Annotated in this window: 55 protein-coding genes and 1 pseudogene (1 of these 56 cut by a window edge); 35 read left to right on the top strand and 21 right to left on the bottom strand. The window is 72.1% G+C overall.

Going from position 1 to position 55,303, the window contains the following annotated elements:
- Positions 1–79: 79 nt before the first annotated feature.
- Both AB0B01_RS10670 and AB0B01_RS10675 read left to right on the top strand, forming a co-directional pair.
- Positions 80–1,120, top strand: a complete 1,041-nt coding sequence (locus AB0B01_RS10670; protein WP_361715504.1) for a saccharopine dehydrogenase NADP-binding domain-containing protein — start codon at positions 80–82, stop codon at positions 1,118–1,120.
- Positions 1,121–1,284: 164 nt separating this feature from the next.
- Entirely contained in the window at positions 1,285–2,133 is an 849-nt protein-coding gene (locus tag AB0B01_RS10675) for an aldo/keto reductase (protein WP_361715507.1), read from the top strand.
- A 56-nt stretch (positions 2,134–2,189) separates the two neighbouring features.
- Here AB0B01_RS10675 and AB0B01_RS10680 read toward each other — a convergent pair whose 3' ends face one another.
- Positions 2,190–2,960 carry a hypothetical protein gene (locus AB0B01_RS10680; RefSeq protein WP_361715510.1) on the bottom strand — a complete coding sequence of 257 codons (771 nt, stop codon included), beginning with the start codon at positions 2,958–2,960 and terminating at the stop codon, positions 2,190–2,192.
- Between the two features lie 239 nt (positions 2,961–3,199).
- Here AB0B01_RS10680 and AB0B01_RS10685 point away from each other — a divergent pair, with 239 nt between their 5' ends.
- A complete protein-coding gene (locus AB0B01_RS10685) occupies positions 3,200–5,452 on the top strand; it encodes a catalase (RefSeq protein ID WP_361715513.1) in 2,253 nt (750 codons plus the stop codon).
- Between the two features lie 207 nt (positions 5,453–5,659).
- Positions 5,660–6,268 (top strand): hypothetical protein, encoded by a 609-nt coding sequence (locus tag AB0B01_RS10690; protein ID WP_361715516.1) that lies wholly within the window; start codon positions 5,660–5,662, stop codon positions 6,266–6,268.
- Positions 6,269–6,364: 96 nt separating this feature from the next.
- Here AB0B01_RS10690 and AB0B01_RS10695 read toward each other — a convergent pair whose 3' ends face one another.
- Positions 6,365–7,114 (bottom strand): maleylpyruvate isomerase N-terminal domain-containing protein, encoded by a 750-nt coding sequence (locus AB0B01_RS10695; RefSeq protein ID WP_361715520.1) that lies wholly within the window; start codon positions 7,112–7,114, stop codon positions 6,365–6,367.
- 59 nt (positions 7,115–7,173) lie between these two features.
- The gene (locus tag AB0B01_RS10700; protein ID WP_361715523.1) at positions 7,174–8,211 is read right to left on the bottom strand and encodes a YncE family protein; all 1,038 of its coding nucleotides are present in this window, start codon (positions 8,209–8,211) and stop codon (positions 7,174–7,176) included.
- 127 nt (positions 8,212–8,338) lie between these two features.
- Between AB0B01_RS10700 and AB0B01_RS10705 the strand changes: the two genes are divergently transcribed.
- Both AB0B01_RS10705 and AB0B01_RS10710 read left to right on the top strand, forming a co-directional pair.
- A complete protein-coding gene (locus AB0B01_RS10705) occupies positions 8,339–9,268 on the top strand; it encodes a LysR family transcriptional regulator (RefSeq protein ID WP_361715525.1) in 930 nt (309 codons plus the stop codon).
- Positions 9,269–9,418: 150 nt separating this feature from the next.
- Positions 9,419–10,585 (top strand): serine hydrolase domain-containing protein, encoded by a 1,167-nt coding sequence (locus AB0B01_RS10710; protein ID WP_361715528.1) that lies wholly within the window; start codon positions 9,419–9,421, stop codon positions 10,583–10,585.
- Positions 10,586–11,590: 1,005 nt separating this feature from the next.
- On the opposite strand, the gene AB0B01_RS10715 is transcribed toward AB0B01_RS10710, so the two are convergent.
- Positions 11,591–12,214 (bottom strand): TIGR03086 family metal-binding protein, encoded by a 624-nt coding sequence (locus AB0B01_RS10715; RefSeq protein WP_361715531.1) that lies wholly within the window; start codon positions 12,212–12,214, stop codon positions 11,591–11,593.
- Positions 12,215–12,315: 101 nt separating this feature from the next.
- On the opposite strand from AB0B01_RS10715, the gene AB0B01_RS10720 reads away from it, so the two are divergent.
- Positions 12,316–13,287 (top strand): WYL domain-containing protein, encoded by a 972-nt coding sequence (locus AB0B01_RS10720; RefSeq protein ID WP_361715534.1) that lies wholly within the window; start codon positions 12,316–12,318, stop codon positions 13,285–13,287.
- Positions 13,288–13,327: 40 nt separating this feature from the next.
- On the opposite strand, the gene AB0B01_RS10725 is transcribed toward AB0B01_RS10720, so the two are convergent.
- The gene (locus AB0B01_RS10725; RefSeq protein WP_361715537.1) at positions 13,328–13,663 is read right to left on the bottom strand and encodes a hypothetical protein; all 336 of its coding nucleotides are present in this window, start codon (positions 13,661–13,663) and stop codon (positions 13,328–13,330) included.
- A gap of 205 nt (positions 13,664–13,868) precedes the next feature.
- Positions 13,869–14,336: a large conductance mechanosensitive channel protein MscL gene (gene mscL / locus AB0B01_RS10730; RefSeq protein WP_361715540.1), complete on the bottom strand. Its 468-nt coding sequence runs from the start codon at positions 14,334–14,336 to the stop codon at positions 13,869–13,871.
- A 179-nt stretch (positions 14,337–14,515) separates the two neighbouring features.
- Here mscL and AB0B01_RS10735 point away from each other — a divergent pair, with 179 nt between their 5' ends.
- Both AB0B01_RS10735 and AB0B01_RS10740 read left to right on the top strand, forming a co-directional pair.
- Positions 14,516–15,556, top strand: coding sequence for a YihY/virulence factor BrkB family protein (locus tag AB0B01_RS10735; RefSeq protein ID WP_361715543.1), 1,041 nt, complete (start codon positions 14,516–14,518; stop codon positions 15,554–15,556).
- Positions 15,546–16,244, top strand: coding sequence for a phosphatase PAP2 family protein (locus tag AB0B01_RS10740; RefSeq protein ID WP_361715546.1), 699 nt, complete (start codon positions 15,546–15,548; stop codon positions 16,242–16,244). Before AB0B01_RS10735 ends, AB0B01_RS10740 begins: the two co-directional genes overlap by 11 nt.
- Here the strand turns inward: AB0B01_RS10740 and AB0B01_RS10745 are convergent.
- Both AB0B01_RS10745 and AB0B01_RS10750 read right to left on the bottom strand, forming a co-directional pair.
- Complete coding sequence (locus AB0B01_RS10745; RefSeq protein WP_361715549.1) at positions 16,169–17,560, bottom strand: hypothetical protein; 1,392 nt, start codon at positions 17,558–17,560, stop codon at positions 16,169–16,171. The genes AB0B01_RS10740 and AB0B01_RS10745 overlap by 76 nt on opposite strands.
- 72 nt (positions 17,561–17,632) lie before the next feature.
- A complete protein-coding gene (locus AB0B01_RS10750; RefSeq protein WP_361715552.1) occupies positions 17,633–19,357 on the bottom strand; it encodes a thiamine pyrophosphate-binding protein in 1,725 nt (574 codons plus the stop codon).
- A 292-nt stretch (positions 19,358–19,649) separates the two neighbouring features.
- Between AB0B01_RS10750 and AB0B01_RS10755 the strand changes: the two genes are divergently transcribed.
- The 20 genes and pseudogenes from AB0B01_RS10755 to AB0B01_RS10850 all read left to right on the top strand — a co-directional run bounded on the left by AB0B01_RS10755 (position 19,650) and on the right by AB0B01_RS10850 (position 34,654).
- On the top strand, positions 19,650–22,511 hold the full coding sequence (locus AB0B01_RS10755) for a peroxidase family protein (RefSeq protein ID WP_361715555.1): 2,862 nt from the start codon (positions 19,650–19,652) through the stop codon (positions 22,509–22,511).
- Between the two features lie 315 nt (positions 22,512–22,826).
- Positions 22,827–24,065, top strand: coding sequence for a globin domain-containing protein (locus tag AB0B01_RS10760; protein ID WP_361715558.1), 1,239 nt, complete (start codon positions 22,827–22,829; stop codon positions 24,063–24,065).
- Positions 24,066–24,101: 36 nt separating this feature from the next.
- The gene (locus AB0B01_RS10765; protein WP_361715561.1) at positions 24,102–24,719 is read left to right on the top strand and encodes a pyridoxamine 5'-phosphate oxidase family protein; all 618 of its coding nucleotides are present in this window, start codon (positions 24,102–24,104) and stop codon (positions 24,717–24,719) included.
- Positions 24,720–24,832: 113 nt separating this feature from the next.
- Complete coding sequence (gvpO, locus tag AB0B01_RS10770; protein WP_361715564.1) at positions 24,833–25,144, top strand: gas vesicle protein GvpO; 312 nt, start codon at positions 24,833–24,835, stop codon at positions 25,142–25,144.
- Positions 25,145–25,180: 36 nt separating this feature from the next.
- The gene (locus AB0B01_RS10775) at positions 25,181–25,612 is read left to right on the top strand and encodes a gas vesicle structural protein GvpA (protein WP_361715567.1); all 432 of its coding nucleotides are present in this window, start codon (positions 25,181–25,183) and stop codon (positions 25,610–25,612) included.
- Entirely contained in the window at positions 25,609–26,328 is a 720-nt protein-coding gene (locus tag AB0B01_RS10780; RefSeq protein ID WP_361715570.1) for a GvpL/GvpF family gas vesicle protein, read from the top strand. Before AB0B01_RS10775 ends, AB0B01_RS10780 begins: the two co-directional genes overlap by 4 nt.
- Positions 26,329–26,336: 8 nt before the next feature.
- The gene (locus AB0B01_RS10785; protein ID WP_361715573.1) at positions 26,337–26,573 is read left to right on the top strand and encodes a gas vesicle protein GvpG; all 237 of its coding nucleotides are present in this window, start codon (positions 26,337–26,339) and stop codon (positions 26,571–26,573) included.
- A gap of 40 nt (positions 26,574–26,613) precedes the next feature.
- A complete protein-coding gene (locus AB0B01_RS10790) occupies positions 26,614–26,940 on the top strand; it encodes a gas vesicle protein (protein WP_361715576.1) in 327 nt (108 codons plus the stop codon).
- Positions 26,928–27,821: a GvpL/GvpF family gas vesicle protein gene (locus AB0B01_RS10795; RefSeq protein ID WP_361715579.1), complete on the top strand. Its 894-nt coding sequence runs from the start codon at positions 26,928–26,930 to the stop codon at positions 27,819–27,821. Before AB0B01_RS10790 ends, AB0B01_RS10795 begins: the two co-directional genes overlap by 13 nt.
- The gene (locus tag AB0B01_RS10800) at positions 27,818–28,003 is read left to right on the top strand and encodes a gas vesicle protein (RefSeq protein ID WP_361715582.1); all 186 of its coding nucleotides are present in this window, start codon (positions 27,818–27,820) and stop codon (positions 28,001–28,003) included. The genes AB0B01_RS10795 and AB0B01_RS10800 overlap by 4 nt, the downstream gene beginning before the upstream one ends.
- Entirely contained in the window at positions 28,000–28,272 is a 273-nt protein-coding gene (locus tag AB0B01_RS10805; protein ID WP_361715585.1) for a gas vesicle protein K, read from the top strand. Before AB0B01_RS10800 ends, AB0B01_RS10805 begins: the two co-directional genes overlap by 4 nt.
- A gap of 36 nt (positions 28,273–28,308) precedes the next feature.
- The gene (locus AB0B01_RS10810) at positions 28,309–28,689 is read left to right on the top strand and encodes a hypothetical protein (RefSeq protein ID WP_361715588.1); all 381 of its coding nucleotides are present in this window, start codon (positions 28,309–28,311) and stop codon (positions 28,687–28,689) included.
- Positions 28,690–28,758: 69 nt separating this feature from the next.
- Positions 28,759–29,088 (top strand): hypothetical protein, encoded by a 330-nt coding sequence (locus AB0B01_RS10815; RefSeq protein ID WP_361715591.1) that lies wholly within the window; start codon positions 28,759–28,761, stop codon positions 29,086–29,088.
- 110 nt (positions 29,089–29,198) lie between these two features.
- Entirely contained in the window at positions 29,199–30,209 is a 1,011-nt protein-coding gene (locus AB0B01_RS10820; protein ID WP_361715594.1) for a glutathione S-transferase C-terminal domain-containing protein, read from the top strand.
- Positions 30,210–30,451: 242 nt separating this feature from the next.
- A complete protein-coding gene (locus AB0B01_RS10825; protein ID WP_361715597.1) occupies positions 30,452–30,802 on the top strand; it encodes a PRC-barrel domain-containing protein in 351 nt (116 codons plus the stop codon).
- Positions 30,803–30,888: 86 nt separating this feature from the next.
- Positions 30,889–31,845 (top strand): annotated as a pseudogene (locus AB0B01_RS10830) (MFS transporter); the annotation flags it as partial.
- A 52-nt stretch (positions 31,846–31,897) separates the two neighbouring features.
- Positions 31,898–32,185, top strand: coding sequence for a DUF6400 family protein (locus AB0B01_RS10835; protein ID WP_361715600.1), 288 nt, complete (start codon positions 31,898–31,900; stop codon positions 32,183–32,185).
- Positions 32,172–32,429: a hypothetical protein gene (locus AB0B01_RS10840; protein ID WP_361715603.1), complete on the top strand. Its 258-nt coding sequence runs from the start codon at positions 32,172–32,174 to the stop codon at positions 32,427–32,429. The genes AB0B01_RS10835 and AB0B01_RS10840 overlap by 14 nt, the downstream gene beginning before the upstream one ends.
- A gap of 90 nt (positions 32,430–32,519) precedes the next feature.
- Positions 32,520–32,807, top strand: coding sequence for a VOC family protein (locus tag AB0B01_RS10845; RefSeq protein WP_361715606.1), 288 nt, complete (start codon positions 32,520–32,522; stop codon positions 32,805–32,807).
- A gap of 206 nt (positions 32,808–33,013) precedes the next feature.
- Positions 33,014–34,654, top strand: a complete 1,641-nt coding sequence (locus tag AB0B01_RS10850; RefSeq protein WP_361715609.1) for a phospholipase D-like domain-containing protein — start codon at positions 33,014–33,016, stop codon at positions 34,652–34,654.
- A gap of 30 nt (positions 34,655–34,684) precedes the next feature.
- Here AB0B01_RS10850 and AB0B01_RS10855 read toward each other — a convergent pair whose 3' ends face one another.
- Both AB0B01_RS10855 and AB0B01_RS10860 read right to left on the bottom strand, forming a co-directional pair.
- Positions 34,685–35,737, bottom strand: coding sequence for a cation diffusion facilitator family transporter (locus AB0B01_RS10855; RefSeq protein ID WP_361715612.1), 1,053 nt, complete (start codon positions 35,735–35,737; stop codon positions 34,685–34,687).
- A complete protein-coding gene (locus AB0B01_RS10860; protein WP_361715615.1) occupies positions 35,734–36,225 on the bottom strand; it encodes a hemerythrin domain-containing protein in 492 nt (163 codons plus the stop codon). The genes AB0B01_RS10855 and AB0B01_RS10860 overlap by 4 nt, the downstream gene beginning before the upstream one ends.
- A gap of 197 nt (positions 36,226–36,422) precedes the next feature.
- Here AB0B01_RS10860 and AB0B01_RS10865 point away from each other — a divergent pair, with 197 nt between their 5' ends.
- Positions 36,423–37,532 carry a glutamate--cysteine ligase gene (locus tag AB0B01_RS10865; protein ID WP_361715617.1) on the top strand — a complete coding sequence of 370 codons (1,110 nt, stop codon included), beginning with the start codon at positions 36,423–36,425 and terminating at the stop codon, positions 37,530–37,532.
- 40 nt (positions 37,533–37,572) lie between these two features.
- Here AB0B01_RS10865 and AB0B01_RS10870 read toward each other — a convergent pair whose 3' ends face one another.
- Together AB0B01_RS10870 and AB0B01_RS10875 are read right to left on the bottom strand one after the other, a co-directional pair.
- On the bottom strand, positions 37,573–39,171 hold the full coding sequence (locus tag AB0B01_RS10870; protein ID WP_361715620.1) for a phospholipase D family protein: 1,599 nt from the start codon (positions 39,169–39,171) through the stop codon (positions 37,573–37,575).
- Between the two features lie 431 nt (positions 39,172–39,602).
- On the bottom strand, positions 39,603–39,920 hold the full coding sequence (locus AB0B01_RS10875) for a hypothetical protein (RefSeq protein ID WP_361715623.1): 318 nt from the start codon (positions 39,918–39,920) through the stop codon (positions 39,603–39,605).
- Between the two features lie 101 nt (positions 39,921–40,021).
- Here AB0B01_RS10875 and AB0B01_RS10880 point away from each other — a divergent pair, with 101 nt between their 5' ends.
- Positions 40,022–40,828, top strand: a complete 807-nt coding sequence (locus tag AB0B01_RS10880) for a dienelactone hydrolase family protein (protein WP_361715626.1) — start codon at positions 40,022–40,024, stop codon at positions 40,826–40,828.
- A 16-nt stretch (positions 40,829–40,844) separates the two neighbouring features.
- Here AB0B01_RS10880 and AB0B01_RS10885 read toward each other — a convergent pair whose 3' ends face one another.
- The 7 genes from AB0B01_RS10885 to AB0B01_RS10915 all read right to left on the bottom strand — a co-directional run bounded on the left by AB0B01_RS10885 (position 40,845) and on the right by AB0B01_RS10915 (position 50,339).
- The gene (locus tag AB0B01_RS10885) at positions 40,845–41,711 is read right to left on the bottom strand and encodes a hypothetical protein (protein WP_361715629.1); all 867 of its coding nucleotides are present in this window, start codon (positions 41,709–41,711) and stop codon (positions 40,845–40,847) included.
- 199 nt (positions 41,712–41,910) lie between these two features.
- Positions 41,911–44,424, bottom strand: coding sequence for an aldehyde dehydrogenase family protein (locus AB0B01_RS10890; RefSeq protein ID WP_361715632.1), 2,514 nt, complete (start codon positions 44,422–44,424; stop codon positions 41,911–41,913).
- Positions 44,421–45,605 carry an acyl-protein synthase gene (locus tag AB0B01_RS10895; protein ID WP_361715635.1) on the bottom strand — a complete coding sequence of 395 codons (1,185 nt, stop codon included), beginning with the start codon at positions 45,603–45,605 and terminating at the stop codon, positions 44,421–44,423. Before AB0B01_RS10895 ends, AB0B01_RS10890 begins: the two co-directional genes overlap by 4 nt.
- Positions 45,602–46,738, bottom strand: a complete 1,137-nt coding sequence (locus AB0B01_RS10900; protein WP_361715638.1) for a GNAT family N-acetyltransferase — start codon at positions 46,736–46,738, stop codon at positions 45,602–45,604. Before AB0B01_RS10900 ends, AB0B01_RS10895 begins: the two co-directional genes overlap by 4 nt.
- The gene (locus AB0B01_RS10905; RefSeq protein ID WP_361715641.1) at positions 46,735–48,141 is read right to left on the bottom strand and encodes an MFS transporter; all 1,407 of its coding nucleotides are present in this window, start codon (positions 48,139–48,141) and stop codon (positions 46,735–46,737) included. The genes AB0B01_RS10900 and AB0B01_RS10905 overlap by 4 nt, the downstream gene beginning before the upstream one ends.
- The gene (locus AB0B01_RS10910) at positions 48,138–49,406 is read right to left on the bottom strand and encodes an AMP-binding protein (protein ID WP_361715644.1); all 1,269 of its coding nucleotides are present in this window, start codon (positions 49,404–49,406) and stop codon (positions 48,138–48,140) included. The genes AB0B01_RS10905 and AB0B01_RS10910 overlap by 4 nt, the downstream gene beginning before the upstream one ends.
- 327 nt (positions 49,407–49,733) lie before the next feature.
- Positions 49,734–50,339: a hypothetical protein gene (locus AB0B01_RS10915; RefSeq protein WP_361715647.1), complete on the bottom strand. Its 606-nt coding sequence runs from the start codon at positions 50,337–50,339 to the stop codon at positions 49,734–49,736.
- Positions 50,340–50,691: 352 nt separating this feature from the next.
- Between AB0B01_RS10915 and AB0B01_RS10920 the strand changes: the two genes are divergently transcribed.
- The 4 genes from AB0B01_RS10920 to AB0B01_RS10935 all read left to right on the top strand — a co-directional run bounded on the left by AB0B01_RS10920 (position 50,692) and on the right by AB0B01_RS10935 (position 54,858).
- Positions 50,692–51,999 (top strand): FAD-dependent monooxygenase, encoded by a 1,308-nt coding sequence (locus AB0B01_RS10920; RefSeq protein ID WP_361715650.1) that lies wholly within the window; start codon positions 50,692–50,694, stop codon positions 51,997–51,999.
- Positions 51,996–53,042, top strand: coding sequence for a hypothetical protein (locus tag AB0B01_RS10925; RefSeq protein WP_361715653.1), 1,047 nt, complete (start codon positions 51,996–51,998; stop codon positions 53,040–53,042). The genes AB0B01_RS10920 and AB0B01_RS10925 overlap by 4 nt, the downstream gene beginning before the upstream one ends.
- A 128-nt stretch (positions 53,043–53,170) precedes the next feature.
- Positions 53,171–54,190: a zinc-binding alcohol dehydrogenase family protein gene (locus AB0B01_RS10930; protein ID WP_361715656.1), complete on the top strand. Its 1,020-nt coding sequence runs from the start codon at positions 53,171–53,173 to the stop codon at positions 54,188–54,190.
- 110 nt (positions 54,191–54,300) lie between these two features.
- A complete protein-coding gene (locus AB0B01_RS10935) occupies positions 54,301–54,858 on the top strand; it encodes a DUF4232 domain-containing protein (RefSeq protein ID WP_361715659.1) in 558 nt (185 codons plus the stop codon).
- Positions 54,859–54,966: 108 nt separating this feature from the next.
- On the opposite strand, the gene AB0B01_RS10940 is transcribed toward AB0B01_RS10935, so the two are convergent.
- Positions 54,967–55,200 carry a hypothetical protein gene (locus AB0B01_RS10940; protein ID WP_361715662.1) on the bottom strand — a complete coding sequence of 78 codons (234 nt, stop codon included), beginning with the start codon at positions 55,198–55,200 and terminating at the stop codon, positions 54,967–54,969.
- An 85-nt stretch (positions 55,201–55,285) separates the two neighbouring features.
- Positions 55,286–55,303 carry the final stretch of a GAF domain-containing SpoIIE family protein phosphatase gene (locus tag AB0B01_RS10945; RefSeq protein WP_361715665.1) on the bottom strand. It continues 2,133 nt past the right edge of the window, so 18 of the gene's 2,151 nt are visible here — the last part of the coding sequence; its start codon lies off the right edge, out of view; the stop codon is at positions 55,286–55,288.

Genomic DNA, 55,303 nt, shown 5'->3' on the forward strand with positions numbered 1-55,303 from the left:
GATGTCGTTCCGGACCATCACGGTCGGGTGCCGCCTGCGCCGAGACTGGTCTCCTCAGCACATCGAGACCGGGGGAACCATGAGTACAGCGGGTGCGGTAGTGGTCTACGGCGCGACCGGGCACACCGGTCGCTTCGTCGTCGCCGAACTGCGAAGGCGTGGCTTCGCCACGATCGTCTCCGGCCGTGACGCGGCGCGGCTGGAGGCGCTGGCCGCGGAGCGGGGAGACGTGACGGTCCGGCCGGCCACCGTGGACGACGCGGCCTCGCTGGACCGGGCCCTGGCCGGTGCCGCAGCCGTCGTCAACTGTGCCGGACCGTTCGCGGTGACCGCGGGGCCGGTCGTCGAGGCGGCCTTGCGCGCCGGGATCCCGTACCTCGACGTCGCCGCGGAGATCGAAGCGAACGTTTCCACGTTCGCCGACCATGCGGAAGCGGCCCGGAAGGCCGGCACACCCGTGCTGCCGGCGATGGCGTTCTACGGTGGGCTGGGCGACCTGCTGGTGACCGCGGCGTTGGGAGAGCGGACCACGGCCGACGTCGTGCACGTCGCGTACGGGTTGAGCAGCTGGCATCCCACGGCGGGCACCCGGGCGGCCGGGCAGGTGTCCCAGCGGCGTCGCGCGGGCCGCCGGGTGCGGTTCGCGGACGGCGCGCTGCAGTACCACGACGACGAGCCGTCGCAGCAGGAGTGGCTGTTCCCGGAGCCGCTGGGGCGGCGGACGGTGATCGCGGAGTTCACGATGGCCGATGTCGTCACCGTTCCCAGCCATCTGGCGGTCCCTGAAGTCCGCACGTACATGACGGTGGAGGCCGCGAGGGACCTGGCCGAGGAGGACACCCCGGAGCCGGAGCCGGTCGACGCGCTGGGGCGGTCGGACCAGACCTTCCTCGTCGACGTCCTGGTCCAGGCGGGTGGTGTCCGGCGCCGCGCGAGGGCCCGGGGCCGGGACATCTACGCGGTCACCGCACCCCTGGTGGTGGAGGCCGTCCAGCGCATCCTGGACGGGCGCACGCGGACCACGGGCGTGGCCTCGGCCGGCGCGATGTTCGACGCGGCGGACTTCCTCCGGGCACTGGAGCCGTACCTGTCGGTCGAGCTTCCGCAGCACCCGTACTGAGGACGGTGTGGTGCTCCCGCGAGCGGTGTGGTGCTCCCGGTGGCGGCCTCCCGGCGCCGCCACCGGGGGCCTCGTCCAGGCCCGCGGTACGGTCGAAGGCGCGACCCGGCCGGACGCTGCCGTCCCGGATGCCGCGCGGCAGCCCAAGCACCCAGAGGAAGCCCATGCAGACCGTCACGCTGAACAACGGCGTCGAGATGCCCGTCCTCGGCTTCGGCGTCTACCAGATCCCGCCGGAGCAGACCGAGCAGGCCGTCACCGACGCCCTGGCCGCCGGCTACCGGCTCCTCGACACGGCCGCCGCCTACGGCAACGAGGAGGCCGTCGGGCGCGCCGTCAGGAAGAGCGGCATCCCCCGCGAGGAACTGTTCGTCACCACCAAGGTGTGGATCCAGGACGCCGGCGAGGAGAACACCCGCCGCGCCTTCGAGCGGTCGCTGCACAGACTCGGCCTGGACTACCTCGACCTGTACCTGATCCACCAGCCGTTCGGCGATGTCTACGGCTCCTGGCGTGCCATGCAGAACCTCCACCGCGAGGGCCGCACCAAGGCGATCGGCGTGTCCAACTTCTATCCCGACCGGCTCATCGACCTCATCGACCACAACGAGATCACCCCCGCGGTCAACCAGATCGAAACCCACCCCTTCTTCCAACGCACCGCCGACCAGGACCTGATGCGCGAGCGCGGCGTTCAGATCGAATCGTGGGGGCCGTTCGCCGAGGGCCGGAACAACCTCTTCTCCCACCCGGTCCTCAGCGGCATCGGCGCGGAGCACGGCAAGTCCGTGGCGCAGGTCGTCCTGCGCTGGCTCGTGCAGCGGCAGGTGGTCGTCATCCCGAAGTCGGTCCGCGCCGACCGCATGGCGGAGAACATCGACGTCTTCGACTTCGAGCTCACCGACGACCAGATGGGCCGTATCGCCGCCTTGGACACCGGCAGTTCCCTGTTCTTCGCCCATTGGGATCCGGCCGTCGTCAGCCGGCTCGGCAACGCCCGTACCCACACCTGACCGCGTGCGCGGCCCTCCAGGCTCGGCGGCGGCGCCTCCGGCGGGTGTCTGAGGCGTCAGCGCGCCGGCAGTTGGTCGTAGGTCTTGAAGGTGTAGGTGGCGGACAGCGTCATCGCGTTCCCCTGCACCGCCGGGAGCCCGAGCCGGTCGTTGACGAGACGGCCCAGCGGGCCACAGCCCTCGGCGGCCGGGGCGGTGAAGAGATCGTCCTTCGCGTCGAAGGCGATGACCGGCGGGTTCTTCGAGACCCACCGGGAGTCGCCCACGCGCTGCAGGCGGAGCTCCAGCGGGGCGTCGCCGCCGATGACGCAGCCCTGCGGCAGCAACGGGCTGACGGCCCGGTAGCGCACGGTGAACAGGCCCAGGCTGTTGCCGACGGAGTAGAAGTCGGACCGGCCGCCGTACTCGGGCTGCAGGGACAGGGGGAGCAGCTGATGGCGGCCGTCCCCGGCGGGGTTGCCGAGGAGACCGCCGGGGACGGGTGTCGGCGTGCTGCGCAGCGCGCCCCAGACCTGGCCCCTGCTTCCGTCGGGCATCGGGCCCTCGGCGTGGGTGAGGGTCATCGGTGCGAGCGCGGGGACGTACCGGCTTCCGAGGGTCATCGACCCGGTCGCGGTCAGGACTTCGCACTTCCAACGGGTCGCCTCGACACCGGCCGGGAGGTCCGGGCAGTCACTGAAGTCGTACGAAGGGACGGGAGGCGCCTCGGCGGCGGCCGCGGGCACGGCTGCCGCAGAGGCGGCGGTGGCGGCGAGAGCGGCGGCAGCGACAAGCCCTGCGGACCGGCGGCGGACGGTGGAGGGTTGCTGGTCAGCGGTGGTCTTCATGCCCCTCACACTGCCGCCCCGCCCACGGCATCGGCCATGGGGAAGCCCCTCACCGGACCCTGACCCGGCCCTGACAAGACGTCAGGGACGGGTCATGACCTGTCCGACCGCTTCGTCGCCCGGGTCGGCCACGGGGACCGCAGCGCCTCCCCCGCGAACCGAATGGGTGGTTTACCCCGTTTACCCTCTGTTGTTCGCGGTCATGAGTGGAACATCTGTTGCCTGGATACGGAGAGACGATGACTGTGAAGCAGCCGCTTGAAGAAAACCCGGACGCGACCGCCGGCAGTGGCGCAGTGCCCGGCAGGCCCGGGCGCGAGGCGCCGCCCTTGGCGGAGCCCACCGAACCGACCGGGCCGCTGCCTCCCAAGCCGGATCAGAGCGGTCCCGAGACGGTCAGCCCCACCGGCCAGCCCACCGGTGCGGAACAGGCCCGCAACGCCCAGAGCGGGGCGTATCTGACCACGGCGCAAGGTGCCCGGCTCCACGACACCGACCACTCGCTCCGGGCCGGTGCCCGGGGGCCGGTGCTGCTGCAGGACCACCACCTGCGCGAGAAGATCACGCATTTCGACCACGAGCGCATTCCGGAGCGGGTGGTGCACGCGCGCGGCGCTGCGGCGCACGGGGTGTTCCGGGCCTATGGGACGGCAGAGTCCGTGACCAAAGCGGCCTTCCTCGCCAAGGACGCCGAGACACCGGTGTTCGTCCGCTTCTCCACCGTTCTCGGCTCCCGGGGGTCGGCGGACACGGTGCGCGACACCCGCGGGTTCGCCACCAAGTTCTATACCGAAGAGGGCACCTTCGACCTGGTCGGCAACAACATCCCCGTCTTCTTCATCCAGGACGCCATCAAGTTCCCCGACATCATCCACGCCGGGAAGCCGCACCCGGATCGGGAGATCCCGCAGGCGCAGAGTGCGCATGACACGTTCTGGGACTTCGTCTCCCTGCACACCGAGGCCACCCACCACACCCTGTGGAACATGTCCGACCGGGGCATTCCCCGCTCCTACCGGATGATGGAGGGGTTCGGCGTCCACACCTTCCGGCTGGTGGACGCCGGTGGCGCGACGACGCTGGTGAAGTTCCACTGGAAGCCGAAGCTCGGCGTGCACTCGATGGTCTGGGAGGAGGCCCAGATCACCAGCGGAACGGATCCCGACTTCCACCGCCGCGATCTCGCCGACGCCATCGAGGCGGGGGCGTTCCCCCAGTGGGAACTGGGCATCCAGACCTTCCCCGACACTCCCGACCAAACCTTCGAGGGCATCGACCTCCTCGATCCCACGAAGATCGTGCCGGAAGAGCTCGCGCCGGTGCAGCCCATCGGGCTGATGACGCTGAACGCCAACCCGGTCAACTACTTCGCCGAGACCGAACAGGTCGCCTTCCACCCCGGCCACCTCGTCCCCGGCATCGACGTCACGGACGATCCGCTGCTCGCGGGGCGGCTCTTCTCCTACCTCGACACGCAGATCAGTCGCCTGGGCGGGCCGAACTTCGGCCAGATCCCGATCAACCGCCCCCAGACCCCCGTCAACGACATGCTGCGCGACGGAATGCACCAGACCGCCGTACACGCCGGGGCCGCCCCCTACCGGCCCAACTCGCTGGACGCGGGCTGCCCCTTCCTCGCGGGGGCCGACTCCGCGGCCTTCATCGAGGCACCCGTCGAAGTGCCCGCCGCCCGCAAGGTCCGTGAGGCGCCCGCTTCGTTCGCCGACCACTTCACCCAGCCCCGCCTGTTCTGGCGCAGCATGACGGCGGTGGAGCGCGAACACATCATCGCCGCCTACACCTTCGAGCTGAGCAAGTGCTACGAGCAGGCCGTGAAGGAACGCGTGCTGGGAGTCCTCGCCAACATCGACCCGGACCTGTGCGCGCAGGTCGCCGCCGGGCTGGGGCTCGCGGCGCCCGCCGCCACCGTCCCGCCGGCGGACGTCGAACCGAGCCCCGCCCTGTCGCAGCTCGGCCGGTCCTGGCCGACCGACGGCCGGGTCGTCGGCATCGTGGCCGACCCGACCACCGACCTGGACGGCGTGCGCGCCACGCGGGAAGCGGTGCTGCAGGCGGGCATGCTGCCCCTCGTCATCGCCCCGACCGGCGGCACGCTCGGCACCGGAGCCCACCCGGACCCGATCACCGTCCAGCGCACCTTCGCCAACGCCCGCTCGATCGAATTCGACGCCCTCCTGTTCTCCGGGACCCCGCAGGCCGGCGCCGACGCGCACGGCGCCCGCGACGCGAAGGCCGGCGGTCCCGCGAACGGCAGCGCGGACCCGCGTGTCCTGATGCTGCTGACCGAGGCCTACCGACACGGCAAGGCCATCGGCGGCTGGAACGGCAGCTCCCCGCTCCTCGAAGCGGCCGGCATCGCGGCGGACCGGCCCGGCATCGTCCTCGAACAGGACGGCCCCACCGCCCTGGCAAAGATCACCCGCCTGCTGTCCGACCACCGCGTCTGGCAGCGCTTCCCCGCCACCGTCTGACAACTGTCCGGTACGGCCCTCTTGCGCGCCGGTGCGGCCGTGGGATCTTGGTCCTACGGCCGCACCGGCACGTGCCGGGGCGTGCCCTGGCCCTCCCCCGTCTTGCGTGTCCGCGCGACGTGGGATCTTGGTCCTACGGGTGCGCAGCGAGCGCCGAGGCGTGCGCCGGCGCTCCCGCCGCCCACCCGACGTGAACGGGGGACCCTCATGGGTCGTCGTGTCCTTGCCCTCACCTGTTGCGCAGCCGCCGTATCAGCGATCGTCTCCGCGGCAGCGCCGTCGGCCATCGCCGCGGACGGGCCCGCCTTCCTCGATGCCCGTGAGCTGCCGCCGCAGGCGGGCACGGCGTGGCATGCCGGACCGGTGACCTCCGGTACGCCCGACCCGCTGCCGTTCTGCGTCGGCGGGGCGCTGCCGGGTGCCACGTCGCAGCACCGGGCGTTCCGGACGGACGTCGACGCCGACGCCGTCCAGGTCACGGTGGTCGAGCGCGACGAGACGCATGCGCGGTCGCTGGCCGCGCTGCTCAACGCGGCGGTGAAGGGATGCGCGGAGCGGGCGGAGCAGCAGGACCCCGATGTGACGGCCGAGTGGCGCGACTACGGGCGCGTCGATGCGGAGGACGGTGCGAGCGTCCAGGGCGTACGCACCGCGCATGCGTGGACCGGCAATGACGTCCACCTCTTCGCGGTGGGCCGGGACGGGCGAACGGTCACCGTGGTGCATTGGGGTCGCATGGGCACCTTCAAGGACGCCCCGGTGAACCCGTTCAAGAAGACCACGCGCACGGCGGTGGACAAGCTCTACCGCGGCTGAGGGAGCGGACGCCGCGCTCGGCCGGCGGGATGTCCGACGACAACCTCACCCGGGCAGAACGGCTCCTCGACGGCCTGCCGGACGGCCGGGCTCCGCTCAGCCGAAGAGCGGGAAGCGCCCGGCATCGGGGCCCAGGGCCTGCCGTTCGGTGGGCGTCAGAGAGGTGCGGCCGGTGGCGGCCAGGGCGTAGTGCTCGTTGCTCCAGTCCACCGGCACCGGGCGACCCAGCAGACCGTCCAGGGTGGACCGTACGCAGGCCAGTCCGGCCGCCGAGGGACCGGGAGCGCCGGGGAGCTCGGCCACGAGGTCGAGGTGGTGGATGGTCGCCTCGACGGCGAGGGTGGTCATGAGGTCGCCGGCGGTCAGGACGTGGCCCTGGGTCGAGATGCCGAGTGCGGCGGGGGTCACGGCGGCAGCCGTCACGGTGGCCGCTGCCGTCTCCAGGTACAGCTGTCGCAGTTGGCGGAAGTCCAGGAACATACTGGCGCTGACACGGGCCCAGCGTCGGCCGTTCGCCGCGCCCGCGGAGTCGGGCCGCCAGTCCTGCCAGTAGGTCACGGCGTCCCTGTCCACGGGTCCGGACGAGGGCGTGTGCAGGGCAACCAGCCCGCGCTGACAGTCCATGAGGCAGTGGAAGAGCAGGTCCCGGACGGCCCACCCCGTGCAGCCGGTGGGCAGCCAGGACTCCTCATCGCCCATCGGCTTCACGGCGGCCGCGAAGGCCCCGTAGGCGGCGCGCAACACCCGCAGTGGTGTCTCCCGGTCGGCCGACGGGCGGGGGGCGGCCCAGGACCCGGCCGCCCCAACGGCCGGGTCCTGGTGCTGAGCCCGCTCGTCCTCGCTCACCACCAGCGGATGCCCACAAGTCGCCGTCCCTCACAGCATTCGAAGGCGCCCGTCAGGCGTCAGGCCCCCGGAGCGGGGATGTGGGCGAGCCCGTGTGCTCCCGGCTCTCCCGCGCGGTCGACGTGGAGCGTCGCCACCGCCTCCATGCGCGCCAGGTCCACCACCGTCACCGTGCTGGACGAGACCGCCGCGACGTAGCCGTACCTGCCGTCGGGTGACGAGGTGATGGTCAGGGGGAAGGCGCCGACCTCCACGCGCCCGCGTTCTGCGCCGTCCTTCCCGTACACGTGCAGGAGGCCCGGGGCCTGCTCCCCCAGCCCCGACCCGCCCGCCCGCATGCGCAGTTCTCCGGCGAGCACCAGATCCGTGGCGGTGACGTGGACGGGGAAGACCAGGCCGTCCGTCCGGTGCGTCCGTACCAGGGCGCCGGTGGCCGTGTCGATGACGCGCACACCGGCATCGGGCACCGGCCCGGTGACCGTGAAGTCGCCCTTGGGGGCGGCCGCGTAGACGAACCGTCCGTCGCGCGAGGCCGCGATGCCCTCGCTCCCGGGGACCTCGATACGGGCGGCCGGGCCGCCCGAAGCGATGTCGACGACCGAGAGGAAGGGCGCCTCCTTGTTCGCGCTGTACGCACGGCTGCCGTCCGGCGTGAGCGCGAACCAGTGCGGACCGGGCGCGCCGACGGGCAGTCGGCGCACCGGCTTGAGGGAGTCCGCGTCGAGCGCCACCAGGGCGCCCTCCTCGGCGCCGTGCGCCTCGACGCTCACCCACAGGAGATCGCCCGACGGATCCAGGGCGATGCCGTGCGGGGCGCGTTCCGGCGCGAGGTCGACGATGTCGAGGATCCGGCGCCGATCGGGGTCGATCACCACGAGCTCGTGGGCGCGGCCGCCGTTGGCGTGATAGTAGCCGGACCGGTACGTGATGGTGGCGTACAGCCGCCGCCGTACCGGGTCGAAGCACAGCTCGTGCGGCTCGTTCGGAACCTCCAGCACTGCGAGTCGGCGGAAGTCCGCCGCGTCGAAGAAGGTGACCGTGGAGCCGCTCTGGCTCGCCACGGCGAGTACGTCCGTGTCCTTCTGGGTCTCTGTCATGCCCACAGGCTGGAATGCCGGGCGGATTAACTCCAGTGCAGATATGGCAAGGTGTGATTGCGTGGTGCGAAAGGAAGCCGGTCGCAGGGGAATCGGGCGGACCGGCCTGTGAGGGGGGACACAGCGCATGGACGGACTCGACAGGCAGTGGGACCTGAATCTGCTGGTCGCCCTGGACGCGCTGCTGGAGGAGGAGAGCGTGACGGGGGCCGCTGCCCGGCTGCACGTGTCCGCGCCCGCCATGAGCCGCACGCTCGGGCGGATCCGTACGGCGCTCGGCGACCCCGTGCTCGTACGCGCCGGACGGCAGCTCGTCCCCACGCCGCGTGCCGTGGAGCTGCGGCCGCGGGTGCACGCCCTCGTCCACGAGGCACGCGCCCTCCTCGCCCCCGAGCCGGTGGCCGACCCGGCGCGACTGACCCGCGATTTCACCATCCAGGCGGGCGAGATGGTGCTCGCCGGACTCGCCGCCCGGCTCGTCAGCGCCGTCGCTGTCCAGGCACCCGGCGTCACCCTGCGCTTCATGCCGGAGGCCATGGAGGGCACGCCCGCCCTGCGCGAGGGCCGGCTCGACCTGGAAATCGGCGTCATCGGCCACCCCGACCCGGAGACGCGGATCGAGTCCCTCGGCCGGACCCGCCTCCTCGCCGCCGTACGCGCCGGACACCCGCTGGCCGGCCGGAAGACGGTGACCGCCCGGGCCTTCGCCGCAGCCGACCACATCGGGGTGTCCCGGCAGGGGCGGGTCCGGGGTCCCATCGACGACCGGCTCGCCGAGATCGGGCTGCGCCGCCGGGTGGCGGCCGTCGTGCCCAGCTGGAGCGCCGCGCTCTTCCTGTGCCGGAAGACGGACCTGGTCTGCCTGGTCCCGGCCGACTCCGCGACGCACCACCCGGACGTCCTGGGGCTGCAGACGTTCGAGATACCGCTGGAACTCCCGCCCCTGACCGTCGGCATGGCCTGGCACCCCCGCAACGATGCCGACCCGGCGCACGTATGGCTCCGTGAACGGGTCCGCGAGAGCGGGCGGACCAGCGGCTGGACTGCGGCGGAGTAAGGCCGAGCAAGGCCACTTCACCCTGCAGGTGCGGGGGGTGGCCCCCGCTGGGGCGGGGCGGGTAGCCGGATGGCCGCGGGCCGGTGCATCCGGACATGCTGGGACCGGCACATACCGCTGGATTCCCAACGTTTTCACAGGAGTTGGCCCGTGCGTGAACAAACAAAGCAGAGGTTCCGTTCTTCCGGGGGGCTGCGGGGCGGTCGGCGCAGAGCGCTGTCGGCCGCGGCCGCGGTGGCCGTGGCCGTGATGGCCACCGGTGCCTTGGCTCCGGCCGCGGCCGCGGTCGGAGCCAGGCCGGACACCGTCCAACAGGGCGTGAACGCGCTGGTGCGCTCCGACGGCCTGCCCGCCGCGCTCGCGAGCGTCAAGGAACGCGAGGGCCGCACCCGCACCTACACCGCAGGGGTGGGCGACCTGGCCACCGGCTCCAAGGTGCCCAAGGACGGCCAGGTGCGGATCGGCAGCAACACCAAGGTGTTCACCGCGGTGGTCGTACTGCAACTGGTCGGCGAAGGGAAGATCGGCCTCGACGCAGCGGTCGACACCTATCTGCCCGGACTCGTGCGCGGGGAGGGGATCGACGGACGCCGCATCACCGTGCGCCAACTCCTGCAGCACACCAGCGGACTTCCCAACTACACCGACCACCTGGGCGACGACGTACGGTACTTCGAACCCCGAGAACTCCTCGACATCGCGCTCCGGCACAAGGCGGACTTCGCCCCCGGGACGCAATGGGGGTACAGCAACACGAACTACGTGCTGGCCGGCCTGATCATCCAGAAGGTCACCGGCCGGCCCCTCGCCAAGGAAATGGACCAGCGCATCATCAAGCGCATCGGGCTGCGCCACACCTACTTCCCCGCCCCGGGAGACACCACCATCCGGGAACCCCATCCCCGTGGCTACTACCGAGCTTCGCCAGACGCGCCCCTGCGCGACGTCACGGACACGGACCCCTCCTGGGGCTGGGCGGCAGGCCAGCTGATCTCCACCACCTCCGACCTCGACCAGTTCTTCACCGCGCTGCTGGCCGGCCACCTCCTCCCGGCGGCCCAGCTGGCCGAGATGCGCACCACCGTCCCCGCCGAGTACTTCGGCTCCGGCGCCCGCTACGGACTGGGGCTCGTGAGCAAGCCGCTGTCGTGCGGTGGCGTGTACTGGGGCCACGGCGGCAGCATCCCGGGATACGAGACCCGCGGCGGCGCCACCGACGACGGCCGCGCCGCCGACATCGCGGTGACCGTCCAGGGGGCTGAAGAGTCGGCCGTGGAGCGTGTCGAGAGCGTGGTGGACACGGCCCTGTGCCGCTGACCCGCGCGGCGGCCCGGACCGTGCGCGGGCAGGGGCCGCCCCCTGCCCGCGCTCGGGTCAGCGGTTGTCGTGGAGTTCCTGGTGCATCCGGGGCTGGTCGTCCTCGCCTTTTCGCCGCTCTTCTTGTGCAACTGGCGGACGGACGCGTGGACCAGGCGGACCTTGGTGACGTTCGCCGCCAGGGTGCCGTCGCGCATGGCGTTCTTGTTGCCCATGTCGATGAAGAGGCGGGAGGACTGCGACAGGCGCCGGCCGGGGCCTTCGACTCCGCCGAGGCGACCGGTGGAGCGCAGGGTGAAGGCGCCCGTCGGGGACAGGTACGTGCCGATGAGGCCGACCGTTCCCTGGAGCATGGAGACTTCGCCGTGGTGGTGGCCGAAGAAGCTCTCGGCGGCCTTGACGTCCGCCTCCGACCAGTCCGGCGGCGCGGCCGCGGACTCCTTGAGGAACTCCGCCAGCCGCGGCGGCAGCTGGGAGAGGTCCTGGCCCGGCTTGAGCGTGCCGATGGTGCGGTACAGGGCGTTGACCCCGTCGATCTCCTTGTTGTCGATCAGGTCCGAGACCACTGCGTCGGCCTTCGGGTCACCGACCTTGCTCGCCGCCTCAAGTTCGGCGGCGATCGTCGCTGTCGTCAATCCCACAGGGGGACTCCCATCCGAGGTGCAGGGTGTTTCGCCGCTGCAGGTGCGCACGTCGGGCGGCGCACCCGTTGCGGCGGTCCGGCACAGCGGCCGGGCGAGAGGATGCTCTCCGCCTCCATGGCGTGTCGGTAAGCCCGCGCGCCGAAGGGATCATTTCGCCCTCACCCGAACGGCCGCCGAGCCCCTCCCGTACCCCTCGGCGACCAGCCGCATAGGGGCGCTGACCTGCTGAAACGGTCTTGCTCCGGGGATGCTCGGCCGTCCGGGTGGTTCCTGACGGCGCAGGAACGATCCCGGGGGCGACGCGGTCGGTGGTGCGCGCGGGGGACCCGGCGGACGGGGTCGGCGGCCTGGGCAGCGTGCCCTACGCTCGCGGGCGGCGGCCCGCCCAGGCCACCAGCCGGTCGATGGCCGGAGCGTCGTCCGGGACCGCCACGACCTCGCCGAAGGGCACCCGGCCGCCGCGGGATTCGGCCGGCAGGGCGCCGCGTACGACGGCGAGCAGCCGCTCCGGCATCGCCGGGTCCCACTGCGGGTGCTGACCGGTCGCGGTCGCCAGGTCCCAGGTGTGCACGGTCAGTTCGTGGGCGTAGACGGACGCGGCGATCACGCCCGGCACCACGCCGAGCGGCAGGCGCAGCGGCTTCTCCAGGATCGCGGAGTCGGCCCACACCGCGGCGACTTCGCGGGCCGCCGGCTCCCAGGCGCCCGCCCACTCGCCGTCCGCGAGCTCGTCGGCGAAGGAGGGCACGCTGAAGGGGTCCTCACCACGACCGATCACCGAGATGCGGCGCACGACGGCGACGAGGTGGCTCGACAGCCGCCGGACGTCGAACTCCTCGCAGGGGGTCGGGGCGTCGTACTGGTCGGGCCGTACGGCGGCGAGGGTGCGGCCGGCCAGGTCGACGGCCGCGGCGAGGTCCAGGCGGGGGTCGACGGGGGTGGAGGAAGGCACTGCGGTGCCGGTGAGCTGCTTGTTTTCGTTCATGAGCCCATCCTGGACGCCAAAGTGGCCACCCTCTGACCTCTTTTCCTCGATCTTCGGGGAGAATGTCCCGCAAGCGCGGACGAGGGGTGCGGTGGTGGGTGATGAGAGCGGACCGTCTGGTGGCGACCCTGCTGTTCCTCCAGGAGCGGGGACGCGTCACCGTCCCCGAGGTCGCCGCCGAACTGGAAGTGTCCGAGCGGACGGCGCGCCGCGACCTGGAGGCACTGGCCGCCGCGGGCATCCCCGTCTACTCCCAGCGGGGGCGCGGTGGCGGCTGGTCGCTGGTCGGCGGCGCGCGGACCAACCTCACCGGGCTCACGGCCGACGAGATCAGGGCGCTGTTCCTGGTCACCGGCCCCCTGACGGCCACCCCCGAACTGCGCACCACCCTGCGCAAACTGGTCCGGGCACTGCCGCCGACCCTGCGGGCGGATGCCGAGGCCGCCTCCCGCGCCGGGGTCACCGACGGCACGGACTGGTCCCGTACGCCCGTCACGGCCGAGGCCGGGCACCGGGCGGCGCTCCAGCGGGCGGTGGTCGAGGGGACTCGGATCCGCCTCGGCTACGAGAGCGTCGGCAAACCCGCCGGGGAGCGTCTGGCCGACCCCCTCGGCCTCGTAGCGAAGGCGGGCGTCGAGTACCTGGTCGCCGGTACGGACAAGGGCTTGCGGACCTTCCGCCTCAGCCGGGTCACCTCGGTCGAGCTGACGGGCGAGGCGGTGGTGCGGCCGCCGGGCTTCGATCTGGCCGCGGCCTGGCGCAGGCTGGCCGAGGAGGTGGAGCAGCGCCTGTACGCGGTGACCGCCCGGGCCCGGGTGGACCCCGGCGCGCTGCCCCTGCTGCAACGGCTCTCCGGCGGCCGGCTGCGGGTCGGGGATCCGCTGCCGGACGGCTGGACGGAGGTGTGGGTGGACGGCCCGGCACCCCAGGCCCTCGCTGCGCACCTGTCCGGGCTGGGCGCGCGGATCGAGGTGCTGGAGCCGCCGGAGGTGCGGCGGCGGCTGGCCCGGCTGGGTGCCGAACTCACCGCCCTCTACGCACCGGAGGCAGCCCCCGGTTCGGCGGACCGGTAACCGCGGCCGAACCGCCCGTCACCCGGCTCCGGCCGTGCCCTCACCTGGAGTCGGCCGGCGGCTGCCAGCCGGGCCACACCACGGCGGGGTAACGGGGGGCCCGCCGCCTCTGGGCTTCGCGCAGGAGGAAGACGGCTCCTGAAACCAGTGTCGCGGTGAACGACACCACGATGACCGCCGCCCCCCAGAATTTGACGGCTCCGATCACGCCGAGCCACAGCGCTGCCGAACCCGCCGCCAGGACCAGCAGCAGCGGGAGCCTGACCCTCAGCGACAACCTGCCGCTCAGCGCGACGAAGGCGTACCCGAGCACCGCGCCCGGTGTGACGGCCACGATCAGGCCCACGAACAAGAAGACGAGAAGAGCGATGACCACGGCGTACGGACCTCCGGATTCACGGCGAAACAGTCACCAGGGCAGGCGGATCCGCATCCCGCCTGCTCCCGCAGGATCGCCTGCGCGGCCATACTGTCAGATGGTTTGAACGCGTTCAACAGCCGCCCTGGCGGCGGCCCCGGGGATACGGCGTGCGCCAGATGGCGCACGGTTGAGGGCGCACGGCTGGTGGGGGTGGCGCGGCTCAGGCACGCTGTCGCGGGTGCGGGGGGCTCTGTACGGGGCGGGGCGGTGCGGGCACCGGTTCGAGTTCCTCGGTGCAGAAGGCGCACCGCCGGGCGCGGGCGGGCACGGGGCTCAGGCAGGCGGGGCAGTCCCGCTTGTCGGCCTGGACGTCCTGGTGCGGGGCGAACCGCTCGTGGAGCTTGTTCATCGGGGCGACGACCAGGAAGTACAGGGCAGAGGCGACCAGGGCGAAACTGATCGCGGCGTTGATGAAGCTGCCGTAGGGGAAGACGGTCTTCCCGAGGGTGAACGTCCTGTCGGTGAAGTCGCCCGCCGCTCCGGCGGCCAGCCCCACCAGCGGGGTCAGGAACGCCTTCACGAAACCGTTGACCACGGCGGTGAACGCCGCCCCGATCACGATGCCCACGGCCAGGTCGACGACGTTGCCCCGCAGGATGAAGCTGCGGAAGCCTGACAGTCCCTTCATCTGGCGTCCTCCTGACGCGGTGGCGGGCGGGTGCGAGCGGTGGTGCTCTGCGGCCGTGTACCCGGCTCTTCGGCGTCCACCCCGCCCGGGGGCTGCTCGCTCGGGTCCTCGGCGCGGCGGCCGGCCGCGTCGCGCGGCCGGGGACGTTTGGCGAGGACCGGACAGGACAGTCGCCTGGTATGAAGGACACCCCACCTCCCGCAGACAGGGTCGGGCACGATGAGGGCCGCCGGCCTCGGTCAGAGGCGGGACCCGGCCCCGAAGTGGAGCGCAACGCGCCCGACCAACCCACGGAACTCCCGAAGAAATCCTGGTCGGCGGTGCTGAAGCGGACGCTGAAGGAGTTCAAGGACGACGAGCTGGCCGACCGGGCCGCCGCACTGACGTACTACAGCGTCCTGTCCCTCTTCCCCGCCCTCCTGGTGCTGGTGTCCCTGCTCGGAGTCGCCGGGACGTCCGCCACCCAGTCCGTCCTGGACAGCCTCCAGAAGCTGACTCCCGGCGCCGCGCGGGACATCGTCTCCGGCGCGGTCCGCCAGCTCCAAGGCGGCCCGGGGACCGGTTCCATCCTGGCGGTGGTCGGCCTGATCGCCGCGGTGTGGTCCGCCTCCGGCTACATCGCCGCGTTCATCCGCTCCTCCAACGCGGTCTACGACATTCCGGAAGGCCGGCCCGTCTGGAAGGTACTGCCCCTGCGGCTGGCCCTCACCGTGGGGCTGATGGTCATGGCGACGGCGAGCGCCCTGATCGTGGTGTTCACCGGCGGTCTCGCCCGCCGCGCGGGGGACGCCCTGGGGCTGGGTGACACGGCGGTCACCGTGTGGTCGATCGCGAAATGGCCCGTGCTGGTCCTCCTGGTCACCATCATGATCGCCGTCCTGTACTGGGCCTCCCCGAACGCGAAGGGGCGCGGGTTCCGCTGGATCACTCCGGGCAGTTTCCTCGCGCTGGTGATCTGGATGATCGCCTCCGCGGGCTTCGCCCTCTACGTGGCGAACTTCGGCTCGTACAACAAGACGTACGGCACCTTGGCCGGAGTCATCATCTTCCTCATCTGGCTGTGGATCACCAACCTGGCCATCCTCCTGGGCCTGGAGTTCGACGCGGAGATGAGCCGGGAACGCGCCATCGCCGGCGGCTTCCCCGCACAGGACGAGCCGTACGTGGAGCCGCGCGACACACGGGAGTGGAGCGAGGAGGACAAGCGGCGTGCACAGTGACCGGGCCCCGCTGCCCCGAGGCGCCCGGGCCGCAGCCGGGGCGCCTCCCCGTCTGCTGCGCCACCTGCGCGCCGTCGACCAGGGGCTGACCCGGTCGGCCGCCTCGTGGGAGGGCACGCTGGCCCGCAGGGTGCTCCCGGCCGTCGAGGAGTCGGCCGAACACACCAAACTGTGGCTGGCTGCCGCCGCGCTCCTGGCCGCGGCGGGCGGGCTCCGCGGACGCCGGGCCGCGGCGGCGGGGCTGGCCGGCATGTGGACCGCGCAGGCCGTCGGCGGCGCCGTGAAACACCTGGGGGAGCGCCGCCGGCCGCCCAAGGAGCTGATCCCGAACGACCAGGTCGAGGACCGGCCCGACACCTCGTCCTTCCCCTCCGGCCACACCGTCGCCGCGGTCGGCTTCACCGCCTCCGTCGCGTCGGCGTGGCCCGCCGCGGCCGTCCCGTGCGCGGTTCTGACGGCGGCCGTCGCCCTCCAGCGCGTGCACAGCGGTGCCCACTACCCCAGCGACGTCGCCGCGGGAGCCGTCATCGGCTGCGCCGGCTCCTCCCTCGCCCGCCACCTGCTCGCACGCGCACGGCGGAGGGAATGCCTCCGGGACCGGCCGGAAGGCGGTCACCCCGCCCCGTGCCAGTGCTGGTCGTGGGTGCGGTGGGCCTCGGTCAGACCCTCGCGGAAGAACCGCTCGTAGTAGCCGTTCTCCACGTGGTGCGCCTGCAGCCACACGCCCGGGACGTGGATCGTGTCGCAGTGTGCGGGAAAGCGCCCGTGCGTTTCGTAGATGTAGGTGCAGAGGTCCCGCGTACAGGCGATGACGTCGGCGGAGTAGTTGCTCGCCTGGTGCAGGTACTGGCTGCCGAAGTCACCGCGGTAGATGCGCGCGAACAGTCCCTCGTCGGAGTAGATGCCCGTCGGCCCGAACTTGGCCGCCACGACGTCGTCGACCGCGGCGCCCATGTCCGCGTAGTTGGGCGGGCACATGGCCTTGATCAGGTGCTCGCCGTCGTGCCGGAGGCCGACGGGACACGCCCGCAGGGCGGCGTAGCGCGGAAGCGGCACGTGCCACCGCAGGACGTCCGCCGGCTTCCACCGCGGGGTGACCCAGTCGAAGCCGAGCATGGGACCGTACGTCGGGCGGAACTTGGGGTCGCCCAGCATGATCGGCGGGGCGAGCGAGGCGTGGATCCACGCGCCGAGGCCCATGGCGTCGGCGGTGAGCATGAGGTTCTGCAACAGCAGGTCGGCCTCGATCTGCGTGCGCATGGCCCAGATGGCGCCCAGGGGCAGCTTGTTGTCCTTGTTCAGGAAGCCCGAGGCAACCCACTTGCGCACCCCCGCGGAGCGGTACAGGTTCCGGTCGTCGACGATCGCCGGCCGGGCTCCCTCGGGCTGCGTGAGGAGGTACATCAGCCCGTTGACGTACTGGCGGGACAGGTCCACCACGGGGAAGAGGACGGTGGTGCCGGGAAGGTTCGACAGGAACCGGTTCGAGTCCAGGTAGGCGGGGAAGTCGCGCTTGCCTTCCGGTACGTCGATGCGGTGGTCGAGCAGCTGCACCTTCGCCTGGGCGGCGCGTGAGCAGAGCGTCTCCGGATCGAAGGCGGTCGCCGGGCCGTCGGACGGTGGCGGCAGTCTGCGCAGGAAGTACGTACCGCTGTCGTTGATCAGGAAGAAGTGGGTGCCCTGGGCGTTGTCGGGGCTGCCCGCGGTCCGGCCGGCCATGTTGAGGTTCGGTTTGGCCATGATGGGCTTGCCGTTGCGCGGGTCGGCGAAGGGGCGGTCCGGCATGGTGAGGCCGGAGCACCCCGTCACGGCGATGAGGACGGCCTCTTCGAGCTCGCTCAGCGGGGCGCGTGGTCCGGCGGAGGTCCAGCTCATCGAACCGGCCTCGACCGAGCTGCCGCGGCTGACCCGGTGGGTGCGGCGACGCCAGATCGACGGCAGCAGCGGGCGGCTCATCAGGTCCTCAAGCCCGGGACGGCTGTGGGTGCTCAGCGGAAACTTCATGCGGCTGTCCCTTCACGGCGCGGCCGACCCGGTCGGGTCGGGTCCGGTCGGGTCCGGTCAGGTCAGGTCAGGTCAGGTCAGGTCTTGTCCTCGGTCGCGGAGGCGTGCTTCGACGGTCTCGACGAGGCCGGCGATGACTCCGTCGGGCGAGGGGCTGTAGTGCGGGACGGCCCACCGCGTGATCCGGGCGTCGATGAGGGCGGGGCGACCGGAGGCCAGCGCATCACGGAACGCCTTCTCGAACTCGTCCAGCGTCTCCACCCGGTACCCCTCGGCTCCGCACGCCCGTGCGTACGCGGCGAAGTCGGGGTTCTGGAACTCCACCAGTGCGGACTCCCCGTAGGTGGTCAGCTGGAAGAGCTTGATCAGCTTGAATTCCCGGTCGTCGAAGATGACCCAGATCACCGGGATCTCGTGCTCGACGGCGGTCATCAGCTCGAAGCCGGACAGCGAGTAGCACCCGTCGCCGCAGCCGACGACGACCGTGCGTTCCGGGTGTGCGGCCTTCAGGCCGATGGCGCCGTTGACGTGCCCGGCCATCGGCCCGAAGGAGCCGGCCTTGCGGAAGTTCTGCCCCTCCTCCAGCTCCACGTAATAGCCGAGCCAGGCGAGGTGTGCTCCGGCGTCGGCGAGGAGGATCCCCTGCGGGGGCAGCATCCGGCCGATCGCCTGGGCGAGCTCCCCCGGGTGGATCTTTCCCGTCAGGTGGGTGATGTGACGGGCTTCGTAGTCCCGGCCCTCGACCTCGACCGCCGGGACGTCACCCACCCTCCGCTCCAGCGCCTCGTACAGAGCCGCGACCCCGAGACGCGCATCGGAGCGCAGGGCGTGGTCGGGCCGGTAGGCCTTGTGGAACTCGGCCTCGGAGATGTTCACGTGGACGAGCACCTTGTTCTCGAACAGGTCCTCGCGGTAGTTGAACGTGGCGTGCTGGTTCAGGGAGTTGCCGATGCACACCACGATGTCGGCCTCGCGGAACGCCTTCCACGCGCTGGAATGACCGCTGTCCGCGAAGACGCCGACCGAGAGCGGATGTCCTTCGGACACGATGCCCTTGCCGTCCAGCGTGGTGAGCAAGGGGATCTGGAACCGTTCGATCAGCCGCCGGACCTCCGCTCCCGCTCCACTGCGGATCGCGCCGAAGCCCACGAGCGCCACGATCCGCTCGCGCCGCGCGAGGGCGTCGGCGAGCATCGACGCGATCTCCTCGACGCGCTGCGGATCGGGGACGACCGGTGCGACGTCGAGCCGGAGGGGACGGAAGTTCGAGACCTCGACGCCCCGGTGGGTGAGGTCCTCGGGAACGTGGATGTGTACCGGTCCCGGCCTGCCTTCGAAGGCGGTGTTGACGGCCTCCTCCAGCACGTCGCACGTGTCGGCAGCGTCGGTGAGCAGGAAGGACTTCTTCGTGGTGGCCGCGAACATGGCCCGGGAGTCGGGCGTCCGGTTCAGGCCCGAGGTCTCGTTGAGCGAGCCCCATCCCTGCCAGTCCCTCGACGCGTAGCCGGATACGGCGAGCACGGGGTACGAGTCGGACATCGCCACGGCGAGGCCGGAGAACAGGTTGAAAGCGCCGGGACCGGCTGTGGCGAAGCAGAAGCCGAGCTCGTTCGTGTACATCGCGTAACCGCAGGCCATGAAGGATGCGGCCTGCTCGTGTCGCGTGATGACCGGGCGGATCCGCTGCGAGTGCTTCAGTGCGAGCATCAGGCCGGCGGCGTTCTCCCCGGCGCCGCCGAACGCGGCGCGCACGCCGATGCCTTCCAGCCCTTTGACCATGGCTTCGTAGACTCTCATCGCCGTTCCTCGTCCCGCTCCCCCTCTTCCGACGTTCAGCTCGTCGGACGTCGAGGAGCAGCCGGTGTCGACTCATGGGCTTGCGCTGGGGGCAGCGAGTGGCGGGAAGGGCGTTCACCCGCGCCGGACGGCACTGCCGTGCGGTCCTCCGGAACCAGTCTGCCAGCACTCGGCGCATCCCGCTCCCGCACCCGGCCGGGGCCGGTGCCAGGATGCCGGGAGCCGGGTGACACCCGTCTGCTCCGTCCCACGCGACGCGACCGCCCCGCGGGGTCAGGGTGGTGGTGTGGACATGGACGAGATCGGCCGGTACGAGCACTACGTGGGCGGGCACCCGCAGGTGGAACGGCTCGTTTTCGAGCGGCTTGCCCGCGAGCTGATGCGGGTCCAGCTGAAATCCCGGAAGCGCAGCGGCGCCGCCGACCTGGCGAGGACGTTCCACGCCAAGGCGGTCCTCGGCGTGGAGAACGCCCGGCTGAGGTTCCTCGACGACCTGCCGACCGACCTGCGGGCCGGCTTCGCGCGCCCTGGCGCCGAGTATCCCGTCACGGTCCGGCTCTCCAATGCGAGCGGCGTCCGTCAGCCCGACCAGGCCCCCGATCTGCGCGGAGCGGCCCTGCGCATCGCGGTGGGACCGCAGGAGGCGCACGACCTCCTCATGACGAGTCATCCGGTCTCGCACGCGCGCAACGCCCGCGAGTTCGTCGCGTTCGCGAAGGCCATGGCGGGCGCCGACTCCACGCCCCGCAAGGCACTTGCGCTGTTCGTCACCCTGCCCCTCGCGGTCGGATGGTCCGCGGCCGCGCGCATGCGGCGCAACGTGCGGGCGGGTACGAGCCGTACGGTGGGCAGCCTGGCGCTGGAGACGTACTGGAGCCGTGGGGCCGTCCTGTGGGGTACGGCCGGACCGGTGCGCTACCAGCTGCGCCCGGCCCCGGACGCGGCGCCGGCGCCGGCCCCGTCGGGCACCGATCCCGACCACCTGCACCATGAACTCGCGCAACGGCTGCGTACGGCCGATGTCGTCTTCGAGCTGTACCTCCAGCGGTACGTGGATGCCCGCCGGACCCCCATCGAGGACGGCGCGGCCGAGTGGAAGGAGCAGGACACGCCTTTGGTGCGGGTGGCGGTGCTGACCGTCCCGCGCCAGGACATCGACTCCGCCCCGGCGCGCGCGGCAGCGGAGCGGGTCGACCAGCTCGCCTTCAACCCGTGGAACACCACGGAGGACTTTCGGCCCCTGGGAAACCTGAACCGGGCGCGCAAGGTCGCCTACGAGGCCTCCAGTGCCCACCGTCTGGGCCACCGGTTCGCCGTCACCGAGCCCCGACGCAACGCCGTACTGGGCGTGCCGTTGCGCGCCGCCTTCCGCGGCATCGACCGCTGCGTGCCCTGGCACCGGCTGCCCACGCGCCTCGGTCTGCTGAACCTCGTGGCCTTCCGGCAGCAGTTGCGCCGTTCCAACCTGATCGACTCCGAAGTCCGCGAGGCGCCGCCCAGGGCCCGGCCCGTGCCCGGGCCCGTCGACGAGAACCTGCGGACCGCGCGGAGCTACGACGGCACCTACAACGACCTGTCCGCACCGCACATGGGCGCGGTCGGGGCGGCCTTCGGCCGCAACCTTGCGCCCGTCTACCAGCCGGATCTGTTCGACGTGCCCAATCCGGTCACCGTCAGCAGGGAGCTGCTGCACCGCGGCGCCTTCATCCCGGCACGTTCGCTCAACATCCTGGCCGCGGCCTGGATCCAGTTCCAGGTGCACGACTGGGTCAACCACAAGCGCTACCCCGCCGGCACGCAGTCGGTCGAGGTGCCGCTCCCGCCGGGTGTCACCTGGACGAACACGCCGGGCGGACGGCCCGAGAAGGTGATGCGCTTCGCCGAGAACGAGGGGCTGCGCCCCGCCGGCGGCGCGATGCCGCCCATCCTCTTCGGCAATGTGGCGTCGCACTGGTGGGACGGCTCGGAGATCTACGGCGGTGACCCGGACTCCGCACGGTCGCTGCGCGAGCCGGGCGGCGGTGCGGCCCTGCGGCTGGAGGACGGGCACCTGCCGGTCGGGCCGGACGGCCTCCCGCTGACCGGCTTCGCGGAGAGCTGGTGGTACGGCCTGAGCGCCATGCAGACCCTGTTCGCCCGCGAGCACAACGCCGTGTGCGACGCCTTGCGGCAGGAGTACCCGAGGCTGGGCGAGGACCGTGTCTACGACACGGCGCGCCTGGTCGTCTCGGCCCTCATCGCGAAGATCCACACGGTGGAGTGGACCCCAGCGATCCTCGCCACCGAAGTCATCGACATCGGGTTGAAGACCAACTGGCAGGGGCCGCCCAAGAAGTGGCTCGAACAGCTCGGGCTGTGGCTCTTCGAAGCGCATTCGCTGACCGGGATCCCCAAGACCCTGCCGGACCACCACGGCACTCCGTACTCCCTCACCGAGGACTTCGTCACCGTCTACCGCATGCACCCGCTGCTCCCCGACGACTACGAGATCGTCGACCACCGGCTCGGCACGCGGCTGGACACCCTCGGCTTCCACGAGGTCCAGGGCGCCGCAGCGGAACCGCTCATGCGCAGGACCGGTCTGGCCAATGCGCTGTACTCGCTCGGCAGCGCCCATCCCGGGGCGATCACCCTGCACAACTATCCGCGCGCCCTCCAGGCCTTCGAACGGGACGGCGAGATCATCGACCTGTCGGTGGTCGACCTCGTGCGCACCCGACGCCGCGGGGTTCCGCGCTACAACGACTTCCGAGCGGGCCTGCACAAGCCGCGGGTGCGCCGGTTCGAGGACGTCTCCTCCGATCCGGAGACGGTCGCGCGCCTGAAGGACGTCTACCGGGACGTCGACCAGATCGACACCATGGTCGGCCTCTTCGCCGAGAACCCGCCGCGCGGCTTCGGCTTCAGCGACACGGCCTTCCGCATCTTCATCCTGATGGCGACCCGCCGCCTGCAGAGCGATCGTTTCCTCACCGTCGATTTCCGGCCCGAGGTGTACACGCCGCTGGGCATGGACTGGATCGAACGCAACAACATGACCAGTGTGGTGCTGCGGCACTGCCCCGAGCTCGCGGGCCTCCTGCCGCGCACGGCGAGCGCGTTCGCGCCCTGGCGCCCGGCCCCGGTGCGGAAGGCCGAAGACGGCCGCGACTGAGGCATACCGGCGTTCTGGGGAAGCGACAAGATCTCCGGGCGAGTTCTAGCGGATACACCCCTTCCCCATCTGGGCTTCCTCGTTGAGGATCATGTGATATTCGGAAGCATTCAGTCCGCTTTTTCGGTTATCACCCCAATGAGGACCCATGTTTGCACTGTTCGACCCTCCCTCCGCTCCCGTGGAACGTAGATTCGGTGAAGGTTCCGGTCCCGCCCTCGCCACACTCCGGGGACGGGGCTCCTTGAAGCATGCCAAACCCTGCCCCACCCGGTCGAAGCCATCGAAAACCGCGAGAGGAGGAGCGCTGGCCCCTTGAGGTTCCGGATCAGCCGTCCCAGCAGTCCGTCCGCACCCCTGCCCCGGGAGGAAAGCCCGATACCGGCTCCGGCTGCGGCTGCGCCGCCGGCCGCCGAAGCACCCCTGTCCGATCACGAGATCGCCCTGATCCGGGCGTCCGTCGCGGTGGTGGAGCCCCTCGCGCAGGAGATGACGGTCTACTTCTACGCCATCCTGTTCGCCCGCTACCCCGAGGTCCGTCCGATGTTCCCGCCCGGGATGGATGCCCAGCGCGGCCGCCTCCTGCGGGCGCTCCTGCGCATCGTGGACCTCGTCGACGACACCGAGGGGCTGGTCCGCTTCTGCGGGCACCTCGGCCGCGACCACCGCAAGTTCGGCACCCTCGCCGCGCACTTCCCGGCGGTGGGCGAATGCCTGCTCGCCGCTCTGGCCCGCTACGCCGGCCCGGCCTGGAACCAGGACATCGCCGCCGCCTGGACGAAGGCGTACGGCGCCATCGCCCAGGTCATGATCAGTGCGGCCGAGGAGGACGAGGCGGTACGGCCCGCCGTGTGGCCCGCCACGGTGGTCCACCGCCTCTCACGGGGCCACGGCATCGCCGAAATCACCGTACGTCCGCACATACCGTACGAGTACGCCGCCGGACAGTACGTGAGTGTGGAAACCCCGTGGTGGCCGAAGCAGTGGCGCTACTACTCCCCCGCCAACGCACCGCGCGAGGACGGCACCCTCACCTTCCACGTGCGCGCCGTGCCCGGCGGCACGGTCAGCGACGCCCTCGTGCACCGGGCCGCGGTGGGCGACGTCCTCCACCTCGGAGCGCCCATGGGCGACATGGTGCTGGACGCGGCCGTCCACAGCGACCTGCTCTGCGTGGCCGGCGGCACCGGTCTCGCGCCGATCCGCGCCCTCATCGAGGAGGTCGCCCGCCGCGGGGGACGCCATCAGGTGGACCTGTTCCTCGGCGCCCGCACCGGCGCGGAGCTGTACGGGGTCGACGACATGCTCAGGATGGCGCAGCGGCACCACTGGCTGACCCTCCGGGGCGCGGTCTCCCATGAACACGTCCCCGGGATCCGGGGATCCCTGCCGCAGGTGCTGGCCGAGTACGGGCCCTGGTACCAGCACGACGTCTTTCTCAGCGGCCCCGCTTCCATGGTCGTCTCCGCCACCGAAACGCTCACCCTCCACGGCACGCTGCCCGACCACATCCACCACGACCCCTTCGAGACCCCCGTCCTGTCCGCTCGTTGAGCCGCTCCCTCATCCGCCCTCCCAGGAGAAACCCCCGTGACCTTGCCGCCGCCGTCCTTCGGATCAGCGGGTGAACACCAGCTGCAGCAGCACCTGGGAACCGCCGACCGCGCCGCACGCTTCTACGACCAGCAGGTACGCCCCCACCTCACGCCGGAGATGCGTGAGTTCATCGGCCGCCAGGCCATGGTCTTCCTGGCCACCGCCGACTCCCACGGGGAATGCGACGCGAGTTTCCGGGCAGGGGCGCCGGGGTTCGTCCGCGTGATCGACGACCGGACCCTCGCCTACCCCGAGTTCCGCGGGAACGGCGTGCTCGCGAGCGCCGGCAACATGCTGGAGAACCCGCATCTGGGCATGCTCTTCGTGGACTTCACCCACCACCACGTGGGACTCCACGTCAACGGCGTTGCCCGCCTCTACCACGACGCGGACCTCCGCATGCTCCACCCCGACCTGCCCCGTGACGCCGCTCCCGGCCGCAGTCCGCACCTGTGGGTCCACCTCACCGTCGAGGAGGCCTACATCCACTGCTCCAAGTACATACCCCACATGGAGCCGGCTCCGCGCCCCGGCAGCCACGACGCATCCCGCCCCAAGGACGCCCAGTACTTCACTCAGCCGCGCGCAGCGCACTGCCCGAGCATGCCGTAACAAGGTCCCGCTCCTTGCCGAGGGGTCGTGCCGCGTCAGCAGGCACGGCCCCTCCGTTTTGCCCGGCGGGGTTTGGAGTTGGGGCGACCGGCCATACGCAGCAGGAGGAAGTCATGACTGACACAGCTCACAACGGCACACCGAAAGAGGCGGAGAAGGAGCGGCCGCTGTCGGCCGCCCACGTCATCCGTGCGGCGACGGACCAACTGTCGGAACTGCTGCGGCTGCCCATCGAGTCCGTGAGCTCGTGCCGGCGCGCCGAGGACGGCGCCTGGCAGCTCTCGGTAGAGGTCCTCGAACTCTCCCGGATCCCGGACACGACGAGTCTGCTGGCCTCGTACGACGTCGAACTCGACGCAGAGGGCGCATTGCTCGGCTACCGCCGCACCCGCCGCTACGAACGGGGCCGCGCGGACCGAAGGTGACCCGCTCCGCCCCCTACACGAGAGGGAACCAGAACAATGACCGTCGTCCCTGCCCAGTCCGCACCGGCCTCCTCGGGAGGCGGCTCCAGCGGGCTCTACGACGTCCTGGAACTCGTGCTCGACCGCGGTCTGGTCATCGACGCGTTCGTGCGGGTCTCCCTGGTCGGCATCGAGATCCTGAAGATCGACATACGGGTCGTCGTGGCCAGCGTGGACACCTATCTGAAGTTCGCCGAAGCCTGCAACCGCCTGGACCTGGAGGCCGGTCCGCGCAAGAGCCCCGGCCTTCCGGACCTGGTGGGGGAGATCACCGAGTCCGGGGCCCACGGCAAGTCCAAGGGCGCGCTCAGCGGCGCCGCACAGGCCGTCTCCGACATCTTCCACCGGGATGACGGCGAGGAGAAGGAGGAGAAGAGCGAGAGCCGACCGCGCCGGCGGACCACCACCCGACGGGAGGAGAAGGAATGAGCACCTACGTGTACGGAATCACCCGCGCCTCCCAGCGGCTGCCCGAGCCCCTGGAGGGCATAGGCGAGCCGGCCCTGCCGGTCCGGACGGTGCGCAGCGGACGCCTGCTGGCGCTGGTCAGCGATGCGCCGAGCGAACTGAAGGCCAAGCGGCGCGACCTGCTGGCCCACCAGCGCGTGGTCATCCAGGCCGGCTCCGGCGGACCGGTGCTGCCGCTGCGGTTCGGCGGGGTCTCCCCCGACGACGCGACGGTGGCCGCCATCCTCGACGAGCACGAGAACAGCTACCTGGAGCGGCTCGATGCCCTGGAGGGCAAGGACGAGTACAACGTGAAGGCCGACCACGACGAGCAGGCGGTGCTCTACCAGGTGCTGTCCTCACATCCGGAACTGGCGGCCCGCCTTGAGGCCAACCGGGCGGCAGGCGGCGGTAGTTACGACCAGCGCCTGGAATTCGGCGAGCTGATGGCCCGGGCGGTCAAGGAACGCGAGGTGGCGGACGCGCTGCTGATCGAGTCCACCCTCACCCCGCTGGCGGCGGCGCTGCGGCACGGCCCGGAAAACAGTGGCCGGCTGGCGAACCTGTCGTTCCTGGTCGAACGGGAGCAGCGGGAGAAGTTCCTTGAGGCGGTCCGCGCCCTGGCCGAGCAGCACGAGCATCTGCACGTCCAGATCACCGGGCCGCTGCCGGCGTACAGCTTCGCCGACGCGGGCTGAGCGCCGCGATGGGGCTGCTGACGGAGGTACTGCTGCTGCCGGCCGCTCCGGTGCGCGGCACCGCATGGGTGCTGCGGCAGGTGGTGGCCGAGGCGGAGCGGCAGTACTACGACCCGTCCGCCATCCAGAAGGAGTTGGCGCAACTGGTCGCCGCGTTCGAGGCGGGCGAGATGGACGAGGCCGAGTTCGACCGCCGGGAGGACGAGCTCCTGGACCGACTGGAAAGCAGGGTGCGACCGCAATGACCAACCCGACGGCCACCGGAGCCGAAGGCCGAGGGCGGTCATGACCATGCCCTCCGGCCTGTCACGGCCCTACGACGACGGCAGTAGCGCAAATCTCGCCGACATCCTCGAACGCGTCCTGGACAAGGGTGTGGTGATCGCCGGCGACATCCGCATCAACCTGCTCGACATCGAACTGCTGACGATCAAGCTCCGGCTGGTGGTGGCCTCGGTCGACCGGGCCAAGGAGATGGGTATCGACTGGTGGGAACAGGACCCCGCCCTGTCCTCCTCGGCCCGGCACACCGAACTCGGCAAGGAGAACGAACAGCTGCGCCGCCGCATAGCGGAGTTGGAATCCAGGCCGGAGCAGACATGGCAGACATGAACCACCCCGACAACCACGACCACGACCACAGCCTCGACCTCGTTCGCGGCCGCGACCGCGACCACGAGGACACCCTGCTGTACGTGTACACGGTCGTCGAGGCATCCGCCCGCGAAGCCCTTCCCGACCTGCCGGCGCCCCTGGGCGGCGGCCTGCGGCTGGTGGAGCACGCGCGGCTCGCAGCCGTCGTCGAGCCCGTCGAGGCGGTTCGCTTCGACGAGGAACCGCTGCGCGCACAGCTGGAAGACCTCGACCGGCTGTCCGCCCTGGCGCGCGCCCACCACAGCGTGGTCGCCGCCGTCGGCGAACGCACCACGACCGTGCCGCTGCAGCTGGCCACCCTCTGCCGCGGCGAGGAGAGCGTACGCCGCCTGCTGGACGAGGCGCACCAGCAGATCACCGCCACGATGGAGCGCATCGCCGGTGCGCAGGAGTGGGGGGTCAAGGTCTACGTCGACGCCTCCTCCTCCCCGCCGGAGTCGGCGCCGGGGCCTGCCCCGGCGCCGGCCCCGGGCCGGCCGCCGGACGGATCCGGCGACGGATCGGCCGGGCGGGACTACCTGCGCCGCCGGCTCAAGGACCGCCGCGCCCGGGAAACCGCCGAGGAGGAAGCCGCCCGCACCTGCGAGAGCATCCACCGGGTGCTCTCCGCGCACGCCTCGGCTGCAGTGCTGCATCCGCCCCAGCAGCCCCAGTTGTCCGGTGCGCCGGGACGGAACGTCCTCAACGCCGCGTACCTCGTCCCCGTGCACGCCCGCCGGAGTTTCTCCGAAGCCGTCCCCTCCGCGCAGATGCTGCCCCGCGGGCTGCGTCTGGAGGTCACCGGCCCGTGGGTGCCCTATTCCTTCACCGCCGGTGGCCAGGGCGGAGCCTCCTCATGACGGGGCAGCGGGAGCTCGCCCTGGTCGACCTGCTCGACCGGCTGCTGGCGGGAGGCGTCGTCCTGGCCGGCGACATCACCCTGCGCATCGCGGACGTGGATCTCGTACGCATCGACCTCAAAGCCCTCATCAGTTCCGTCAACGACGCCGTACCGTCCCCCTGGAAGCAGGTGGCCCCATGAGCCGGCCCCAGCGCGTCGAACTCGACCCCGACACCGTGGAACGCGACCTGGCCCGCCTGGTCCTGACCGTCGTCGAGCTGCTGCGGCAGCTGATGGAACGCCAGGCCCTGCGCCGCGTGGAATGCGGCGACCTCAGCGAGGAGCAGGAGGAACGGCTCGGCCTGACCCTCATGCTGCTTGAGGACCGCATGGGGCTGCTGCGCAGCCGGTTCGGCCTCACCCCCGAGGACCTCAACCTCGATCTCGGGCCACTCGGCAGGCTTCTGTAAAGGTTTAGCGAGAGCAGATGCGGCCAGACGCGGAACATGACTGCATCCGAGAAGTCCACCAACTCCAAGGCCTCTTCCAGCAGTTCCCGCTCGAACGGGGCCGCCACCAGGCAGCGCGCCACACAGGCCGCACAGGCCGGCGCGAAGACCGCCTCCGACGCCAAGGACGAGGCGACGGGCACACTGACGGTGCTGCCCGCCCCTCTCGCGGAGAAGACCCGTGTCGCAGCCCAGGCGCTGCGGGGCGGCGTCGACCGCGCCGGACTGCTGTGGAGCGCCGTACGCGCCCGCAAGGCCGTGGCCGCCGGTGCCGCCACGGGCACGGCCACCCTCGTCGCCGCCTCGTACGCGGTCGGCCGGCGGGCGGGTCTGCGGCGGCGCGGCCCCCTCTCCCGGCTGACGGGCGGCCGTCTCTGACCCGGCCCGGCGCCAGTGCATCGGAGTCAGGCGAGTCCCGAGAGGGCCGTACCACCACTTGGAGGCGACATGTCCGCACGGGGCAGACTGTCGGCACGTGAAGCCGCTGCATGGAACCAGCTGGAATGGCAGCTCACGGCGCAGCCGCCGCGCACCGGCCGGCTGGTGCCGGGTGCCCGGCGGCCCGTGCCGGGCACCCAGGCCGGCCCCGTGCCCGCCGCCCCGATGAAGCGGGCCGTGGCCGCCCTCCTTCTGGGGGCGGCGCTCGCGGTCCTCGTCACGAGCGCCCTCGGCGGGTCGACGCCCGTCGCCGTGGCGGCGGTGATGGCGTGGATCGGTGCGGTGAGCGCCGCCTCGGCGGTGTTCGGCCACGACCCCGGTGCCCGTCGGCGCCGCTGAGCCCCTGTGCAGCCGCACAGGGGCCCGGCGCGCCGTCGGCCGGGTGCACCGTCGAGCGATTTGCCCTGTTTGAGGCGTTCGCCACTGCGGATTCCGGGTAGGGGCTTCAGATGAGCTACGTGCACCCCGGCGGGGAGTACTCCCGCGACAGCCGGTACCTCACCACCCGGATCACCGCTGACGGGCGCGACGGCTTCCCCGTGGAGCCCGGCCGCTACCGTCTGGTGGTGAGCCGCGCCTGTCCCTGGGCCAGCCGGGCGGTGATCGTACGGCGGCTGCTCGGGCTGGAGAAGGCATTGCCCATGGCCGTCGCCGGACCGACGCACGACGAGCGCAGCTGGACGTTCGACCTCGATCCGGGCGGCCGCGACCCGGTGCTGGGCATCGCGCGGCTGCAGGAGGCGTACTTCGCCCGGGAACCCGGCTACGACCGGGGGATCACCGTGCCGGCGATCGTGGACGTTCCGACCGGCAAGGTCGTGACCAACGACTTCCCGCAGATCACGATCGACATGTCGCTGGAGTGGACGCCGTACCACCGCGACGGGGCGCCGGAGCTGTACCCGCCCGCGCTGCGGTCGGAGATCGACGCGGTGAACGAGGTGGTCTACAAGGACGTGAACAACGGCGTGTACCGGGCCGGGTTCGCCGGATCGCAGGAGTCGTACCGCGAAGCGTACGGGCGTCTGTTCGCCCGGCTGGACTGGCTCTCCGAACGGCTTGAGCGGTCCCGCTACCTCGTCGGGGAGGCGGTCACCGAAGCGGACGTCCGGCTGTTCACCACGCTCGTGCGCTTCGACGCCGTCTACCACGGGCACTTCAAGTGCAACCGGCAGAAGCTCACGGAGATGCCGGTGCTGTGGGCGTACGCGCGGGACCTGTTCCAGACGCCCGGCTTCGGCGACACGGTCGATTTCGACCACATCAAGCGGCACTACTACCTCGTGCACGAGGACATCAACCCGACCGGGATCGTTCCGGTCGGCCCGGACCTGTCGGGCTGGCTCGAACCGCACGGCCGGGCAGCCCTGGGCGGGCACCCGTTCGGTGAGGGCAGCCCGCCCCAGCCCGTCAGCCGCGAGGAGGCCGTCCCGGCCCACCACACGCCGCTGGCCCCGTGAACCCCGCGGACAGGAAGCGCTCGAACTCGGACAGGAGCCGATGCGAAGCCTCCTCTAGCACGGACCGGGTCATGCCGGCGCGCCACTTCAGGGCTTATAGCCCCGGCGTCCGATGCCGCTGACCTCCAACTTCGCGGTGGTGCGTGTCAGGAGCGGTCGGCGGGGCACACGGGCGGTCAGGCCGTCCCGGATCCGGGCGGTCCGGGCCAGGAGCCTTCGGGAACGGAAGAGAGGAACTCCTCGTGAACGTGAACGTGTGGGGATACCGCGAGAGCGCGGGCCGTTTGCAGGCCATCGACCTGACGGGCTACAAGGTCGAGGCAGCGGACGGCGCCATCGGCAAGGTCAGCAAGCACTCCGACGAGGTCGGATCCTCGTACATCGTCGTGGACACCGGTCCGTGGATCTTCGGGCGGGAAGTCCTGCTCCCGGCGGGCACGGTCATCCATGTCGACACGGAGAAGGAGACGATCCACGTCGACCGGACGAAGGACCAGATCAAGGCGGCCCCCGAATTCGAAAGCGAGCAGCATCTCGGGGACACCGACTACTACAGCCGCATCGGCGGGTATTACGGCAACTTCCTCGGCTGAAGCTGCGCACGGCCGGACCCCGCGTACGGCGCCCCCGCCCTACGGGCGTCCGGCAGAGAGTCGGTCTCCGAGGGGGCTGCGCCGGTACAGGACGCGGTGTGGCCCTGCTCGGCGCGGGCTGCGCCCCGGCGCTGCCGCCGCTGGTTGCCGCGAGTGCCCTGGTCGGGCTGACCACGGTGGCCGCGCAGATCATCGGCCCGCTGGCGGCCGGCCTGGTGGCGCCCGACCGCCGGGGCGCGGTGCTCGGGACCCTGCTGAGCGGGTCGACCGGGGGCATGCTGCTGGCCCGTACGTTCAGCGGGACGCTCGGCGAGTGGCTGGGCTGGCGGGCCCCCTATCTGGTAGCCGCGGTGGTGACCTTGATCCTTGCCGCCGTGATGGTGTTCGCGGTCCCGACCACGACCCCGCCCGGTTCCGCAGCCCGCCGGCCGTACGCCTCGTTCCTGGCCGAACCGCTGCGCCTGCTGCGCACCGAGCCGGAGCTGCGCCGCTCCTGCCTGTACCAGGCCTGCGTCTTCGGAGGCTTCTCGGCCACCTGGACCGGCCTGGCCCTGCTGCTGACCGGCCCGGTCTACGGCCTGGGGGCCCAGGCCCTCGGCCTGCTCGCCCTGGTCGGCGGCGTCACCATGCTGTGGACCCCGTTCGCCGGACGGCTGGTGGACCGCCATGGACCCGACCCCGTGAACCGGGTCTCCCTGCTCGGGGTCCTGCTGGCGGCCGCGGTCCTCGCGGTGGGCGGCCTGGGCGGCACGGCCGGCCTGGCCGCGCTCGCCGCGGGCACGCTGCTGCTGGACATCTCGATGCAGTCCGGCATGCTCGCCAACACCTCGCGGATGTACGCCCTGCGCCCGGACGCCCGCAGCCGGCTCAACACCGCCTACATGACCTGCGCCTACTCGGGCGGCACCGTGGGCTCCTGGCTCGGCGTACGGGCCCATGCCGCCTTCGGCTGGCCTGCGGTCTGCGTCCTGATCGCGCTGCTCGCGGCGGTCGCCCTGGCCCGTCACCTGACCGCGCGAGGCGGCGGCCCCGGCCCGCTGTGACTCCACTCACTCGACCTTGACCGGGGAAAGAAGGCTTACCTAAGTTCGCTGTATGGCCCCCCACCGCGAACCCCACCCCGACGGCCCCGACGGGACGCCCGACAGCCGTGCGCTGGTCGGTTTCGACCTGGACTTCAGCGCCCACGAGATGCTGCGGCGGGCCCAGGTGCTCGCCGCCCTCGGGCCGGACTGGGATCCGGTCGAGGTGATGCGGGGCGAGGAGGAGGCGTACGACCTGCTGTACTCCGGTCTCGACCCCGAGCAGCAGCGCGTGTACGAGGAGCTGGTCGCGGCCGGTGTCCTCCCCCGACGCGAGGGCGGCGGGCGTGCTGCCGCGTGACCCGCAGGCCGACCCCGGCCGCCGGGCCTGGGTCGCCTGCCCCAACTGCGACGACGCCCGGGGCTGCGAGCCGTGCGCCGACGGGCGGACGTGCTCCGTGCACTGGCGCTACCTGCTGACGAACACCGGCAGCCTGCTGCACCTGCAGTGCCCGTCCTGCACGCACGTCTGGGCCCACGAGAGCGGCTTCGGCGCGACCCGGTCCGTGTGGAGCCGCATCACCAGCGGCCTGTCGCGGCACTGACCGCTCCCCCGCGGCCCGGCTGCCGCTCCTGCACGCCCCGCGCTCTGCGGCCTGCGGCCTGCGGCCTGCACTCTACGGTGTGCGACATTCATGTCGGAGCCCAGCCCCAAGGAGCGGTCGTGTCCCTGCGATTTCCTGACGCGCGAGGACGGCCTGTTCATCGGCTTCCAGCGGGTCGACGACCACCAGCCTCCGCGCTGGCCCGGCCAGGGCGCGCCCCAGCAGGCCCACCTCGACTTTGCGGTCGACGACCTCGACGGCGCCGAGGCCGTCCTGCTGGAGTGGGGGGCGACGAAGCCCGCTCACCAGCCCGGCGGCGAGAAGTGGCGGGTCCTGCTGGATCCGGCCGGGCATCCGTTCTGCCTCACCCGGAGCTGATGTCCCACTCCCCCGCGCCCGCGCGTCTTCCCTCCGCTGACGCTCCGCCACATCGCATGCGGGGCCGGGAGTTCGCGGTCGGATGCGGTGGCTGAAATGCGTGCGGGTGATTCCCCGCTTCTTGTGACCCGGTGGTAACTTCCGCGAGTTGATCTTGCCGGTCGCCCTGTCGTGGCGGCGGCGATCCCTCGTTCAAGGAAGTCACATTGCACCGCCTTTCCGTGTACCGCCCCTCCGCTCTGCTCACCCGCGCCGCCGTCTCGGCGGCGGTGCTGGCGCTGCTGCCCGCCCTTCCGGCCGCGGCCGACTCCGGGCGCACGCCGGCGCCCCACCTCGATGCCGTCGAACAGACGCTGCGCCAGGTCTCCCCCGGCCTGCAGGGCCAGGTGTGGGAGCGCAGCGACGGCAACGTCCTGGGCGCCTCGACCCCCGGCCGCGGCGACTGGCTGCTGCAGACCCCGGGCTGCTGGGGCGATGACACCTGCGCCGCCCGGCCGGGGTCGCAGCAGCTGCTCTCGAAGATCACCGAGACCGTCGCGCAGGCCAGGCACACGGTCGACATATCGACCCTCGCCCCGTTCCCGAACGGAGCCTTCCAGGACGCGCTCGTCGCGGGCCTCAAGGCCGCGGCCCAGGGCGCGAACGGCAACCGGCTCAGGGTGCGCGTGCTGGTGGGGGCCGCGCCGGTCTACCACCTGAACGTGGTGCCCTCGAAGTACCGGGACGAGCTCGTGGCCAGGCTCGGCGAAGACGCCCGGAACATCGACCTCAACGTCGCTTCCATGACCACGTCGAAGACCGCGTTCTCCTGGAACCACTCCAAGATCCTCGTGGTCGACGGTCAGTCCGCGATCACCGGCGGGATCAACAGCTGGAAGGACGACTACCTGGAGACCGCGCACCCGGTCGCCGACGTCGACCTCGCGCTCAAGGGCCCGGGGGCCGCCTCCGCCGGCCGCTACCTGGACGAGCTGTGGTCCTGGACCTGCCAGAACAAGAGCAACATCGCCAGTGTCTGGTTCGCCGCCTCCAACGGCGCCGCGTGCATGCCGTCGCTCGCGAAGGAGACGGGAGCGGCCGCTCCCCCGGTGCCCCCCGCAGCGGGCGGCGTGCCGGTCATCGCGGTCGGTGGGCTCGGCGTCGGCATCAGGGGCAGCGACCCCGCTTCCTCCTTCCGGCCCACCCTGCCGAGCGCTCCCGACACCAAGTGCGTGGTGGGCCTGCACGACAACACCAACGCGGACCGCGACTACGACACCGTCAACCCGGAGGAGAGCGCCCTGCGGGCGCTGATCTCCAGCGCCAACCGGCACATCGAGATCTCCCAGCAGGACCTCAACGCGACCTGCCCGCCGCTGCCGCGCTACGACATCCGCGTCTACGACGCCCTCGCGGCCAAGCTGGCCGCCGGGGTGAAGGTCCGCATCGTCGTGAGCGACCCGGCCAACCGGGGCGCGGTGGGCAGCGGGGGGTACTCGCAGATCAAGTCGCTGTCCGAGGTCAGTGACACGCTCCGCGACCGGATCGCCCTGGTCACCGGGGACCAGGGCAAGGCCAGGGCCGCGATGTGCTCGAACCTCCAGCTGGCCACCTTCCGCAGCGCGCAGAGCCCGCGGTGGGCCGACGGCCACCCGTACGCGCAGCACCACAAGCTGATCTCGGTGGACGGCTCGGCCTTCTACATCGGGTCCAAGAACCTCTACCCGGCGTGGCTGCAGGACTTCGGCTACATCGTGGAGAGCCCGGACGCCGCCCGCCAGGTCGACGCCCAGCTGCTCGCCCCCCAGTGGCAGTACTCCCGCGCGACCGCCACGGTCGACTACGAACAGGGGATCTGCCAGGGCTGATCCCCGCCCCGGCCGGGCGGCCCCCCGCGCTCACGCCGGGCGCGGGGGCTGCGGGTGCACGGTGGGGCGGCGGGCCGCCGCGGCGTCCGTGACGTCCAGGAAGACCTGCTCCAACTCGGGCCACCGCCTCTTCAGTTCGGTGCGGATGCGGACCATCGCCTCCTCGACCGTTTCGCTGTCGTAGCCGGCCGTCAGGTCGATTCCGGCGGCGAGCAGCACCGCGTCGGGCCCCAGGCGCATGGTCAGCAGGGCCGTCACGGAGTCGATCTCGGGTTGTGCTTCGAGCAGCGCACGGACCTCGTCCTGCAGGCCGGGGTCGGCCGCCTCGCCGATCAGGTGGGCCCGTGCGCCCTTGCCGAGCACGTAGGCCACGTACACGAGCAGCACGCCGATGAGGACGGAGGCGCACGCCTCGTACGCCACCTGGCCCGTCGCCATGTGGAGCGCCATCCCCGCCATGGCCAGGACCACGCCCACGCAGGCCGTGCCGTCCTCGGCGAGGACGGTACGCAGCGCCGGATCGCGCCCTTGCCGTACCTCCTCGGCCATCCCGTGCCCGGCGGCCCGCGCGGCACGGCGTACCTGGTACACGGCCCGCAGCAGCGAGGCGCCTTCGGCCAGGAGGGCGGCGAGCAGCACGATCAGGCCGATCACGTAGCCGTCGTGCGTTTCGTCGCCGCCGGAGCGGAACGCCTCCACGCCCTGGAACACCGAGAAGCAACCGCCCGTGACGAAGATCCCGACAGCGGCGAGCAGCGACCAGAAGAACCGCTCCTTGCCGTAGCCGAAGGGGTGCCGCTTGTCGGCGGGACGCCTGCTGCGCCGGACCGAGGCCAGCAGGAACACCTCGTTGATGCTGTCGGCCACGGAGTGGGCCGCCTCCGAGAGCAGCGCCGGCGAGCCGGCGATGACGCCTCCGACGGCCTTGGCCACGCAGATGGCGAGGTTCGCCGCGAGGGCCGCCCACACCGTCAGACGCGTCTCGCCGTCCCGGCCGGGGGCCGCGGCCCCCGGCCGGGCCCCGTCCCCGTCCCCGTGCCCGGCCTCGTCCCTGGCCGTGTGCGTGCGTCCGTTGCCCGTCATCCCCGTACGAGGGCGCGTACGCTCTCGATGCTGCCGCAGTCCGCCGCGAGCAGCCGTTCGCGCTCGCGCTGGAAGGCGGTCGCCAGCTCGGCCCGCCGCTCGCCCGGCACGCTCTCCCTGGCTCCGTTGAGGATCGTCCGCTCCTCCTCGTCGATGTGGTGGGAGACCGCCTTGACCAGTTCCTCCAGGCGCTCGTCCCACTCGTCCGAGCCGACCTCGGACACCTCCATCAGCGCCAGCAGGGCCTCGTTGCCCTCGGCGTGCTCCTCGGAGCCGTGTTCCACCTCGTCGTCGTCGACGCCCTTGAACCGCTTGAGGGCGCCGTACACCTCGGCTTCCTCGGCCTCGCCGTGGGCGATGAGCAGGGCGGCGAACTCGCGCAGCGCTCCCGCACGGTCCGCTTCCACGCTCCGCATCCGGCGGAAGAGCTCCTCCATCGTCCGGTGGTCCTTGAGGATCACCTCGATGATGTCCTGCTGCACGGCCATGGCCCGCTCCTTCTGTTCCGGTGGACGGCGGTCGTATGCATCCGCTCCGCCCCTTCGGACGTGCTCGCGATCCGGCCGTTCAAACGTGGGTGCCTGCGCAGCGGGGCAGCCGGGGCGACCTGCGCATGACGGCCCGACTTCGGGGCAGAGCAGACCTGCGAGACCCGCACGGCATGGGCGAGGAAAGACAGGACTGTATGCGAAGCGTCGGCGTGGAAGAGGAACTGCTCCTGGTCAACCCGCGGACCGGTGAGCCGGCGGCATCGGCGGGCGCGGTACTGGCGTCCGCCCTGCTGTCCGGGGGCCGGGCCGCCGGGGCGGACGGGGAGATCCCGCTGGAGAAGGAGCTGCAGCAGGAACAGGTCGAGTTCGCCACGCGGCCCGTGACCCGGATGGACGAGCTCGCCGAGGAGATCCGCCGGTGGCGCGCCGAGGCCGCGCGGCACGCGCAGACCGCCGGCGTGCAGGTGGCGGCGCTCGCGACCTGCCCGCTGACCGTGGAGCCCACCCTCAGCGTGGGCGAACGCTACCAGTGGATCGTCCGGCAGTTCGGACTGCCGGCCCAGGAGCAGTTGACCTGCGGCTGCCATGTGCACGTGTCGGTCGAGTCCGACGAGGAGGGCGTGGCCGTCCTGGACCGGATCCGGCCCTGGCTCTCCGTCCTGACCGCGCTCAGCGCCAATTCGCCCTTCTGGCAAGGGGAGGACACCGGCTACGGCAGCTACCGCAGCAGGGTCTGGAACCGGTGGCCCTCGGCGGGGCCGGTCAACCTCTTCGGTTCGGCCGCGGCGTACCACGAGCGGGTGCGGGCCATGGTGGAGACCGGCGTGCTGCGCGACAAGGGCATGATCTATTTCGATGCGAGGCTGGCCGCCCGCTACCCCACGGTCGAGATCCGGGTGGCGGACGTCTGCCTGGACGCGGCCACCACCGTGCTGGTGGCCGCCCTCGTGCGCGGCCTGGTCGACACGGCCGCGCGTTCCTGGCGGGCGGGCGAGGCCCCCTCTCCCGTCGACACGGGCCTGCTCCGGCTCGCCGCCTGGCGCGCCGCCCGGTCCGGGATCGACGGACCGCTGATCCACCCCGCCACCCTGCGCGAGGACTCGCCCGAGGCGGTCGTCTGGGCCCTGTACGACCACGTACGGGAGGCCCTGGACGAGAACGGGGACTCCGACCGCGTCAAGGCGGGCCTGGAGGAGCTCCTGCGCCGCGGCAACGGCGCCCGCGTCCAGCGGGACCTGCTCCGCTCGACGGGTGATCTCGCCGCCGTGGTCTCCCGCTGCGCGCAGCTGACCGCCGGGGAATGAGCGGGGGAACGAGGGGGCCGGTGGTGCGCCGGAGTCCCCGCTAGTACGCGTTGCGCCGGCGCAGCCGCACCGGGCGGCCGTCCGGATCGACGAGGACGCGGTACAGCGGCATGGCCAGCGTGCGCGCCGGTCGCGACAGCTCCGGCGGGCGGTACGCACGAAGGCGGCCCGGCGGCCTCGGGCCCCGTCCGCCGTCCTCGTACCAGGAGTCCAGCGCGGCGGCGCTCGCCGCGAAGGCCTCGAAGGCGCCCACCGGGTCGCAGAGGACGTCCGGCTCCCCGCCGTCCAGGTGTTCCCGTGCCAGTTCGAGGCGCAGCTCTCTCGCGAAGCGGCGCGCCCCGTCTCCGAGACCGCCCGGATCGCCGGGCCTGCGGGTGTCCGGGCTCTCATCCAGGACCGCACAACTGAGTTCCGAATCGTGGGTCCAGGAGCGGAGGTTGATGTTGTCGGATCCGACCGAGGCCCACACGTCGTCGATCACGCACACCTTGGCGTGGACGTACACGGGGGTCCCGGACCGGTTCTCCAGTCCGTAGACCGCCACCCGGTCGGCGCCCGCACGGCGCAGCCGTTCCAGCGCGGTGACCCGCCCGACCAGGTACATCGGCAGGGTGAGCCGCCCGTCCTGCTCGGGGACGGTGGGCACCACGGCGATCAGCCTGAGCTCCGGGTTGTCCCGCAGCGCCCGGGCGAAGGCGTCGACCACGCTCGGGGACCACAGGTACTGGTCCTCCACGTAGACGAGCGCCTTGGCCCGCTTCAGGGCCTTGAGGTATCCGCGGGCGATGCTGCGCTCGCCGTCGGGGGCGAAGGGATAGCCGCGCAGCAGGCGGTTGGGGTAGGTGCGCAGCACTTGCACGGTGTGGCTGCCGCAGGGCGGCGGGTCCGGAAGCTGGGGCGGGAGGGTGCCCGGCCGGGTGTCCTCGTGCCGCAGGAGTTCGCGCAGCCGCATCAGCGGGCTGCGGCTGAGGGGCGCCGGATCGTCCCAGCGTTCGCGGAAGGCGGCTTCGAGGTCGCCGACGGCCGGGCCGCGGACGGCCAGGTGGACGTCGTGCCAGGGCGGCCGGGGCCCGTAGGCGGCGGCGAGCGGCATGGCCTGGGCGTCGCCGCAGTGGGAGGCGTCGTCGTTGCGGCTGTGGCACAGGTCGATCCCGCCCGCGTACGCGGTGTCGAGCTCGGGACGGCCGGGGTGGCGCAGCACGACGAGCTTCTGGTGGTGGGAGCCGCCGGGGCGCACCCGCATGTCGAGCAGGCACTCGCCGCCGGCTTCCTCGATCTCCTCGCCGAGGTGGCGGTTCTCGGTCTCGCTGAACTGGAACCGGTCCAGGTGGGAGCGCCAGACGAGCCCCTTGACGATCACACCCCGTGCGGCGGCCTCACAGAGGACCGCGCCGATCTCCGTGCCCTCGCCGTCGAGCCGCTCGTCGGGGTCACCGCGCCAGTCGGTGAACAGCAGGAGGTCCCCCGGGTGCAGGGCGCGGATCGCGAGGAGCAACTCGGCGAAGTAGGTCTTGCCGTGGACCAAGGGGCGTACCCGGTTGCCGCTGGACCACGCGCTCCCCCGGAGGTGGCGACGGTCCAGTCGGGTCGCGGGGTTGCCGCGTTCACCGGTGGTGATCAGCCAGTCACTGTGCTTCACGGGCTCGGCCTCCACCCTGCGGCTACCCACTCCGCCCGTTTCATGCCTGACGGGAACGGGTGGCGGACGACCCCGGGGCGCACGGGTGCGCGCCTCCGGTCCACGGTGCTCCGACAGGTGGTCGGTGAGGGAACGTCAAAGGGACTGCGGGAGGCGACGTTTGGGATCGGCCGCAGCGGCCATACGCGTGGTGTCGGTGCAGTCGGCGCTCCCGCAGTCGAGGGGGGCGCCGCGCATCGAGAGCGGTGGTCCGCGCGCGGTCCCCGTCCCCCCGGGACGCGCGCGGACTTGCCGACCGGCACCACGCTGCCGTCCCGCCGCAACGGCCCCCCGGCTCCCGTCCGGCTGCCTCCCCGCAGCACGCGAGCCCGGGAAAGCCCCCGGCGGCCGTTGCCCTCGCAGCGGCCCCCGGGCCCGGCGGGACGGCGGCATCAGTCCCGGGCGATGCCGGTGATGACCGGGTCTCCCAGGGGTGCGGTGTCGGTGGTGAGTCCGGCGGAGCTGAGGGCGGCCCTGGCCAGGGCGCGGGCCTGGTCCTCCGCCGAGGCGGTGTCGGCCGCCTCGACTTCCAGGTGCAGGCTGAAGGCGGGCGAGTCGGGGTAGAAGGACAGGATGTCCAGTTCTTCGGCCGCACCCAGGTCGGTGCTCCTCGGGTCCGAGGGGCGCAGGGCGCGGATCAGCTCGGTGCGCCCTGCCGGAGTGAGTTCGCCGAGCAGGGTGCCGGGGATGGTGACGACGTAAACGGTCATGGTGTGCAGGTGCCCGTCTCCGCGCGAAGGAACCGTGGTAGATGTCTCGTTGAGCCGGGGGGCGACTGCCGCACCCGTCGGCCGGGAGCGAAAGAGGAGCCATGACCGCCGCCGCACCGACGTCCAGCCTCGCCGGATGGCGCCGGGCCCCGTTCGCCGCCGCGGGCCTCGCGTACGACTGCTACGAGAAGGGCGACGGCCCCGGTGTGGTGCTGCTGCCGGAGCTGCCCGGCATCACGCCGGAGGTGCTCGGGCTGGCCGACCACCTGGTGGACGAGGGGTTCACCGTGGTGATGCCCTCGCTGTTCGGTACGCCGGGCAAGCCCGTCTCCTTCGCCCGGACCGCGGCGGTCATCGCCCGCGTGTGCGTCTCCGCCGAGTTCCGCGCCTTCGCCACGAACGCCCGCCGGCCCGTCGCCGACTACCTCCGGGCCCTCGCCCGCGACCTTGCGGCCCGTACGCCCGCCGCGGGGGTCGGAGTCGTCGGTCTCTGCTTCACGGGCGGCTTCGCCCTGGCCGCCGCGGTGGACGACGTGGTGCTGGCCCCGGTGATGAGCCAGCCCTCGACCCCGATGGCGCTGACCCCCGCGCGGCGCGCGGACGCCGGGGTGTCCGAGGGCGAGCTGCAGCGGGTGGTCGAGCGTACGCGCAGCAGCGGGCTGTGCGTTCTGGGGCTGCGTTTCAGTGAGGACCGGATGGCCCCGGAGGAGCGCTTCGAGACGCTCCGCGAGCGGCTCGGCAGCTCCTTCAGGGTCATCCGGCTCGACTCGGCCCCCGGCAACGGCGACGGCTTCGGCCGCCTCGCCCATGCCGTGCTGACCCTGGAGGTCCGCGAGGCACCGGGGCACGCGGCCCTCAGGGCCCGGGCGGAGGTCACCGCCTTCCTGCACGACCGGCTGGACGGCTGAGCGCGTCCGAGGCCCCCTACGGGACGTTGGTCGCGGTCTCGCACCGGACGGCGACGTCGGTTCCCGCGGTGCCGTCGCAGGTGTCCAGCGTGTCGTCACCGCCGTCCAGGACGTCGTTGCCGCCCTCCGCCTCGGGAGCCGGCGCGGCCGGCGCAGTCGGCGCGAGCTGCTGAGGGGGCGTCATGGTGACGGGGGCGGTGGCGGCCGGGCGGGCGGGGCGCTCCTTGCGGGTGCCGTCCCCCTTGCCGTGCGCGACGTGCCCGGAGTTGCTGTCCCCGATGAGGGCGTCGGTGCCGGGGCCGCCCAGGAGCACGTCCTTGCCGTGGCCGGTGGCCGTGGCTTCGGCGGAGGAGTCGCCGGTGATGGTGTCGTTGCCCGCTCCCCCGTCGACGACGTCGCTGCCGCCGCCCGAGGCGTTGATGCCGCCGCGGCTGTCGCCGATCATGGCGTCGTTGCCGTCCTCGCCGAAGAGGACGTCGTTGCCGCCGCCGGTCGCGCTGCCGCCGAAGGCCATGCTGTCGCCGCCCATGCGGTCGTCGCCCGGCCCCCCGAAGAGGACGTCGTCGCCCCCGCCGTCGGCGGCGGCTCCCGTGGTGATCAGGTCACCGCGGATGAGGTCGTTCCCTTCGCCGCCTTCGAGCTGGTCGTTGCCCAGACCGCCCGCGAGGGTGTCGGTCCCGGCCAGGCCGCAGACCAGGTCGTCGCCGCCGCGTCCGTCGATGATGTCGGCGCCCGCCGACCCGACGATGACGTCGTTGCCCTCGGTCCCGTTGATCGTGCCTGCTCCGGTGATGGTCGCCGCGCGTCCGAAGCAGGTGGTCGCGGGGGTGTCCGCGGCCGCTGCCGGGAGGCCGAGCGAGAGCAGCAGTGCTGCCGCCAGCAACGTGTGTGACTTTCGGGCGTGCATGGGACCTCCGGGTGTCGGTGCAGGGGCAGCGTAATTCCGAGGGGAACATAGGGTGCGAATTGCCTATAAGCAATGACATGCCTGGATGTTGGTATGCCTTACGCCCCGTTGGCCCAGCGCGGGCCCGCGGGCCGCGGCGCGTGACGCCTCCCCCGCGGCCCGCGCAGCCTCCCGGCTACCGCCTCCGGTCCACCACCGCCAGCAGCTTCCCGCTCGTCGCCGTACGGGCCAGGTCGGCTCCGTCCACCGGCTCGACCGTGAAGTCGAGCAGCTTCTCCGACACGGCCGAGTGCAGCTCGGGGTAGGAGGCGAGGAAGACTTCACGCGCCCGTTCCGCGTCCGTGACGTGCGAGCGCTCCATGCGGAGGATGAGGCCCTCGCGGGCGGGTCCACTGCTGAGGACGGCCTGGATCTCGCCGCCGTAGCGCAGGTGCTCCGCCGCGATGGAGACGAAGCGCCGGTAGTTGAGGAAGTACGTCGCCACCCGCATCACCTCGCCCAGCCGGCCGAGGAGTTCGAAGCGCGGGGCGTGGCTGCCGCAGGGACAGCGCCCGGGGACGGCCCGGCCGAGGTCGCCGATGACGTAGCGGTCGAGGTGCTGGCCGCGGCGGGCCCGGGTGGTGAAGACGAGCCGGCCGGTCTCCCCGGGCGTCACCGGGCGGTCGGCCTCGGCTTCGACGATCTCCAGGGTGTGCAGGTCGGCGTGGAGGTGGTGGACGCTGCCGGTGCTGTGGGTGCACTGGTAGCCGAGCGGGCCGAGGTCGGTGCTGCCGTAGGTGAGGGAACGGATGACCTCGATGCCGAAGGTCTCGGTGAGCACCCGGCGCTGCTCCTCGGTGAAGTGCTCGCCGCCGTAGTAGATCTTCCGGATGCCGCCGTAGGACCGCAGGAGGTCCGCTTCCTCGTGCAGGAGCTGCCAGAGGTAGGAGGGCATGCCGAAGAGCGTGTCGACCTGGTACGCGGTGATCATCTCGGCGGTGGCCCGGTGGTCGGAGCCGGCCGCCATCGGCATCTGGACGCCGCCCAGGCGCTCCAGGATGGAGAAGAAGCTGATGAACCCGCCGTACATGCCGCCGCAGTAGAGGAGGTTGGCGGTGCGGTCGCGGGCGGGATCGTAGCCGGCGGCGAGGAGGCCGCGGGCTGCGGCGTGCATCTGTGTGTCGTAGTCCTCGTAGCTGAAGAGCGAGAGGGCGGGCGCCGCGGTGCTGCCTCCGCTGCGGAAGTACAGCTCGGCGTCACGCCGGTCGACCTCGCGGTTGAGGTGCTGGACGGCCGCCTTGTCCAGCAGGGGCCCGGCGGGCCGGGGGAACTCGGCCGGGCGGACGAGGTCGTCCAGGCAGGCCGTGGTGGCGAAGCGCTCGTCGGCCTGGACGGCGACGCGGCGGCTGTAGCGCTGGAGGGCGTAGACGCCGTCGTGCGGTTCACCGGCGTAGCCGGCCGTCATGGCGCCGACCGGGGTGACCCGGGTGGCGCCCGCGGCCAGGACCAGGGCGGAGAGCTCGGCGGTGTCGGTGCGGCTGCCCGCGATCCCGGCCGTCTGGAGGTAGCGGCGCATGGGGCGCAGCGTGGCGATCAGGTCCTTGCGGGGCAGCGGCTTGACCCAGACGCTGCGGTGCAGCGGGGAGGCCGTGAGGGCCGGACGGGTGTCGGCCATGACCCGCCAGGTGGCGTCCGGTGCGGCGAGGACCCGGGTGAAGCCCAGGTGCTCCTCCAGCCGGGCGAGGTGCTCGGTGGTGGTCAGTTCCGCGTACTCCGCCGGGTCGAGCTCCTCCCCGGCGGGCGCCGGCTGTGCCGCCAGGGCCGCGGCGAGGCGGCCCGCGCAGGCGTGCAGCTCGTCGGGGTCCCGGGTGTCCAGGTACACGACCTGGGGGCTGGAGCAGGCCTGCTGCTCGAACAGGCAGATGTCCCGGGCCAGGGAGTCCAGGACGGCCTCGTCCGCCCAGGCGTCCGGTGTGAGGTAGGCGAAGGAGATCTTGTGCCCCCACTCCACCAGGCGGCAGCCGGCCGGGACATGGGCTGCCACGCCCTCGACGGCGGCCTCGCCGCCCCAGACCGCGACCGCGTCGGCGGGCGCGCACATCAGGCGCAGCCAGTCCTGGCGGGAGGAGGGGAAGCGGAGCGCGATGATGCGCTCGGCGAGGGCGCCGCTCGGGTCCTGCGCGGCGAGTTCGGCGAGGAGGTGCTGGGCGAGGAGGGTGTCGGCGCTGCTGGTCTTGAGGACGTTGACGTTGCCGGCCAGGAGCCCCTCGATCAGGCTGAGCGGGGCGACGGTGGCGGCGTTGCCGGGGGCTATGTGGGCGACCAGGCCGACGGGCGCCCAGGCCTCGTACACCGTCTCCTTGGCGTCGGGCCGGTTCAGCCGCTGCGGGGCCGTGCCGCCCAGTTCCCGGCGGAGTTTGCGGGTGAGGGCACTGCGGTCGAGGAAGGCGGCGAGTTCGGCGAAGAGTTCCCCGGCCTCCTCCCCCGGGCCCGTCGGCAGGTGCGGGACCAGCCGCTCGCGGATGCGGTGGCCGGGGTCGCGCAGGGCCTCGGCGAGGGCGTCGCAGGCGGCCAGCAGGGTTTCGGTGTCGAGGGGCGCGGCGAGGGCGGCCTCGACGGCGGCGGGCAGCGTTTCCAGGCGGCGCGCGGCCTCGTCGTCGCCGATGAAGGCGCCCTGCCAGTAATGCTGGTTGGTGGTGGTGTCGGTCATGACATGCCCTTCATCAGTTCGGCGGCGGCCACGGCACAGCTGCGGTTGCGGCTGACGCCGGCGCGGCCGTGGATCGTGAACCACGGGGTGCCGAGCTCGCAGCCGCACTCCTCTCCCGGGTGGAGGGAGGCGAGGTCGCCCATGACGACGCTCTGTGCGGGAACGGAGGTGATGTACGGGGACACCAGGTGCAGGTAGCCGCGCTCGCCGTACGCGAGGGGTTCGAGGGTGCGGGTGGAGCGGACGAAGACGCGCGACCAGACGGGCGCGTGGAGGTTGTGGTGCGCGCACTCGATATACGGGATGCAGTGCTCGACGGAGCCGAAGGTGTCGCGGATCCGCTCGGAGGGGATGCCCAGCTGTTCGGTGACACGGGCGTAGAGCTCGTGCTTGCCGATCTGCTGCTCGCTGTGGCCCTTCCAGCCGCCGCCGAGGATGACCAGGGAGCCCGCGGGGAGCTGCAGCGGCGGCAGGCCCATGGCGCGCATGCGTTCCAGGGTGAACCAGAGGAAGGCGGGGAAGCCGAGGATGCGTACGGGGGCGTCGTCCTCGGCGAAGCGGCGCAGTGCGGCGACGCAGCCGAAGGGGTCGAACTCGTGCCCGCCGCCGGTGTGGCGCAGGGCGTACTCGACCGTGCGGGCCGGGGCGAAGTCGCACAGGTAGTTGTCGGTGAACGAGGTGCCCAGCTTCAGGTCGCGGGCGGGTTCGTAGCTGTAGAGCAGGTAGTTGACGGGCTGGTCGGGGGTGATCCAGCCGTTGTGGTCGAAGATGCGGGCGACCATGCGCTGGGCGGAGCGGATGGTCCACTCGTCGAAGAACATCTGCGACTTCTGTCCGGTGGTGCCGGAGGAGGTGAGGTGGAGGTGGACCTCGTCCCCGGGTATGGAGAGGACTTCGTGGCGCTTGAAGAAGTTCGCGTGCACCAGGGGCGCGCCGTACGGGGTGGCGGGCCGCTCGGCGTCGTACAGGCTGCGGAAGAAGGGGGACCGGTCGCGGTGCCAGGCGTTGATCTCCGCCATGGCGGCGGTGAAGAGCTCTTCCCCGGCCGGACCCGAGGTGTAGGGCGCGCTCAGGTCGCACAGCTGCTGCACGTGGGCGAGGGCGGCGGGGTCGGGGACGTCCACGGGGGCGAGATGGGGGTTCGAGGGCATCGAAGGGTTCGCGTTGTTCGCAGGGCTCATGGGGCAACCTCACGTGAGGGCAGATGTGTCGACGCCCAGGCCGACACATAGGAATCGAGGAAGGGCTGGAGCGGCGGGTCGACGACCACGCCGCGGAAGTCGATGTGCTCGGTGGTCCGGGACATCACCACGTAGTCGTGGAAGCCGTCCCCGTCGCGGCGCATGGCCGGGTAGAGGGCTCCTGCGATGAAGCCCTCGGCGGCGAACGCGGAGAGCCCGGCGTGGTGTTCGAGGGGCACGAGGGCCTCGACGTAGCCGGCGCCCGCGCGGGTGAGGGTCCGGGTGACCTGCTCCAGCCGGCCGGCGGCGGCCGCGGGTTCGGGGTGGGCGGTGACCAGGGCGCAGTACCCGCCGGTGCGGTTGAGGTAGGCGTACACCTCGAAACTGCCGTCCTCGGGAGTGAGCAGGATGTTCGGGGTGTGCAACGGGTAGAACCAGCGGCCCTGGTCGGGGAAGTGTTCCTGGAAGCGGCGGCGGACGAAGGCCGGTGCCTCGATCATCTCCAGCGGTCGCGGCGCGGGCCCGGCCGGGGTCGGCTGCGGCGCCGTGGGCCGGGTCGTTGCGTAGCTGATGCCGAGACTCGCCCCGGCCGTACGCAGGAGCGGCATCAGGGAGGCGGGCACCTCGTCGACGGGGACGCGGCGGTCGAGCACCCCCGGTGCGTGACGCGCGTAGAGCGCGAGGCTTTCGCGGCTGCTGAGCTCCACGGCATTGGGCAGGATGCCGAGGGGGCGGAAGCCGTTGCGGGCCACGACGCGCTGCGGTCCGGCGCTGACCGTACGGACGGTGGCGTACACCGAGTCGAGGGTTCCGGTGTCCAGGGTGGCCTCGCACAGTGTCTCGGTGAGCAGTCCGGCGCACCCGGAGCCGCGCTGGTCCGGGTGGACGGCGAGCCCTTCGAGGCGGCCGACGCGGCTGCCGGGCTCGCTGTGCACGGCGGCCGAACCGGCGAGGGCGCCGGTGCGCGGGCAGCGGGTGACGAGCCAGAGGGTGTGCGGGTCCTGGATGAGCCGGGACATCTCGGCGGGGTCGGTGCCGAGCGCCGTGGGGTAGTGGGGCCCGTAAACGGCGTAGTAGAGCTGGCGCAGGTCGGCTATGTCGGCCGGAGTCGCCTGTTCGATCACGGTGGTCACCGGGCGCCCCCCGCAGCGGTTTCGGCGGATCCGGCTCGGGTGTCGGCTCCGGTCTCGGCTCCGGTCTCGCTTTCGGTTTCGGTCTCGGGTGCGCGCGTCGTGTCGCAGGCGGCCTCCGCTCCCGCTGCGCCGGGGCGCTCCGGCAGCAGGGCCAGGGCGAGGGCGGCGGGGACCAGTCCGGCCGCTTGGACCAGGCACAGCGTCCGGGCGGAGAAGTGATCGCCCAGCACCCCGAAGAGCAGCGAGGCGACCGGGAAGGTCGCGCCGAGGACGGCCTGCATGACGGCGAAGAAGGCGGGCTTGTCGGCGGCCGGCACGAGCCGCTGGAACAGGGCCACGAAACGCACCCCGATCACCCCGACGCTCCACCCGGCCACCAGCAGGGAGCCGGCGAGGACGGGCCGTGCGGCGATCAGGCCGGGAAGGGCGAGCGCGAGGGCCATCAGGCCCAGGCAGGCCGGGCCCACCACGCCGGGCCGGCCGGGCACCCGTGCGCCGGTGAAGGAGCCGATCAGCGTGCCCGCGCCGAGCGATGCCTCCAGGAGGGTGACCGTACCGCCGTCACCGTGCAGCACCGAGGCGGTGTACAGCGGCATGACGACGAAGACGGCCGTGGTGAAGAGGTTGGCCGCGGTGAAGCAGAGCAGGACGGCCCGGACGTACGGCAGCGCGCCCAGGATCTGACGCAGCGTCCGCCGCGGTGCCCCGCCGTCACCCGCAGCGGCGTCCGCGACCAGGGCCGCATCCGGTTCGCCGGCCGGGGGCCGTGCGGCATCGGCGGTGCCGTCCGTGCCGTGGAAGCGTACGGTCGCCACCAGCAGCGCGGCCACGGCGTAGGCGGCGGTGCAGCCGACGGCGAGGCCGGCCATCCCGGCCCCGTCCACGACGAGGGCGCCGAGCATGGCTCCGCCGAGGCTCGCCAGCGACTGGGTGGACAGCTCGAAGCCGGTCGCGGCCTCGATGTCCTCGTCGTCGACGAGCTCGGGCACGGAGGTGGTCAGGCACGGGTCGAAGAAGGCCTGGCAGGTCGCCAGGGCGAGTCCTCCCGCGTAGGCCGCGGCGACCGGCAGGTCGCTCACGCCGGCCCAGCCGGCGAGCGCAGCGGCGACGACTCCCGCTCCGGCGGCCGCGGCGCGGAGCAGTGAGCGGTGGGCGAAGCGGGCGATGGCGCGGGCGATGACCGGGGCCAGGGCCACGGCGGGCAGCGTGCTCACGGCCATGAACAGCCCGGCCGCGGACCCGCCGTCGCCGGAGGCCGCGTAGGCGATGAGCCACCAGGAGGCGCCCACCTGGAACATGCGCATGCCGGCCTGCGTGAGCACTTGGGCCAGCCATACGGTCCCGAACATGCGGTTGCGCAGGACGAGGGGCACCCGGCGGGCGGGGGCCGTCGCGGCGGTCATGCGGTCGGCCTCTCGTCCAGGACGCGGACGAGCTTGCCGGAGCGGGAGTTGACCGCCAGGTCGCGGTGGCGGGCCCACTCGACGCGGAGCGGGTGGACGAAGCCCGCTTCCACGCTGTCGGGGTAGAGCGGCCGGGCGGTGTTCAGCCCGGTGACGACCCGCCGGGCGAGGACGTCCAGGTCGTCGGGGGTCTGGCCGGGGCCGGTGGCCAGGCGCAGCACCAGGCCGTCGCGGCCCTCCCAGCGGCGGACGACGAGCTGCATGCCGGTGACGCGGCCCTCGGCATCGGCAGCGGCGACGGCGTTCACGGTGTCCTGCCAGTGCAGGGAGACGGGGCCGACGCGTACGCCTTCCTCGGCGCGGCCGAGGATGCGGAACGGGCCGCCTTCGGTGGTGGTCCACTCCGCCCGGTCGCCGGCGGGGTAGCGGATGACGGGCATCAGGCGGCGGAACAGCTGGGTGACGACGACGCGTCCGGGCCGTCCCGCCTCGCGTATCGGTTCGCCGGTCGTCTCGTCGAGGATCTCGACGACGGTGTGCGGGGTGAAGGGGCGGTGGGTGCGGGGGTCGGGGCCGGGTACCGGCCTGCCGAGCAGGCCCCCGTCCACGCTGGCGTAGCCGAGCGAGCGGGGCTCGGCGTTGGGGAAGGCGGCCCCGAGGAGACGGCGCTGGTCGGCGAAGAGCACCTCGCCGCCGAACAACAGCAGTTCCACGTAAGGAAGTTGCCGACCCTGGGAGATCAGGTGCTCGGCGAGGCGGCACAGGGTGGTCGGAGTGCCCGCGACCACCTGCGCCGTGAAGTCCTCCAGCGTGGAGACCACCGACTCGGGCGGGGCGGCGCCGCCGATGGGCAGCCGGACGTTGGCCAGGGGGGCGTGGGCGAGCGAGTCCAGGATGAACAGGAAGCTGGCGTAGAGCTCGCCGGCGTAGAAGAGGTCGGCCACCCGGTGACCGGGGCGCAGGCCCGCGTCGGTGAACCCGGCGCCGAAGGCGGTGACGAACTCCTGCCATTCCTCGCGGGTGTAGTACGAGAAGCGCGGCGTGCCGGTGGTGCCTCCCGTCTTGAAGACGACGGCCTCCGTGAGGGGGGCGGTCAGGACGCGGTTGTCGCGGAGGGTGTTGGCGGCCCAGAACGCGCTCTGATCCACCACCGGCAGGTCGGTGATCCGCGTCACCTCGGGAGGCAGGTCCGCGTAGAGGTCGGCGTAGAAAGGTGAGTTGTCACGGGCGAAACGCACGAGGTCTGAGAACTGCTGGACGGGCATGCTGCCTTTACCTGAAAGATGGAAGATGAAAGTTGAAATAGACGGGACCAGACGAGGGGCCGCAGCCAACGGTGCACCTGGTGCGCACAGTTGCCGGGCCGGTCACAAGCTGATGCCCATTCACATGATGGAACACCGGGAACGTACGGCCAAATCGAACGGGCCCTCCCGGCCAATGAGGGCAGCCTTCCGGCCTGCCGGGCCGAAACCGCGCCGGCGGCCGAAAATCGGGAGGGCCGGTCCGCCCGCGCAGACGGGCTCCCCGCCTCGCGGGAAATCACGCGGAGGCGGGGAGCCCGGGACGGACGAGGGGGCGGCGGGCCGTGGTCAGCCTTCGAGGACCGGTACGGCAGCGGGCCGGTCGGCGGAGGCCGGGACGGCCGCGTCCGCATGGTTCGCCTTGAGCACGGCGTAGGCGCGGGAGAGGGCCTGGGTCCGCACCGGCCTGCGGGCGGCGAGCGCGGTCAGGTCGCCCGCGCACTGGAGTTCCCACCGCGGAAAGCGGCGGCGGGTCCTGGCCATGGGGGCGCTGGGCGCGAAGTACAGCATGGTGGTGTTCTCGTGCGGGTTGTGCGCCGAGCCCTCGTAGACCATCCGGCCGGAGGTCTCCAGCCGGTCCGCCAGCCGGGCGAGGGCGCCCGCCTCCGGCCGGTCCATGAACAGGCCCACGTGGTTCTCGAAGCCGTGGACGCGCTCCTGCGTGCCCACGTCCTCCTCGTAGCCGGGGCTCGACCGCGGGAAGAGGAAGACCTCGACCTCGGGTGCCGGGCCGGCCGTGACCCGCAGCCGCGTCACCCGTATGTCCACATCATCGGGGAGCCCGTAACGTTCCGCCAGACGGCGCTTCACCAGAACGCTGGGTATCGTCGCCGATGCGGTCCAGCCGTTTTCCTCGAAGTACTCCAGAGCGGATTCCACCGTTTCCGGGAACACCAGTGTGGCGCAATGGGAAACAATGCACCTGCTCCCTATTTCCCGTTTCAGGCCGTCCGGTATCCAGGGCGGCAGGAGGGCGTCGAGGGATTTCCTGGAGGCGTGGTGGGCGTAGTCAACAGCATGCTGGAGGCGCTGGACGTCGCACGGTTCGAACGTCACATTATGCATGTCGCGGCCTTTCTGTTGTCGACACCCGATTAAAGTCATGTCACTCGTGAGGGTGCACTCGGCCGTAGCCTGATCGGGTGAACAACCGCCGCCCTGTGCACGAGGCCTCGGCGGCGCTGCGGTTGTGCTCCCGGGTGAACCGCCGCATTTTTGTGGAGGGGTCTTTCCAGGAGGGCAGAGCATGTCCCCGTACGGCAGAAGGAATCCTCCGCGCATCCTGATCGCCGGTGCCGGAATCGGCGGATTGACCACGGCTTTGAGTCTTCACGCGGCCGGACTGGACGGCGTGCGGATCGTGGAGTCCTGCCCGCAGCTGCGTGCGGTCGGTGCGGGGATCAATCTGCAGCCCGCCGCGGTGCGGGAGCTGAGCGAGCTCGGCTTGGCCGAGGCGCTCGACAGGACCGCCGTGGCCACCTCCGCGCTGGAGTACCACCACCGCTACGGCGGCCTGATCTGGTCGGAGCCGCGCGGGCGCGCCGCCGGCTACAACTGGCCGCAGTATTCGGTGCACCGGGCGCACCTGCAGGAGCTGCTGCTGGCGGCGGTACGGGACCGGCTCGGCCCCGAGGCGGTCGTCACCGGATGCCGGCTGGTCCGCTACGAGCAGCACCGCGGGCGCGGCCGGCCCACCGTGACGGCGTACACGGCCGGGCGGGACGGTCCGTTCTCCTGCGACCTGCTCGTCGGCGCGGACGGCATCAACTCGGCCGTACGGGCGGCCATGTACCCGCACGAGGGACCACCGCTGTGGAACGGGATCCGCATGTGGCGGGGGTTGACCGAGGGGCTTCCCTTCCTCGACGGCAGCACGATGGTCATCGTCGGCTGCAATGCCCGGGTGAAGGCGGTGGTCTATCCGGTCACCCGACCCGGCGCGGACGGCCGGTGCCTGCTCAACTGGGTGGTGGAAAGCCGTGTCGAGGGGGCCGAGGGCACGGCGGTCGTCCCGAACGGCCCGCGCGACGGCGGCGAACCCGACTGCGCCGTACCGCCGCAGGAGGTGCTGGCGCACCTGGAGGGCTGGCGCTGCGAGTTCCTCGACCTCCACGCCGTCGTTGCCGGTGCACCCAGGATCGGGCAGTACCCGATGATCGACCGCAACCCCCTCCCCGCCTGGACGGACGGGCGCGCGGTCCTGCTCGGCGACGCGGCCCATCCCCTGTACCCGACCGGTTCCAACGGCGCCTCGCAGGCCATCGTCGATGGCCGGGTGCTGGCGTACGAGCTCGCCCGCCACGGGGTGGACGAGGCCCTGGCGCGGTACGAGGCGGCCCGACGTCCGCAGACCACGCGTCTGCTCGCGGCGCACCGCCGACTGGAGCCCGACCCGGTGCTCCGCCAGGTGGAGGCCCTCGCACCCCACGGTTTCACCGACATCCGCCACGTGCTGCCGGACGACAGGCTGGCCGGTATCCGGTCCTGCACCCGCCAGGTGACGGGAGTGGACGCCGAAGCGCTGAACGCACGTTCCTCGTGGAGCCCGGCATGAAGGGCACGAACGGCATGAACAGCTTCAACCGCATGAACCGTATGAACGGCACGCACACCTTCCGCATCCCCCGCAGGCGTCCGGCCGCCGCCGTCGCGCTGGCCTCGGCCGCCCTGGTGGCGGCCCTGCTGCCGTCCCTCGGGCAGCCGCCGGACACCTCGCCGCGCTCCGGCTCCGCGCCGCGGACCGCGACCTGCCGGGACGGGACCGGCGCCGCGGCCTGCTCCCTGTACGGCCCCGCCGCCGGACTCGGCAACGGCACGATCAGGGCGTACAGCGCGTACGAGGGCGGGAAGCCCGAGGAGTTGGGGATCTCGCTCACCGCCTCGGCCCTCACCGGGCTGCCCACCTCACCCACCGACGGCAAGCACTGCTTCGACGCCGATGCCGACGGGAGCCGTGACCCCGTCCACGAATGCGTCGGCGGCCACAGCCGCGAACTCGCCCTGCCCGCCGCCCCACCCGCCTCGACGGGGCCCGCACTCCCCTTCCAGTGGGCGCTGTTCAACTGGAACCCGTACGGCCACAATCCGCACGGCCGCTACGACGTCCCCCACTTCGACGTGCACTTCTACCTCGTGCCCCAGCAGGTCCGGGCGGGGATCAGGACCGGGAGCTGCGCCCTGCTCATCGCCTGCGACCAACTGGCCGCGGCCGCGAAGCCCGTCCCGGACGCCTACCTGCCGGCGGGTTACCCCGCAAGCAGCCCGCAGACCGCCGAAGGCGCCATGGGCGCGCACCTGGACAGCCGCCCTCCGACCACCGGGACCCTCAGCGGCCAGACCCTCATCTACGGCGCGTACGCGGGCGAACTCGTCTTCATCGAGCCCATGCTCACGAAGGCGTTCCTCGAACGGCAGCGCACCGCGGCCGGGCACCGCACCTGCGAACCGGTTCCGCAGCCGGCCGCATGGCGGACGCCCGGCTGGTACCCCACCCGGTACTGCACGGCCTACCGGCCCGACCAGGGCGACTACACCGTCTCCCTGACGGACTTCGTGCCCTCGGCCGGGGTCCGGCCCCTGGTTGCCGCCGGCCGGTGAGGGTTGCCGGCCCCGCCGGGGGTGCGGACGCCGCTCCACCCGCGTGGCGCAGCCGCCGCGCCCGGTGGGCAGCCGTCACAATCGGGGCTGTCCGTCACGCAGTCTTTTCACCCATTTGGGGGTAGTTCGTGTACGCAGCCGTGGTCCACGCCCTGGGAGATCCGCCCCGCTACGAGTCCGTGCCCGAGCCCTCCCCGGCGGCCGACGAGGTGGTCGTGGAGATGCTGGCGGCCGCGCTGTACCCGCTGGTCCGCTCCTTCGCGTCGGGTGGCCATTACACGGGGGATGACGCGCTGCCGCTGATCCCCGGGTTCGACGGGGTGGGCCGGACCCCGGAGGGCAAGCTGGTCTACGTGCCGGGGGCGGAGCCTCCGCACGGAACGATGGCCGAGCGGATCGCCGTGCCGCGTGCCGCGCTCATGCCGGTTCCGGAGGGGCTCGATCCGGTCGCTGTCGCGTCGGTCATGAACCCCGCGTCCTCCGCCTGGATCGCCCTGCGGGAGCGGGGCCGGCTGCGTACGGGAGAGTCGGTCCTGGTCCTCGGCGCCACGGGGAACGCCGGCCGGGCCGCGGTGCAGCTGGCGCTGGACCTGGGCGCCGGCCACGTGGTGGCGGCCGGCCGGGACCCGCAGGGACTGGAGGCCGCGACGCGGCTGGGCGCACACCGGACGGTGGCGCTGGACGGCTCCGACGAGGAGGTCGCCACGGCCTTCGGCGCGGCGGCGGGCGACACCGACATCGTGCTGGACTACCTGTGGGACCGGCCCGCACAGCTGGCGGTCGACGGAATCCTGCGCCGGCGTACCGATCTCACCCGGACCCTTCGGTGGGTGCAGGTGGGCTCCGCGGCCGGGCCCGACATGACCCTGCCGTCGGCCTGGCTGCGCAAGGCGGACGTGCTCGTCAGCGGAAGCGGCCTCGGCTCGATCTCGGGCGCACGGCGCAATGCCGCCCTGCGTGAACTCCTCGCCCGGCTGCCCGCGTTGACGCCGACCACGGAGGTCGTGCGGACGGCGTTGGCCGATGTGGAAGGTGCCTGGGGATCGGCGGTGCGCTCGGGCTCCCGGATCGTGTTCCTCCCCGGGGGAGGCGACGACGACCCCGGGGCGGCCGAAGCCCTCAGCGGCCGTGAACCGGCCCGCCCCTGACCGGTCGGTGGCGGGTCCTCGCAGGTCAACGCCTCGCGGAGGCCGATGAGGCGGGTTGGTGCGAGCCTGGGACGAGGGCTCGGGGCGCCGTCGACCGTGGAGGGCCGTCCATGAACTGCACACCGAGAAGTGCCCTGACCAAGCTTTCGTCCGTGCTGCTGGTGGCGGGCCTCGTGACGGGAGGGATGCTGACGGGCGCCGGTTCGGGGGCCGCCGCAGCGGGGAGCCCCTCGCTGCGGGCCCCGGCCGCCCCGTGTACGGGAAACCAGGCCGTCGCGACCGCTGCCCACCGGACGGTGGTGAGCCAGGTGGTGATCACGGTGGTCAACAAGGGCCGAAAGCCGTGCGTGCTGACGGGCTTCCCCACCGTGGCCCTCGCGGGTCTGGGTTCACCTGCCAAGAACCGGCCCCTCAACGTCGTCCGCCAGGGGAAGGCGGCGCCGGTGCGGTTGGCGGTGGGCGGCCGGGCCTCGACGCAGCTCTCCTTCACACCGGTTCTCGGTGAGGCGGACGGATACTGCGTCTCCGGCGCCACCCCGACGGTCGCCCCCACGCTCGTGGTGGGCGTTGCGGGCACGCGGTACCAGCTGGCGCCCGATGACGGAGGCGAGTTCGCGCTCTGCGGCAACAGCGTCCGTGCCACGGCCTTCCGCGCGAGCGGTTCCTGACGACGCCTGCTCCGCCTTGCTCCCCCGCCCGGCCACGCCCTCCCGGCCGGCCGTGTCGGCCGGGAGCGGCGGTCGGGGCGGTGACCGCCGGTGCGCGGCGCTCCGCGGTCAGCTCACGGCCCAGGTGTACTTGTCCCCGCCCTCCCACCGGATGACCGCCGGGTCGTCGAGATCGGGGTGGGCGATGCCGATGGAGATGAGCAGCCGGACCACGTCGATCACGTCGTGGGCCCGGCCGAGCACGTCGCCGCGGACCTGCACGATGCGAAACGGCGGGCTGCCCGGATAGACGGGGGACACGACCACCCGCGAATAGGTACCGCCGGCTCCAGACTCAGTCATCACCAGGCTCCTCACTGCACGACGCCGTGCTCGCTTCCATGCTCCGCAATGACACGCGACCCCGCTGCCCGGCGTCCGCGGCCGTTCACGCTCCCGGGGGGCC

Origin of the sequence: Streptomyces sp. NPDC044571, from assembly GCF_040647115.1 — a bacterium.
Classification (GTDB): domain Bacteria; phylum Actinomycetota; class Actinomycetes; order Streptomycetales; family Streptomycetaceae; genus Streptomyces.

What these genes read in the sequence shown, in the direction of transcription:
- AB0B01_RS10705 (WP_361715525.1), top strand. Translation starts at nt 8,339, where the DNA reads ATGGACGGACTCGACAGGCAGTGGGACCTGAATCTGCTGGTCGCCCTG.
- AB0B01_RS10810 (WP_361715588.1), top strand. Translation starts at nt 28,309, where the DNA reads ATGACTGCATCCGAGAAGTCCACCAACTCCAAGGCCTCTTCCAGCAGT.
- AB0B01_RS10800 (WP_361715582.1), top strand. Translation starts at nt 27,818, where the DNA reads ATGACGGGGCAGCGGGAGCTCGCCCTGGTCGACCTGCTCGACCGGCTG.
- AB0B01_RS10940 (WP_361715662.1), bottom strand. Translation starts at nt 55,200, where the DNA reads ATGACTGAGTCTGGAGCCGGCGGTACCTATTCGCGGGTGGTCGTGTCC.
- AB0B01_RS10720 (WP_361715534.1), top strand. Translation starts at nt 12,316, where the DNA reads ATGAGAGCGGACCGTCTGGTGGCGACCCTGCTGTTCCTCCAGGAGCGG.
- AB0B01_RS10875 (WP_361715623.1), bottom strand. Translation starts at nt 39,920, where the DNA reads ATGACCGTTTACGTCGTCACCATCCCCGGCACCCTGCTCGGCGAACTC.
- AB0B01_RS10855 (WP_361715612.1), bottom strand. Translation starts at nt 35,737, where the DNA reads ATGACGGGCAACGGACGCACGCACACGGCCAGGGACGAGGCCGGGCAC.
- AB0B01_RS10865 (WP_361715617.1), top strand. Translation starts at nt 36,423, where the DNA reads ATGCGAAGCGTCGGCGTGGAAGAGGAACTGCTCCTGGTCAACCCGCGG.
- AB0B01_RS10795 (WP_361715579.1), top strand. Translation starts at nt 26,928, where the DNA reads ATGGCAGACATGAACCACCCCGACAACCACGACCACGACCACAGCCTC.
- AB0B01_RS10835 (WP_361715600.1), top strand. Translation starts at nt 31,898, where the DNA reads ATGGCCCCCCACCGCGAACCCCACCCCGACGGCCCCGACGGGACGCCC.
- AB0B01_RS10675 (WP_361715507.1), top strand. Translation starts at nt 1,285, where the DNA reads ATGCAGACCGTCACGCTGAACAACGGCGTCGAGATGCCCGTCCTCGGC.
- AB0B01_RS10890 (WP_361715632.1), bottom strand. Translation starts at nt 44,424, where the DNA reads ATGACCGACACCACCACCAACCAGCATTACTGGCAGGGCGCCTTCATC.
- AB0B01_RS10860 (WP_361715615.1), bottom strand. Translation starts at nt 36,225, where the DNA reads ATGGCCGTGCAGCAGGACATCATCGAGGTGATCCTCAAGGACCACCGG.
- AB0B01_RS10925 (WP_361715653.1), top strand. Translation starts at nt 51,996, where the DNA reads ATGAAGGGCACGAACGGCATGAACAGCTTCAACCGCATGAACCGTATG.
- mscL (WP_361715540.1), bottom strand. Translation starts at nt 14,336, where the DNA reads ATGAAGGGACTGTCAGGCTTCCGCAGCTTCATCCTGCGGGGCAACGTC.
- AB0B01_RS10920 (WP_361715650.1), top strand. Translation starts at nt 50,692, where the DNA reads ATGTCCCCGTACGGCAGAAGGAATCCTCCGCGCATCCTGATCGCCGGT.
- AB0B01_RS10700 (WP_361715523.1), bottom strand. Translation starts at nt 8,211, where the DNA reads ATGACAGAGACCCAGAAGGACACGGACGTACTCGCCGTGGCGAGCCAG.
- AB0B01_RS10775 (WP_361715567.1), top strand. Translation starts at nt 25,181, where the DNA reads ATGACCGTCGTCCCTGCCCAGTCCGCACCGGCCTCCTCGGGAGGCGGC.
- AB0B01_RS10805 (WP_361715585.1), top strand. Translation starts at nt 28,000, where the DNA reads ATGAGCCGGCCCCAGCGCGTCGAACTCGACCCCGACACCGTGGAACGC.
- AB0B01_RS10785 (WP_361715573.1), top strand. Translation starts at nt 26,337, where the DNA reads ATGGGGCTGCTGACGGAGGTACTGCTGCTGCCGGCCGCTCCGGTGCGC.
- AB0B01_RS10670 (WP_361715504.1), top strand. Translation starts at nt 80, where the DNA reads ATGAGTACAGCGGGTGCGGTAGTGGTCTACGGCGCGACCGGGCACACC.
- AB0B01_RS10755 (WP_361715555.1), top strand. Translation starts at nt 19,650, where the DNA reads ATGGACGAGATCGGCCGGTACGAGCACTACGTGGGCGGGCACCCGCAG.
- AB0B01_RS10790 (WP_361715576.1), top strand. Translation starts at nt 26,614, where the DNA reads ATGACCATGCCCTCCGGCCTGTCACGGCCCTACGACGACGGCAGTAGC.
- AB0B01_RS10745 (WP_361715549.1), bottom strand. Translation starts at nt 17,560, where the DNA reads ATGAAGTTTCCGCTGAGCACCCACAGCCGTCCCGGGCTTGAGGACCTG.
- AB0B01_RS10815 (WP_361715591.1), top strand. Translation starts at nt 28,759, where the DNA reads ATGTCCGCACGGGGCAGACTGTCGGCACGTGAAGCCGCTGCATGGAAC.
- AB0B01_RS10845 (WP_361715606.1), top strand. Translation starts at nt 32,520, where the DNA reads ATGTCGGAGCCCAGCCCCAAGGAGCGGTCGTGTCCCTGCGATTTCCTG.
- AB0B01_RS10905 (WP_361715641.1), bottom strand. Translation starts at nt 48,141, where the DNA reads ATGACCGCCGCGACGGCCCCCGCCCGCCGGGTGCCCCTCGTCCTGCGC.
- AB0B01_RS10735 (WP_361715543.1), top strand. Translation starts at nt 14,516, where the DNA reads ATGAAGGACACCCCACCTCCCGCAGACAGGGTCGGGCACGATGAGGGC.
- AB0B01_RS10910 (WP_361715644.1), bottom strand. Translation starts at nt 49,406, where the DNA reads ATGCCCGTCCAGCAGTTCTCAGACCTCGTGCGTTTCGCCCGTGACAAC.
- AB0B01_RS10935 (WP_361715659.1), top strand. Translation starts at nt 54,301, where the DNA reads ATGAACTGCACACCGAGAAGTGCCCTGACCAAGCTTTCGTCCGTGCTG.
- AB0B01_RS10780 (WP_361715570.1), top strand. Translation starts at nt 25,609, where the DNA reads ATGAGCACCTACGTGTACGGAATCACCCGCGCCTCCCAGCGGCTGCCC.
- AB0B01_RS10690 (WP_361715516.1), top strand. Translation starts at nt 5,660, where the DNA reads ATGGGTCGTCGTGTCCTTGCCCTCACCTGTTGCGCAGCCGCCGTATCA.
- gvpO (WP_361715564.1), top strand. Translation starts at nt 24,833, where the DNA reads ATGACTGACACAGCTCACAACGGCACACCGAAAGAGGCGGAGAAGGAG.
- AB0B01_RS10715 (WP_361715531.1), bottom strand. Translation starts at nt 12,214, where the DNA reads ATGAACGAAAACAAGCAGCTCACCGGCACCGCAGTGCCTTCCTCCACC.
- AB0B01_RS10820 (WP_361715594.1), top strand. Translation starts at nt 29,199, where the DNA reads ATGAGCTACGTGCACCCCGGCGGGGAGTACTCCCGCGACAGCCGGTAC.
- AB0B01_RS10680 (WP_361715510.1), bottom strand. Translation starts at nt 2,960, where the DNA reads ATGAAGACCACCGCTGACCAGCAACCCTCCACCGTCCGCCGCCGGTCC.
- AB0B01_RS10685 (WP_361715513.1), top strand. Translation starts at nt 3,200, where the DNA reads ATGACTGTGAAGCAGCCGCTTGAAGAAAACCCGGACGCGACCGCCGGC.
- AB0B01_RS10750 (WP_361715552.1), bottom strand. Translation starts at nt 19,357, where the DNA reads ATGAGAGTCTACGAAGCCATGGTCAAAGGGCTGGAAGGCATCGGCGTG.
- AB0B01_RS10895 (WP_361715635.1), bottom strand. Translation starts at nt 45,605, where the DNA reads ATGAGCCCTGCGAACAACGCGAACCCTTCGATGCCCTCGAACCCCCAT.
- AB0B01_RS10880 (WP_361715626.1), top strand. Translation starts at nt 40,022, where the DNA reads ATGACCGCCGCCGCACCGACGTCCAGCCTCGCCGGATGGCGCCGGGCC.